Source organism: Arthrobacter sp. NEB 688, assembly GCF_013201035.1.
GTDB lineage: Bacteria > Actinomycetota > Actinomycetes > Actinomycetales > Dermatophilaceae > Phycicoccus.
In genome coordinates this window covers 1354375-1411612 of the sequence record NZ_CP053707.1, presented here as the reverse complement: position 1 = coordinate 1411612, position 57238 = coordinate 1354375, and the positions used below count along the sequence as shown (strand labels likewise).

General features: G+C 75.3%; 53 protein-coding genes (2 of these 53 running past the window's edge). 17 read left to right on the top strand and 36 right to left on the bottom strand.

Translation table 11 applies throughout. The features are described from left to right. The 13 genes from HL663_RS06695 to HL663_RS06635 form a co-directional block, all read right to left on the bottom strand. Positions 1-652: the 5' portion of a DNA polymerase III subunit delta' gene (locus tag HL663_RS06695; protein ID WP_173027629.1), read on the bottom strand. The gene continues 497 nt to the left of window position 1, outside the view; the window shows 652 of its 1149 coding nt (coding positions 1-652); the start codon lies at positions 650-652; the stop codon falls past the left edge of the window. Then, complete coding sequence (gene tmk / locus HL663_RS06690) at positions 649-1293, bottom strand: dTMP kinase (protein WP_173027628.1); 645 nt, start codon at positions 1291-1293, stop codon at positions 649-651. The genes HL663_RS06695 and tmk overlap by 4 nt, the downstream gene beginning before the upstream one ends. Positions 1294-1337: 44 nt before the next feature. Further along, the gene (locus tag HL663_RS06685) at positions 1338-1970 is read right to left on the bottom strand and encodes a response regulator (protein WP_173027627.1); all 633 of its coding nucleotides are present in this window, start codon (positions 1968-1970) and stop codon (positions 1338-1340) included. After that, positions 1967-3418, bottom strand: coding sequence for a sensor histidine kinase (locus HL663_RS06680; protein WP_216842697.1), 1452 nt, complete (start codon positions 3416-3418; stop codon positions 1967-1969). The genes HL663_RS06685 and HL663_RS06680 overlap by 4 nt, the downstream gene beginning before the upstream one ends. Continuing rightward, the gene (locus HL663_RS06675) at positions 3396-3986 is read right to left on the bottom strand and encodes a hypothetical protein (protein WP_173027625.1); all 591 of its coding nucleotides are present in this window, start codon (positions 3984-3986) and stop codon (positions 3396-3398) included. Before HL663_RS06675 ends, HL663_RS06680 begins: the two co-directional genes overlap by 23 nt. 36 nt (positions 3987-4022) lie before the next feature. Next, on the bottom strand, positions 4023-4421 hold the full coding sequence (locus HL663_RS06670) for a hypothetical protein (RefSeq protein WP_173027624.1): 399 nt from the start codon (positions 4419-4421) through the stop codon (positions 4023-4025). 197 nt (positions 4422-4618) lie between these two features. Then, positions 4619-5416: a MerR family transcriptional regulator gene (locus HL663_RS06665; protein WP_286175988.1), complete on the bottom strand. Its 798-nt coding sequence runs from the start codon at positions 5414-5416 to the stop codon at positions 4619-4621. 55 nt (positions 5417-5471) lie between these two features. Further along, positions 5472-5903, bottom strand: coding sequence for a VOC family protein (locus HL663_RS06660; protein ID WP_173027623.1), 432 nt, complete (start codon positions 5901-5903; stop codon positions 5472-5474). Between the two features lie 334 nt (positions 5904-6237). Beyond that, positions 6238-6687: an SCP2 sterol-binding domain-containing protein gene (locus tag HL663_RS06655; protein ID WP_173027622.1), complete on the bottom strand. Its 450-nt coding sequence runs from the start codon at positions 6685-6687 to the stop codon at positions 6238-6240. Positions 6688-6818: 131 nt separating this feature from the next. Further along, the gene (gene topA / locus HL663_RS06650) at positions 6819-9602 is read right to left on the bottom strand and encodes a type I DNA topoisomerase (RefSeq protein ID WP_173027621.1); all 2784 of its coding nucleotides are present in this window, start codon (positions 9600-9602) and stop codon (positions 6819-6821) included. Positions 9603-9759: 157 nt separating this feature from the next. Continuing rightward, positions 9760-10125 carry a hypothetical protein gene (locus HL663_RS06645; RefSeq protein ID WP_173027620.1) on the bottom strand — a complete coding sequence of 122 codons (366 nt, stop codon included), beginning with the start codon at positions 10123-10125 and terminating at the stop codon, positions 9760-9762. A gap of 124 nt (positions 10126-10249) precedes the next feature. Beyond that, a complete protein-coding gene (locus tag HL663_RS06640; protein WP_173027619.1) occupies positions 10250-11059 on the bottom strand; it encodes an ABC transporter permease in 810 nt (269 codons plus the stop codon). Further along, positions 11056-11949, bottom strand: coding sequence for an ATP-binding cassette domain-containing protein (locus tag HL663_RS06635; protein ID WP_173027618.1), 894 nt, complete (start codon positions 11947-11949; stop codon positions 11056-11058). Before HL663_RS06635 ends, HL663_RS06640 begins: the two co-directional genes overlap by 4 nt. Positions 11950-12113: 164 nt before the next feature. Here HL663_RS06635 and HL663_RS06630 point away from each other — a divergent pair, with 164 nt between their 5' ends. From HL663_RS06630 to HL663_RS06615, 4 genes are all read left to right on the top strand, one after another. Beyond that, positions 12114-13295, top strand: coding sequence for a sensor histidine kinase (locus tag HL663_RS06630; RefSeq protein ID WP_173027617.1), 1182 nt, complete (start codon positions 12114-12116; stop codon positions 13293-13295). Beyond that, entirely contained in the window at positions 13292-13960 is a 669-nt protein-coding gene (locus HL663_RS06625) for a response regulator transcription factor (protein WP_173027616.1), read from the top strand. Before HL663_RS06630 ends, HL663_RS06625 begins: the two co-directional genes overlap by 4 nt. A gap of 58 nt (positions 13961-14018) precedes the next feature. Continuing rightward, positions 14019-14822: a dioxygenase family protein gene (locus HL663_RS06620; RefSeq protein WP_286175987.1), complete on the top strand. Its 804-nt coding sequence runs from the start codon at positions 14019-14021 to the stop codon at positions 14820-14822. 108 nt (positions 14823-14930) lie between these two features. Next, positions 14931-15710, top strand: a complete 780-nt coding sequence (locus tag HL663_RS06615; protein WP_173027614.1) for a maleylpyruvate isomerase N-terminal domain-containing protein — start codon at positions 14931-14933, stop codon at positions 15708-15710. Here the strand turns inward: HL663_RS06615 and HL663_RS06610 are convergent. The 4 genes from HL663_RS06610 to HL663_RS06595 all read right to left on the bottom strand — a co-directional run bounded on the left by HL663_RS06610 (position 15707) and on the right by HL663_RS06595 (position 20954). Next, positions 15707-16417: a dienelactone hydrolase family protein gene (locus HL663_RS06610; protein ID WP_173027613.1), complete on the bottom strand. Its 711-nt coding sequence runs from the start codon at positions 16415-16417 to the stop codon at positions 15707-15709. The genes HL663_RS06615 and HL663_RS06610 overlap by 4 nt on opposite strands. A 3-nt stretch (positions 16418-16420) precedes the next feature. Continuing rightward, positions 16421-16711 carry a hypothetical protein gene (locus tag HL663_RS06605; RefSeq protein WP_173027612.1) on the bottom strand — a complete coding sequence of 97 codons (291 nt, stop codon included), beginning with the start codon at positions 16709-16711 and terminating at the stop codon, positions 16421-16423. A gap of 13 nt (positions 16712-16724) precedes the next feature. Beyond that, a complete protein-coding gene (locus HL663_RS06600) occupies positions 16725-18470 on the bottom strand; it encodes a sodium:solute symporter family protein (protein WP_216842737.1) in 1746 nt (581 codons plus the stop codon). 174 nt (positions 18471-18644) lie between these two features. Further along, positions 18645-20954 (bottom strand): glycosyltransferase family 2 protein, encoded by a 2310-nt coding sequence (locus HL663_RS06595; protein ID WP_173027611.1) that lies wholly within the window; start codon positions 20952-20954, stop codon positions 18645-18647. Between the two features lie 439 nt (positions 20955-21393). On the opposite strand from HL663_RS06595, the gene HL663_RS06590 reads away from it, so the two are divergent. From HL663_RS06590 to HL663_RS06575, 4 genes are read left to right on the top strand one after another with little or no spacing between them, the layout of a single operon-like run. Beyond that, complete coding sequence (locus HL663_RS06590; RefSeq protein WP_173027610.1) at positions 21394-21531, top strand: hypothetical protein; 138 nt, start codon at positions 21394-21396, stop codon at positions 21529-21531. 46 nt (positions 21532-21577) lie between these two features. After that, the gene (locus HL663_RS06585; RefSeq protein ID WP_173027609.1) at positions 21578-22954 is read left to right on the top strand and encodes a glycosyltransferase family 2 protein; all 1377 of its coding nucleotides are present in this window, start codon (positions 21578-21580) and stop codon (positions 22952-22954) included. Beyond that, complete coding sequence (locus tag HL663_RS06580) at positions 22951-25104, top strand: acyltransferase family protein (RefSeq protein ID WP_173027608.1); 2154 nt, start codon at positions 22951-22953, stop codon at positions 25102-25104. The genes HL663_RS06585 and HL663_RS06580 overlap by 4 nt, the downstream gene beginning before the upstream one ends. Beyond that, a complete protein-coding gene (locus HL663_RS06575) occupies positions 25101-27272 on the top strand; it encodes an acyltransferase family protein (RefSeq protein WP_173027607.1) in 2172 nt (723 codons plus the stop codon). The genes HL663_RS06580 and HL663_RS06575 overlap by 4 nt, the downstream gene beginning before the upstream one ends. On the opposite strand, the gene HL663_RS06570 is transcribed toward HL663_RS06575, so the two are convergent. The 3 genes from HL663_RS06570 to HL663_RS19120 are packed head-to-tail and all read right to left on the bottom strand — an operon-like array spanning position 27262 to position 31600. Continuing rightward, positions 27262-29268 carry an ABC transporter ATP-binding protein gene (locus HL663_RS06570; protein WP_173027606.1) on the bottom strand — a complete coding sequence of 669 codons (2007 nt, stop codon included), beginning with the start codon at positions 29266-29268 and terminating at the stop codon, positions 27262-27264. The genes HL663_RS06575 and HL663_RS06570 overlap by 11 nt on opposite strands. Further along, positions 29265-30998, bottom strand: coding sequence for an ABC transporter ATP-binding protein (locus HL663_RS06565; protein WP_173027605.1), 1734 nt, complete (start codon positions 30996-30998; stop codon positions 29265-29267). Before HL663_RS06565 ends, HL663_RS06570 begins: the two co-directional genes overlap by 4 nt. Next, a complete protein-coding gene (locus HL663_RS19120) occupies positions 30998-31600 on the bottom strand; it encodes a TetR/AcrR family transcriptional regulator (RefSeq protein WP_216842696.1) in 603 nt (200 codons plus the stop codon). Before HL663_RS19120 ends, HL663_RS06565 begins: the two co-directional genes overlap by 1 nt. Positions 31601-31794: 194 nt before the next feature. On the opposite strand from HL663_RS19120, the gene HL663_RS06555 reads away from it, so the two are divergent. Genes HL663_RS06555 through HL663_RS06545 form a run of 3 tightly spaced genes read left to right on the top strand, consistent with a single transcriptional unit; the run spans position 31795 to position 34242 of the window. Further along, a complete protein-coding gene (locus HL663_RS06555; protein WP_173027604.1) occupies positions 31795-32130 on the top strand; it encodes a hypothetical protein in 336 nt (111 codons plus the stop codon). A gap of 49 nt (positions 32131-32179) precedes the next feature. Beyond that, positions 32180-33583, top strand: a complete 1404-nt coding sequence (locus tag HL663_RS06550; protein ID WP_286175986.1) for a sensor histidine kinase — start codon at positions 32180-32182, stop codon at positions 33581-33583. Further along, complete coding sequence (locus HL663_RS06545) at positions 33580-34242, top strand: response regulator transcription factor (RefSeq protein ID WP_173027602.1); 663 nt, start codon at positions 33580-33582, stop codon at positions 34240-34242. The genes HL663_RS06550 and HL663_RS06545 overlap by 4 nt, the downstream gene beginning before the upstream one ends. Here the strand turns inward: HL663_RS06545 and HL663_RS06540 are convergent. From HL663_RS06540 to HL663_RS06520, 5 genes are all read right to left on the bottom strand, one after another. Further along, on the bottom strand, positions 34224-35432 hold the full coding sequence (locus HL663_RS06540) for a phosphotransferase (protein ID WP_173027601.1): 1209 nt from the start codon (positions 35430-35432) through the stop codon (positions 34224-34226). The two genes, HL663_RS06545 and HL663_RS06540, sit on opposite strands and share 19 nt — an antisense overlap. 4 nt (positions 35433-35436) lie before the next feature. Beyond that, positions 35437-35856 carry a hypothetical protein gene (locus tag HL663_RS19115; RefSeq protein WP_216842695.1) on the bottom strand — a complete coding sequence of 140 codons (420 nt, stop codon included), beginning with the start codon at positions 35854-35856 and terminating at the stop codon, positions 35437-35439. Between the two features lie 310 nt (positions 35857-36166). Further along, positions 36167-37675, bottom strand: coding sequence for a DUF7059 domain-containing protein (locus tag HL663_RS06530; RefSeq protein ID WP_173027600.1), 1509 nt, complete (start codon positions 37673-37675; stop codon positions 36167-36169). Between the two features lie 84 nt (positions 37676-37759). Further along, the gene (locus HL663_RS06525; RefSeq protein ID WP_173027599.1) at positions 37760-40123 is read right to left on the bottom strand and encodes a sodium-translocating pyrophosphatase; all 2364 of its coding nucleotides are present in this window, start codon (positions 40121-40123) and stop codon (positions 37760-37762) included. A 224-nt stretch (positions 40124-40347) separates the two neighbouring features. Further along, a complete protein-coding gene (locus tag HL663_RS06520) occupies positions 40348-40683 on the bottom strand; it encodes an STAS domain-containing protein (RefSeq protein WP_173027598.1) in 336 nt (111 codons plus the stop codon). Positions 40684-40771: 88 nt separating this feature from the next. On the opposite strand from HL663_RS06520, the gene HL663_RS06515 reads away from it, so the two are divergent. Together HL663_RS06515 and HL663_RS06510 are read left to right on the top strand one after the other, a co-directional pair. Then, positions 40772-43054: a DEAD/DEAH box helicase gene (locus HL663_RS06515; protein WP_216842694.1), complete on the top strand. Its 2283-nt coding sequence runs from the start codon at positions 40772-40774 to the stop codon at positions 43052-43054. A 191-nt stretch (positions 43055-43245) separates the two neighbouring features. Further along, positions 43246-43728, top strand: a complete 483-nt coding sequence (locus HL663_RS06510; RefSeq protein WP_173027596.1) for a hypothetical protein — start codon at positions 43246-43248, stop codon at positions 43726-43728. A 65-nt stretch (positions 43729-43793) separates the two neighbouring features. Here HL663_RS06510 and HL663_RS19345 read toward each other — a convergent pair whose 3' ends face one another. The 9 genes from HL663_RS19345 to HL663_RS06465 all read right to left on the bottom strand — a co-directional run bounded on the left by HL663_RS19345 (position 43794) and on the right by HL663_RS06465 (position 50946). Next, a complete protein-coding gene (locus tag HL663_RS19345; RefSeq protein ID WP_173027595.1) occupies positions 43794-44132 on the bottom strand; it encodes an Rv3654c family TadE-like protein in 339 nt (112 codons plus the stop codon). A gap of 191 nt (positions 44133-44323) precedes the next feature. After that, positions 44324-44662: a TadE family type IV pilus minor pilin gene (locus tag HL663_RS06500; RefSeq protein WP_173027594.1), complete on the bottom strand. Its 339-nt coding sequence runs from the start codon at positions 44660-44662 to the stop codon at positions 44324-44326. A 29-nt stretch (positions 44663-44691) separates the two neighbouring features. Next, positions 44692-44892, bottom strand: coding sequence for a DUF4244 domain-containing protein (locus HL663_RS06495; protein WP_173027593.1), 201 nt, complete (start codon positions 44890-44892; stop codon positions 44692-44694). A gap of 167 nt (positions 44893-45059) precedes the next feature. Continuing rightward, on the bottom strand, positions 45060-45599 hold the full coding sequence (locus tag HL663_RS06490) for a type II secretion system F family protein (RefSeq protein WP_286176047.1): 540 nt from the start codon (positions 45597-45599) through the stop codon (positions 45060-45062). Then, positions 45599-46309 carry a type II secretion system F family protein gene (locus HL663_RS06485; protein WP_173027591.1) on the bottom strand — a complete coding sequence of 237 codons (711 nt, stop codon included), beginning with the start codon at positions 46307-46309 and terminating at the stop codon, positions 45599-45601. The genes HL663_RS06490 and HL663_RS06485 overlap by 1 nt, the downstream gene beginning before the upstream one ends. Beyond that, positions 46309-47517 (bottom strand): TadA family conjugal transfer-associated ATPase, encoded by a 1209-nt coding sequence (locus tag HL663_RS06480; protein ID WP_286175985.1) that lies wholly within the window; start codon positions 47515-47517, stop codon positions 46309-46311. The genes HL663_RS06485 and HL663_RS06480 overlap by 1 nt, the downstream gene beginning before the upstream one ends. Next, entirely contained in the window at positions 47514-48242 is a 729-nt protein-coding gene (locus HL663_RS06475) for a CpaE-like family protein (protein WP_173027590.1), read from the bottom strand. The genes HL663_RS06480 and HL663_RS06475 overlap by 4 nt, the downstream gene beginning before the upstream one ends. Before the next feature lie 955 nt (positions 48243-49197). Next, positions 49198-50064 carry a hypothetical protein gene (locus HL663_RS06470; RefSeq protein ID WP_173027589.1) on the bottom strand — a complete coding sequence of 289 codons (867 nt, stop codon included), beginning with the start codon at positions 50062-50064 and terminating at the stop codon, positions 49198-49200. A gap of 9 nt (positions 50065-50073) precedes the next feature. Further along, positions 50074-50946 carry a thioesterase family protein gene (locus HL663_RS06465; RefSeq protein WP_286175984.1) on the bottom strand — a complete coding sequence of 291 codons (873 nt, stop codon included), beginning with the start codon at positions 50944-50946 and terminating at the stop codon, positions 50074-50076. A gap of 57 nt (positions 50947-51003) precedes the next feature. Here HL663_RS06465 and HL663_RS06460 point away from each other — a divergent pair, with 57 nt between their 5' ends. Genes HL663_RS06460 through HL663_RS06445 form a run of 4 tightly spaced genes read left to right on the top strand, consistent with a single transcriptional unit; the run spans position 51004 to position 54921 of the window. After that, the gene (locus HL663_RS06460) at positions 51004-52200 is read left to right on the top strand and encodes a sensor histidine kinase (RefSeq protein ID WP_173027588.1); all 1197 of its coding nucleotides are present in this window, start codon (positions 51004-51006) and stop codon (positions 52198-52200) included. A gap of 23 nt (positions 52201-52223) precedes the next feature. Then, the gene (locus HL663_RS06455) at positions 52224-53006 is read left to right on the top strand and encodes a LytR/AlgR family response regulator transcription factor (RefSeq protein WP_173027587.1); all 783 of its coding nucleotides are present in this window, start codon (positions 52224-52226) and stop codon (positions 53004-53006) included. A gap of 5 nt (positions 53007-53011) precedes the next feature. After that, positions 53012-53392: a hypothetical protein gene (locus HL663_RS06450; RefSeq protein WP_173027586.1), complete on the top strand. Its 381-nt coding sequence runs from the start codon at positions 53012-53014 to the stop codon at positions 53390-53392. After that, the gene (locus HL663_RS06445) at positions 53389-54921 is read left to right on the top strand and encodes a sodium/solute symporter (RefSeq protein WP_173027585.1); all 1533 of its coding nucleotides are present in this window, start codon (positions 53389-53391) and stop codon (positions 54919-54921) included. Before HL663_RS06450 ends, HL663_RS06445 begins: the two co-directional genes overlap by 4 nt. A gap of 74 nt (positions 54922-54995) precedes the next feature. Here the strand turns inward: HL663_RS06445 and HL663_RS06440 are convergent, their stop codons facing one another. Next, positions 54996-56189, bottom strand: coding sequence for a glycine C-acetyltransferase (locus tag HL663_RS06440; protein WP_173027584.1), 1194 nt, complete (start codon positions 56187-56189; stop codon positions 54996-54998). A 274-nt stretch (positions 56190-56463) separates the two neighbouring features. Beyond that, on the bottom strand, positions 56464-57238 hold the 3' portion of the coding sequence (gene tdh / locus HL663_RS06435) for an L-threonine 3-dehydrogenase (protein ID WP_173027583.1). It continues 266 nt past the right edge of the window; only the last 775 of its 1041 coding nucleotides appear in the window; the start codon falls outside the window, past its right edge — the gene reads right to left on this strand; the stop codon is at positions 56464-56466.

Here is a 57238-nt window from a genome sequence, read left to right as displayed (position 1 = left end):
CGTCGTGGCGGCGGATGCGCGCGTGCTCGTCGCGGGCCAGGCGGCGGGCGAGGCCGACGTGCGACTGCGCGGCCCGGGCCGCGTAGAGGGCCATCGCGTGGTCGACGCCGTCGCGGCGCACGAGGAGGTCGGCGACCGCCTCGACCGACGGGGTGCGCAGCCGGACGTGCCGCGAGCGCGAGCGGATCGTGATGATGACGTCCTCGACCGAGGGCGCGCAGAGCATCCACACGGTGCGCGGGGTCGGCTCCTCGAGGGCCTTGAGCAGCGCGTTCGCGGGGGCGTCCGAGTAGGCGGTCAGCCGGTCGGCGTCCTCGACGATGATGATGCGGTACGTGCCGACGGACGGCCGCATCCCCGCGAGGGTGACGTAGTCGCGCACGTCCGCGACCTTGATCGAGAGCCCCTCGGTCGCGATGACGTCGACGTCGGCGTGGGTGCCGTCGAGGGCGGTGCGGCACTCGCGGCACTCGCCGCAGCCGCCCCGCGGGCAGAGCAGCGCCGCCGCGAAGGCCCGCGCGGCGACCGAGCGGCCCGACCCGGGCGGACCGGTGAAGAGCCACGCGTGGGTCATCGAGGCGGGGTCCCGGACGGCGCGCTCGAGGACGCCGACCGCCGCCTCCTGGCCGATGACGTCGCGCCAGACGCTCACGGCGCTCCCCCGTCGACGGGGTCGAGCGCCCCGGTCGTGGCGACGCGCTCGAGGACGGCGGCGTGCAGCGCCTCGGGCGGCTGCGTGCCGTCGACGACGACGTAACGCTCGGGGTTGCCGCGGGCCATCGCGAGGAAGTGCTCGCGGATCGCGGCGTGGAAGGCGTCGGCCTCGGCCTCGAGGCGGTCGTGCACCTCGCCGCGGCGCCGGCGGCCCTCGGCGGGGTCGACGTCGACGACGACGGTGAGGTCCGGGACGAGGGCGTCGACGGCCCACATCTGCAGGTCGTGGACCTCGGCGGCGCCGAGGTCACGCCCGGCGCCCTGGTAGGCGACCGAGGAGTCGGTGTAGCGGTCGGTGAGCACGACCTGCCCGGCGGCGAGGGCCGGCCGGATGACGAGGTCGACGTGGTGGGCCTTGTCGGCGGCGAAGAGGAGGGCCTCGGCGCGCGGCGAGACGTGGCCGCCGTGCAGGACGAGGTCGCGGATGGCGGCGCCGAGCTCGGTGCCCCCGGGCTGCCGGGTGACGAGGACCTCGCGGCCGTGGGCGCGCAGCGCCTCGGCGAGCAGCCGCACCTGCGTCGACTTGCCCGCACCGTCGCCGCCCTCGAAGGCGATGAAGACCCCGTCCCGTGCGCTCACGCCGCGAGCCTAGGCCAGCGTCCCGACGGCCGTCCCCGCGCGGGTCAGGGGGCGGGCAGGTGGTCGCGCGCCCAGAGGGCCGCGCTCGTGCGGTCGACGACGCCGATCTCGCGGAACACCCGGCCGAGGTGCGCCTTGACGGTGCGCTCGGTGATGCCGAGGGCGCGGGCGATCTGCTTGTTGGCCAGGCCCTGCGACACCAGGCGCAGCACCTCGGTCTCGCGCGGCGAGAGGCCGACGGCCGCGCCGTCGCGCACCGGGTCGCCGGTGGCGGGCAGGAGGGCGACGGCGACGCGCGGGTCGATCGGGACGTGCCCCTGCGCCGCGGCCCGCACCGCGGCGACGAGGTCGGCCGGCTCGGAGTCCTTGAGGACGTACCCGATGGCGCCGGCGGCGAGGACCTCGCGCACGCGGTCGCGGTCGGAGAAGCTCGTGAGGACGAGGACGCGGGTCCCCGGCCGGGCCGCGAGGACGCCCCGGGTGCCCTCGACCCCGTCGAGGCCGGGCATCGAGAGGTCCATGAGGACGACGTCGGGCTCGGTGCCGATGGCGGACTCGACCGCCTCGGCGCCGTCGCGCGCCTCGGCGACGACGGTGATGTCGGCCTCGGCGTCGAGCAGCGTGCGGACCCCCGCCCGGACGAGCTGGTGGTCGTCCGCCACGAGGACCCGGATCATGGACGTGCTCCCAACGGGCCCTCGAGGTCGAGGCGCCAGTGCGTCCCGGCGCCCAGCGAGCTGGCCACCCGCAGTGTCGCACCCGGGACCGAGGCCGCGTCGGCGATCAGCGCGGTCCCGAGGTGCCCCGGCTCGGGGTCGGCGAGGACGGCCTCGACGTCGAAGCCGAGCCCGTCGTCGAGGACGTCGAGCACGACCGTGCCGGGGCCGGTGCGGTGCAGCGACACGACGACCTCGGCCGGGCCGGCGTGCCGGGCGGCGTTGCGGACGCACTCCTGCGCGACGCGGTGCACGAGGCGCTGGGCGTCGTCGGTCAGGGCGAGCTCGTCCTCGGGGTCGGTGTCGAGCCGGACGACGACGCCGTCGGCGCGCACCGACGTCGCGAGGTCGGTCAGGGCGGCGACGACGCCGGCCCGCGACAGGCTCGGCGGGTGGAGGTCGACGAGCAGGGTGCGCAGCGAGCGGATGCTGGCGCGCACGGCGGTCGCGGCGGCGTCCAGGTCGCGGGCCAGGGCGGTCTCGCCACGGGCCGCGGCCGTCGCGGACGCACCCGAGACGGTGAAGGAGGTGGCGGCGAGCTCCTGGACGGGGCCGTCGTGGAGGGTCGCGGCGAGGCGCCGGCGCTCGACCTCGGAGGCGTCGACCGCCCGCTGCAGGAGGGCGACCTGGCGGGCCTCGGCGCTGCGGATGCGCCGCAGCAGGGCGAGGACGAGCGGGGCGACGATGAGGACGAAGAGCACGAGGGTGCTCGCGGTGACCCCGGCGAAGCCGCGCCAGAGCTGGCCGGTGCGCTGGGCGACGGGGTCGTAGGAGACGTAGATCTCGAACAGGGCGGTCTGCCCGTCGGGCATCCACACCGGGCGGTAGACCTCGACGAGCCGGTCGCCCTTCTCGAACTGGTTCTCGTCGGCGTCGAGCTCGGAGACCTCCGCGACGGTCGTCGGGCCGTCGAGGGCCTCGCGCTGGCCGCCGTCGAGGGCGAAGGTGCGCCCGACGAGCTGCGGCTCGTCGGCCCACAGGACGTACCCGTCGGGCCGCCACAGCTTGACCCGGACGACCGTCTCGCGGTCGAGGCTGCGGGCCAGGGTCGACCCGAACGCGTCGGCGGCCGCGGGGTCGCCGGCCATCAGCTGCTCGGTCATCGCCGGCTGGACGACCGCCTCGGCGATGACGCCGGCCATCGAGGCGGCGTCGTTGACGGCCTCGCGCTCGGCGAGCTGCTGGGCGGCCAGGGAGCCGAGGACCCCGACGAGGACGAGGGCCGCGAGGACCCCGAGGCCCAGCTGGGCCAGCACCCGGCGCGGGTGGACGGGTCCGTCGTCGGTGTCGACCTCGGCGGGACGCGAGACGGTGACCCAGGCGGGCTCGGGGCACGGGGCGCCCCCGGCCGGGGCAGGGACCCAGACCGGGGACGGGACCGTGGGATCAGTCGTCGGATCCGTGCCCACCCGAGTCCCCACCGTGGTCGTCGCCGGCGTCGTGGCCGGAGCCGTCGTCGCCGCCGTGCCGTGAGCTGCCGCTGTCGTCGGAGCCGCTGGAGGAGTCGTCGGACCCGCCGCCCGAGGAGCCGCGGCCGGAGCCGCTGGAGGAGGAGTCGTCCGACCCTCCGCCGTGCGAGCGTCCGCTGTGCGAGCCGCTGTCGTCGGAGCCGCGGCCCGAGCCGGAGTGGCTCGAGGCGTCGCCGGAGCGGTCGCGGTCGCCGCCGTGGTCGTCGTTCGCGTCGTGGCCGGCCGGGTCGTCGGAGGTGCCGCGCGGGCGGTCCCCGCCGTGGTCGTCGTTCGCGTCGTGGCCGGCCGGGTCGTCGGAGGTGCCGCGGGGGCGGTCGCCGCCGTGGTCGTCACCGGCGTCGTGGCCGGCCGGGTCGTCGGAGGTGGCCGACGGCGAGGGGCTGGAGGTGGCGCTCGAGGGGGCCCGGACGGGCAGCCGCTCGGCGAAGGAGGCGTTGCCGAGGACCCCGAGCAGGGCGGGGGTGACGGCCACGGCGGCTCCGAGGGAGATGAGGGCGATGCGTCGCACGGGACTGGTCCTTTCGGGAGAGTGTGGCAGGTGGGGTCAGCCGCGGAAGACGACTCGGGCCGAGCAGGTCTGGGTGCCGTGCGTCGCGACGGCCGTGATGGTGTCGGTGCCCGCGCGGTTGGTGATGCGGCGGTCGACGCTGAAGGAGCCGCTCGGCGCGACCGTGACCGCGCTCCCGGAGCCGACCTTGGTGCCGTTGTCGCGCAGCGTCCAGGCCCAGGTCTGGCCGGCGCGGTTGGAGTCGACCTCGAGCTCGACCTCGACCCGACCGTTGTCGGCCTTGGCCTTGAGCTTCCAGGTGGCGCCCTGGCTGCAGGTGCCGCTGGCCTGCGAGACGGGCGACTTCGCGAAGGTCGCGGGGGCGGCGCCGGCCACGAGGGCGGCGGCGACGGCGGCGGTGGCGGCGACTCGGGTGAGGGACTGGCGACGGGCCATGGGGTGCTCCTGGTGCTGAGGTGGACCGCTCGTCGGCCCGTTGAGGAGAACGGTGCCCGTGACCCGTGGACACCCACCATCGGGCTTTGGTCCTAGTACCCCTCCCCCGCGCCGACCCGGGCCGACGGACGCAGGACACGCCGCGCGCACCGAGGTGCGCGCGACGTGTCCTGGTCGCTCGAGAGGCGGGAAAGGCCTCAGCCGGTGGGCTGCTCGTGCCGGTCGGCGTTGGCGTGGATGGCGTCACGCACGTACTGCGCGAGGCCCGGGGCCTTCTCCTCGTAGCCCGCGGTGAAGCGCGGGTCGGTGACGTACATGTCGCCGAGGCCCCGGTGGAAGGCGTGGTCGAGGTCGTAGAACCACCGCTCGATCTGCACCCGGTGCGCCTCGGCCGCGTCCATCGCCGCCGCCGAGGTCGGCGGCTCGCCGGCCCGCAGGGCCGCGACGAAGGCCGCGTCGACCCGGTCCTGCTCGGCCTTGACGGCCTCCCAGTCGGCCTTCGTGTAGCCGTCGGTGCGGCTCTTGGACTGCCGCCAGGCGTCGGTCTCGCCCCAGCGCTCCTGCGCCTCCTGCTGGTACTCCTCGCGGAAGCCGTCCCCGAAGAGCTCCTTGAGGTCCTCGGTCGTGGCGGGCTGCTCGGTCATCTCTCGCTCCAGTGCTCGGTCGATGGCGTGGACGAGCTCCTCGAGCTCGCCCAGCCGGGTCACGACCACGTCGCGCTGGCGCCGCAGGTGCTCCACCGCGCTGCCCTCGCCGTCGAGCAGGGCCCGCACCTCGTCGAGGGGCAGGTCCAGCCGGCGGTAGGTGACGACGGTGGAGAGCCGCAGGAGGTCCGCGTCCGTGTAGAGGCGGTACCCCGCGCGGGTCCGGGCGGACGGGACGACGAGGCCGACGGCGTCGTAGTGGTGCAGCGTGCGCACCGTGACGCCGAAGGTCTCGGCGACCTGCCCGACCGTGAGCTCCATCCCTGCAGTGTGCTGGCTCGTCGTGGTCATGGCACCACCGTCGGGCCTCACGTCGCGTCAGGGTCAAGCCGGACGCGCCGCCGCATCAGGACAGGGGTGCGGTGAGCTCGAGGTTGACGTCGTCGGGGTCCTGGAAGGAGAGGATCGCGATGCCGGCGTCGGTCAGCTCGACGACCTCGCCGTGGCTGATGCCCGCGTCGCCGAGGGCCTGCGCGGCGGCGTCGAGGTCGGCGCGCGCGGCGACGGCGAAGCTCACGTGGTCCAGGCCGGTGACGTCGGAGCGGAAGGGCTGCGACCCGACCGGGCGCAGGCCGAAGAGGGTGCCCTGCGGGGTCTGGTAGACGACGCCGCCGTAGAACTTCTCGGCGGCGTCCTCGAGCCCGGGCTCGCCCTGGTGATCGCGGGCGTCGACGGCCTTCTCCCAGCCGAAGACGCGGTCGTAGAAGTCGACCGAGCGCTCGATGTCGGTGACGGTGAGGCGGACGTGGGCGTAGCCGGAGCTCGTGACGAGGGACATGCCGTCACGCTACGTCGCGACACCGCCGGGATCGTCCGGAGCAACAACGTTCCTGCAGGTGGGGCGAGGGAGGGCCGCGTCCCGTCCTCCGTGTCACCTGCGCCGGTGCGCGTGCGGTCGCACCCGGACCCGCGCAGGTCGCCCGCAGGACGAGGGCCGGCGTGGCGAGACGAGGGCGGGGCAAGGATGGCCCCCACGTCACTCGCGTATCGGGTCACCCGATACGGGCGCGCCTCACCCCGGAACCGTTCTCGGGGGGAGCGCAGCGTTGTCGGGTCACCCGATACGCGTGAGGCGACCGGGACCGGGTCCGCGGGCCGGGCCGCGGCGCGGGTCAGGCCTTCGGGGTCTCGAACCAGTTCGCGAGGGCGGTGGCCAGGCCGAGGTCGCCGCGGGCCTTGATCCTGCCCATCATGAACATCATCGCCGGGTTGCCGGTGCCCGAGATGAGCTTGAGGAACTCGACCGGCCCGGCCATGAGCGAGAGGTCCGCCTCGGCGGTCGGCGCCTTCTCGACGGTGCACGTGCCGTGGTCGACGACGACGGCGTAGGTGTCGCTGGTGTCCCCCGGCCCGCCGGTGACCCGGAAGTCGATGCGGGCGCTGCGGTCGCCGGCCTTGTCGGCCCGGAACTGCTCGGGGAAGCGGCCGAAGACGGCGTCGAGCATCGCGGTGCGGTGCTCGCCGGCGAAGGCGTCGCGGATCTCGCCGTCGGACGCCCGCTTCACCGCCGCGACGAACTCGGCCGGCGAGGCGGTGGTCAGGGTCTGCGGGTCGAAGGCCATGCCTCGAACCTACTGGCCGGTAACAGCCACCGCAACGCCACGGGTCGCGGTGGAGCGCCACGAACGGCGAGGACGTGCCGCCTGCGCTGGGGCAGTGACGGCACGTCCTCGTCGCTCTACCGGTGGCCGGGTCAGGCCTTCTTGGCGGTCTTCGTCGTCGTCTTCTTGGCCACGGACTTCTTCGCCGCGGTCTTCTTCGTGGCGGCCTTCTTCGTCGTCGCCTTCTTGACCGTCTTGCGGGCGGTCTTCTTCGCCGGGCCCTTGGCGCGCTTGTCGGCGAGCAGCTCGTAGCCGCGCTCGGGGGTGATCTGCTCCGGGTCGTCGTCCTTGCGCAGCGTCGCGTTGGTCTCGCCGTCGGTGACGTACGGCCCGAACCGCCCGTCCTTGACGACGACCGGCTTGCCGGACACCGGGTCGGTGCCGAGCTCGGCCAGCGGCGGCTTGGCGGCGGCGCGCCCACGCTGCTTGGGCTGCGCGTAGATCGCGAGCGCCTCCTCGAGCGTGATGTCGAACAGCTGCTGCTCGCTCGTCAGCGAGCGCGAGTCGGTGCCCTTCTTGAGGTAGGGCCCGTAGCGACCGTTCTGCGCGGTGATCTCGACGCTGCTGCCGTCCTCCTCGGTGCTCGTGCCGACGACGCGCGGCAGCGACAGCAGCTGCAGCGCGGTGTCGAGCTCGATCGTGCCGAGGTCCATGTCCTTGAAGAGGGAGGCGGTGCGCGGCTTGACCTTGTTCTTGCCCTTGCCCTGCTCCTCCTCCGGCAGCACCTCGGTGACGTAGGGGCCGTAGCGGCCGGCCTTGGCGACGACGTCGCGGCCGGTCTCCGGGTCCTGGCCGAGGACGCGGCCGTCGTCGGCGGCGCGCTCGAGCAGCTCGCGGGCGATGGCCGGCGTCATCTCGTCGGGCGCGATGTCGTCGTTGATCGTGGCCCGGCGGGGCTGTGTCGCACCGGACTCCGCGGCAGCGGCATCCGTCACCTCACCGGTCGTGGGGTCGATGCCGGCGGGCACGACCTCCTCGACGTAGGGACCGTAGCGGCCGACGCGCACGACGACGCCGTCGCCGATGTCGATCGTCGAGATGGCCCGGGCGTCGATGTCGCCGAGGTCCTCGACGAGCGAGCGCAGCCCCTCGGCCGAGCTCGCCTCGTCGCCGAAGTAGAAGCGGCGCAGCCACGCCGCGCGCTGCTCGTCGCCGCGGGCGATGGCGTCGAGGTCCTCCTCCATCGAGGCGGTGAAGTCGTAGTCGACGAGCCGCCCGAAGTGCTCCTCCATGAGGCGCGTCACCGCGAACGCGAGCCAGGACGGCACGAGCGCCGAGCCCCGGTTCGAGACGTAGCCGCGGTCCTGGATGGTGCCGATCGTCGAGGCGTAGGTCGAGGGCCGGCCGATGCCGCGTTCCTCCATCGCCTTGACGAGCGTCGCCTCGGTGTAGCGGGCCGGCGGCGAGGTCTCGTGGCCGTTCGCCTCGGCGCGCTTGACGTCGAGCGAGCGCCCCGCGCCGAGCTTCGGCAGGCGGCGCTCGTCGTCGTCGCGGGTGCGGGCGTCGTCGCGGCCCTCCTCGTAGGCGGCGAGGAAGCCGCGGAAGGTGATGACGGTGCCGCTGGCCGACAGCTCGACCTCGCGGGCCGGGGCGCCGTCGCGCAGCGTCGCCGCGAGCCGCACCGACGCGGTCGAGCCGCGGGCGTCGGCCATCTGCGAGGCGACGGTGCGCATCCAGATGAGCTCGTAGAGGCGGAACTCCTCGCCGCGCAGCTCGCCGGCGACCTGCGCCGGGGTACGGAAGCGGTCACCGGCCGGGCGGATGGCCTCGTGGGCCTCCTGGGCGTTCTTGACCTTCTTCTCGTAGCGGCGCGGCGCGTCCGGCACCGAGTCGCCCCCGTACATCTCGCGGGCCTGCTGCCGGGCGGCGGTGAGGGCGGTGTCGGACAGCGCGGTGCTGTCGGTCCGCATGTAGGTGATGTAGCCGTTCTCGTACAGGCGCTGGGCGACCCGCATCGCGTTGCGCGAGTTGAGGCGCAGCTTGCGCGAGGCCTCCTGCTGGAGGGTGCTCGTCGTGAAGGGGGCGCTGGGGCGGCGCGTGTAGGGCTTCTCGGAGACCTCGGCGACGGTGACCTGCGCGCTGCGCAGCGCCTCGGCGATGCCGGTGGCGCGCTCCTCGTCGAGCTGCACCGAGCGCTCGCCCTTGAGGGTGCCGTCGTCGGCGAAGTCGCGGCCGGTGGCGACGCGCTTGCCGTCGACGCCCGTCAGGCGGGCGGTGAAGAGGTCCTCGGCGGCGCCGGGGGTGACGTCGGCGTCGACGTCCCAGTACGAGGCGCGGACGAACTTCATCCGCTCGCGCTCGCGCTCGACGACGAGCCGGGTGGCGACGGACTGCACGCGCCCGGCGGACAGGCCGGCCTTGACCTTGCGCCACAGGACCGGGCTCACCTCGTAGCCGTAGAGGCGGTCGAGGATGCGGCGGGTCTCCTGCGCGTCGACGAGGGCGACGTTGATGTCGCGGGTCTGGTTGGCGGCCCGCTGGATCGCCTCTCGGGTGATCTCGTGGAAGACCATCCGCTTGACCGGGACCTTGGGCTGGAGGGTCTCGAACAGGTGCCACGCGATGGCCTCGCCCTCGCGGTCCTCATCAGTGGCGAGGTAGAGCTCGTCGGCGTTCTTCAGGAGGGCCTTGAGCTCGCGGACCTTCTTCCGCTTGTCCGCGTCGACGACGTAGTACGGGTCGAAGTCGTCGTCGACGTTGACCCCGAACTTGCCGAACGGGCCCTTCTTGATCTCCGCCGGCATCTCGCTCGGGGTGGGGATGTCGCGGATGTGGCCGACCGAGGCCTCCACGTCCCAGTCGCTGCCGAGGTAGCCCGCGATGGTCTTCGCCTTCGCCGGGGACTCCACGATGACGAGCTTGCGTCCGGATGCCATGCCTCACACCTGCCTGTTCCGTCGGCCACGTGCAGCGGATTCGTCGCTGCTCGGACGTGGTGACGGCCCGACGGTAGCGCTCGGGAGGCGCCCGGCGCACACCCGGGTCGTCGGCGGCGCGGCGGTGGGACGGCCCGACGGGGGCCGTCCGGGCGGCTCAGCGGTGGCTGCGGTGCAGCTGCGCGAGGACGGCCGCGGTGGCGACGAGGCCGATGACGAGGAGCGAGAGCGGGGCCGGGCTGGCGGTCGTCCAGGCCGCGGCCGCGAGACCGAGCCCGATGACGACGAGCAGCGCCGGGAGCCCCCGGCGCGGCGAGGTGCCGGCGCCCAGCGTGTAGGCCACGCAGGCCCCGACGGAGAGGAGGACCGCGACGAGCGGCACGACGGACGGCAGGCCCCGGGCGGTCAGCGCGGCGGTGGCCGCGGACACGGCCACGACGAGGGCCAGGCCCAGGCCGCGCGTGACGCGCTCGACGCGGTCGGTGGTGACGGACGGAGCAGGCAGCTGCAGCTGAACGGTCACGTGGCAACGCTTTCGGCGAGGAAAGGCCCCCTACAAGCCCTTCCGGTACTCCGCACGGTAGAGGACGTCGGGGGGTCGGCGCCGGTCGTTCCGGGAATTGCCCGGGACGACCGGCGCCGGACCCTCAGGCGATCTCCTTGCGGGTGACCCGCCACGTGCCGACGGCCACGGGCAGGGCGACCCAGACGAGCGCGGAGGTGGCGAGATGGGCCCAGTCCTCGCCCCGCATCGTCCCGGTCATGAGCGGCTCGGTGACGAGCGAGAGGTCGAGCCACGCGGTGACCCGCTGGGCGCCCTCGGCGAGCCCGGCGACGATGCTCAGGGCGGTCGGCAGCGCGAACGAGGCGACGATGGCCAACGGAGTGTTGAGGAAGAGCAGACCGAAGCCGACGCCCTGGACGAGGAAGAGGACCAGCGCGAGCGCGAGGCCGCCGCCCGTCGCCGCGGGGACCGACCACACGGTGTCGCCGCCCCGGACGAGCGAGCCCACGAGACGGGCCAGCGCGACGGCGGCGGCGGTCACGAGGACGACGGCGACGCCGAGGACGACCGACGCCAGCGCCTTGGCCGCGACGACCCGGCCCCGGTGCGGCTCGAGCGCGAACGTCACGAGACCGGTGCGCTGCGACCACTCGGCGGTCGCGGCCATGATGCCGAGGATCGGCAGGAGCACCGAGAGGGGCAGCGCTGCCAGGCCGAGCAGCCCGACGTAGGAGGAGTCCTTCGCCGACCCCCAGACGAGCAGGGCGGCGACGACGGCGACGGCCAGGCCGGCCGTGACGCCGAGCAGCCAGCGCCCCGCCCGGGTGTCGACGAGCTTGCGCAGCTCGACCCGCAGCAGGCGGGCGAGGGGGACGCCGGGCCGGCCGCCGCGGGGTGCGGAGGCGGACGCGGGGACGGTCGGGGCCTCGGGGGCCCGGGTCGCGGTGCTCACGCCGCCACCTCCCGCGCGTCGTCGGCGGTCAACCGCAGGAAGAGCTCCTCGAGCCCCTGCGCGCCGTGCGGCCGCAGGTCGGTCACCACGACCCCCGCCGCGAGCGCGGCCCGGCCGACGACGGCCGGCTCGACGTCGACGACGACGCCGTCCGCGGTCCGGGACACGGCGTGACCCGCGGCCTCGAGGGCCCCGGCGAGCGCGGCGTCGTCCTCGGACGACACCCGCGTGCCCTCGCCGGCGACGAGCTCGGCCACCGCGCCGCGCGCGACGACCCGGCCGCGCCCGATGACGACGACGTCGTCGGCGACGGCCTGCACCTCGTGGAGCAGGTGGGAGGAGAGGAGCACCGCCCCGCCGCGGTCGGCGAAGCCGCGCAGCAGCGTGCGCATCCAGTGGATGCCCTGCGGGTCCAGGCCGTTGGCCGGCTCGTCGAGGACGAGCACCTCCGGGTCCCCGAGGAAGGCGCCGGCGAGGCCGAGGCGCTGACGCATCCCGAGGGAGTAGGTGCGCACGCGCCGCCCCGCCTCGTCGTCGCTGAGGCCGACCATCCGCAGGACCTCGTCGACCCGGCCCCGGGGGACGCCGACGGTCAGCGCCGCGAGGACGAGCGCCTCGCGGCCGGTGCGCCCGGGGTGCTGGGCCGAGGCGTCGAGCATGACGCCGACCCGGCCGCCGGGGTTGACGAGGTCGCGGTACTCGCGGCCGAGGACGGTCGCCCGGCCGCTCGTCGGCGGCGTGAGGCCGGTGAGCATCCGCATGACGGTGGACTTGCCGGCGCCGTTCGGGCCGAGGAAGCCGGTGACCGACCCCGCCCCGACCTCGAAGGTGACGCCGTCGACGGCCGTGACGCGACCGTAGCGCTTGGTGAGGTTCTCGACTCTGATCATGGCTCCAGCCTCGGCGCGGGCCGGGGTGCGGCACATCGCCCGACGGTCTGCACCGGGGACGTCGCATGTCTCGACCCACCCCCTCCGAAGGTCTACCCCCGGCGCGGTCCGAGGGAGACCTCCGGCCGACGCGCGACGCGGGGGCGCGCTCCTACAGTGGCCGGATGCCTCCTCCCCCGCCCGCTTCCCGGCTCCCGTGGTGGGGCCAGGCGTGGCGGGTCGTCGTCGCCCTGCTGGCGAGCCTCACGGTCTGGGTGCTCACCCTGGAGTCCCTCGAGGACGCGGGGTTCTCCGACCACCCGCTCGCCCTGTGGGTCCTCGTCGGCGACCCCCTCCTCTGCCTGCTGCTCCTCGTGCTCGTCGTCGTCGCCCGCCGCCGGCTCCCGCTCGCCGTGGCCCTGACGACCGCCCTGCTCACCGCGCTCTCCCCGATGGCCTTCGGCCCGGCGACGCTGGCCCTCTGCTCGCTCGCCACCCGCCGCCGCCCGCGCGAGCTGCTGCTCGCCGGGGGCACCACCGTCGTGGCGGCCCTCGCCTTCGAGTCCGTCTACCCCGAGCCCAGCCCGCTGCCGCTGTGGGCCGCCGCCCTGCTCGTCAGCCTCTTCGTGGCCGTCGTCCTCGCCGTGGGCTGGTCGGTCGGCGCCGACCGTGAGCGCCTCGTGTCGTTCCGGGAGCGGGCCGAGACGAGCGAGCGCGAGCAGCAGGCGCGGGTCGCGGCGGCGCGGGCCGCCGAGCGCACCCGCATCGCCCGCGAGATGCACGACGTCCTCGCGCACCGCATCTCGCTCGTCGCGATGCACGCGGGGGCCCTGACCTTCCGCACCGACCTCTCCCCCGAGCAGCAGGCGCAGACGGCGCGGACCATCGAGGAGAACGCCCACCTCGCCCTGCGCGACCTGCGCGACGTGCTCGGGGTGCTGCGCGCGGACGGCGTCGACGCGGCGCCCGCCCCGGAGCGCCCGCAGCCCGGGCTCGCCGACCTGCCGCAGCTCGTGGCCGAGGCCCGCGCGGCCGGGACCCGGCTCGGGTTCGAGGACCGCACCGACGGCGCCGTGCCGCCGACGACGGGCCGCACGGTCTACCGGCTCGTCCAGGAGGCGCTGACCAACGCCCGCAAGCACGCGCCCGGCTGCCCGGTCACCGTCTCGGTGGAGGGGCGGGCCGGCGCCGCGGTCGAGGTCGTCGTCGCCAACCCGCTGCCCGTCGGCGCGGGTGCGACGCTGCCCGGCGCCGGCCTGGGGCTGCTCGGCCTCCACGAGCGGGTCGACCTCCTCGGCGGCGTGCTGCGGCACGGTCCGGAGGAGGACCGGTTCGTCGTGCGGGCCTCGCTACCGTGGGCGGCATGAGCACCGCCGCGGTCCGGGTCGCCCTCGTCGACGACGACCCGCTCGTGCGCGCCGGGCTGACGATGATCCTCGGCGGCGACCCCGCGCTCGAGGTCGTCGGCGAGGCCTCGGACGGGGCGGACGCGGCCGACCTCGTGCGCCGCACCCGGCCCGACGTCGTCCTCATGGACATCCGGATGCCCCGCCGCGACGGCATCGCGGCCACCGGCGACCTGCTGGCCCTGCCGGACGCCCCGCGGGTGCTCGTCCTCACGACCTTCGACGCCGACGAGATGGTGCTGCGGGCGCTGCGCGTCGGCGCGCACGGGTTCCTCCTCAAGGACACCCCGCCGGCCCGCCTCGTCGCGGCCGTCCACGCCGTCGCGGCCGGCGAGCCGACCCTCTCGCCGAGCGCGACGACGGCGCTCATCGCCGCGGTCGCCGGGCGGGACGACGGCGACGTCGTCGCGCGCCGCCGGGGCGAGGCCCGCCGGGCGCTCACCCTCCTGACCGAGCGCGAGCGCGAGGTGGCGCTGGCCCTCGGGCGGGGACGGAGCAACCTCGAGATCGGGGCGGCGCTGCACCTGAGCGTCGCGACCGTCAAGGCCCACGTCGGGCGCATCCTCACCAAGCTCGGGCTCGAGAACCGCACGCAGGTGGCGATCCTCGTCCACGACGCGGAGTAGGGAACACCGGCGCGGGGCATGTGGTTGAATGTTCAACAACTTGTCCGAGGAGACCACCGTGACCGACACCGCCACGTCGAGCCGCCCGCCCGTCCTGTACCTCAGCCACGGCGCCCCGCCGCTCGCCGACGACGCCCTGTGGACCTCGCAGCTGGCCGGCTGGTCGCGCGACCTCCCGCGCCCCGACGCCGTCCTCATGGTCTCGGCCCACTGGGAACAGGCGCCCGTCTCGGTCTCCGCGACGAGCGGCGACGTCCCGCTGACCTACGACTTCTGGGGCTTCCCGCAGCGCTACTACGACGTGACCTACGACGCGCCGGGCGCCCCCGACGTCGCCCGCTCGGTCGCCCGGCTGCTCGCCCCCTCCGGCGAGACCCTGCACCAGGACCCCACCCGCGGCCTCGACCACGGCGCGTACGTCCCCCTCAAGGAGATGTACCCCGACGCCGACGTGCCCGTCGTCCAGCTCTCGATGCCGACGCTCGACCCGCACCGCCTCTTCGACCTCGGCCGGCGGCTCGCCCCGCTGCGCGACGAGAACGTCCTCATCGTCGGCTCGGGCTTCACGACGCACAACCTCGGCTGGTTCGACCCGCACGCCGGGTCCGACGCCGCCCCGCCCACCCCCTCGGCCGAGTTCGACCACTGGGCCGCCGAGACCGTGGCCGCCGGTGACGTCGACGCCGTCCTCGACTTCCTGGCCAAGGCCCCGGCGGCCCGCGAGGCCCACCCGCGCACCGAGCACTGGGCGCCGCTCTACGTCGCGCTCGGCGCGGCGTCGGTCCACGGCGACACCGCCGGCACCAGCGTCATCGACGGGTTCTGGTTCGGCCTGAGCAAGCGCTCCTGGCAGTTCGCCTGAGCGGTCGCGCTCCCCGTCGCCGAGAGGAGGCGACACGCAGACGGACACGTCCGTGGCTCTGCGTGCCGCCTTCTTTCGCGTCCCGGGACCTCGCGGCATGATCGGCGGATGAGCGCGCAGCACCTCGACGTCGGGCAGCACCTCGACGGGCTCGCCGCGGCCACCGACCGCCTCGTGGGGTGGGCCGGGGAGGCCGGGCCCGACGCCTCCGTGCCGAGCTGCCCGGCGTGGCTGGTGCGCGACCTCGTCGTGCACCAGGGCGCCGTGCACCGCTGGGCGACGGCGATGCTGCGCGGCGGCGACCCCCGCACCCTCGACATCCCCGACCTCGAGCCCGAGGGGCGCGCCGCCCCGGACCTCCTCGGGTGGCTGCGCGCGGGGGCCGACGACCTCCTCGCGACCCTCGCCGACGCCCCGGACGACCTCGAGGCGTTCACCTTCCTGCGCGAGGCCCCGCCGGCGCGGCTGTTCTGGGCCCGGCGGCAGCACCACGAGACGGCCGTCCACGCCCTCGACGTCCTCGCCGCCCGGGAGGGCCGGATGCCGTGCGCCGCCGACGCCTGGTGGGGAGCCGACGTCGCGGTGGACGCGGTCGACGAGCTCCTCGTCGGCTTCTGGCCGCGGCGCGGGAGGGGCCCTCGCGCACACGGCGACCCGTACGCGGCGCTCGTGACGGCGAGCGACAGCGGCGACCGCTGGCACGTCGTCGTGTCCGGTGACGCGACGACCGCCCGGCGGCTCGCGCCGTCCGACCCCGAGCCGGCAGGGGCCGCCCGGCTGGTCGGCCCGGCGACCGAGCTGCACCTCGCGCTGTGGCACCGCGGCGGCGTCGTCACCGACCCGGACGGGCTGCTCCCCCGCTGGGCCGTGGGCGGCGCGGTGGTCTAGGCGCTCCGCGCGCCGAGGTGCTCGGCGAGGAAGGAGTCGATGCGCCCCCACGCGTCGGCCGCCGCGGCCGGCTCCGGGCCGGCGTGCAGGACGAAGCGGGTCACCGGCGCCATCCACCACGGCGCCGAGTCGGTGGGGTTGAGGAACGAGTGCCCGGCGCCCGGGTACTCGCGGACGTCGTGCGGCACACCGCGGGCCGTCAGCGCGACCTCGAGCTTCTCGGCGGCGCCGGTGAGGCTGCGGTCGCGGCCGCCGTAGCTCGCGACGACCGGGCACGCCCCGTCGAGCGCGTCGGGCGCGCTCGGGAGCATCCCGTAGTTGGCGGCCGCGGCGTCCCAGCCGGGCCGCGGGGCGAGGGCCAGCGCGAACGCGCCGCCCATGCAGAAGCCGATGACCCCGACCCGGCCCGAGCAGCGCTCGTCGGCGAGCAGCTGCGCCCGCGCGGCCTCGACGTCGTCGAAGGCGGCGCCGTGCCCGCGCCGCAGCGCGGTGAAGGTCGCCCGCAGGCAGGCCGACCGGCGGCCGCGCGAGAAGAGGTCCGGGGCGAGGGTGAGGAACCCGGCCCCGGCCATCCGGTCGGCGAGGGCGCGCATGTTGTCGTCGAGGCCGAACGCCTCGTGGACCAGCACGAGCCCCGGCCAGGGGCCCTCGCCCGCCGGTACCGCGAGGTGCGCGGCGAGGTCGCCGACCCGCGTGGGGCCGCCCACCGGTCAGTGCCCCTTGCGCGGGCGCTTCTTGGGCGCGGGACGCGTGGGGTCGTCGCCGACCGGCTCGACGTGCTCAGGCACGACGATCGGCCGGATCCGCGACCACGCGATGAACCCCAGGCCCACGACGAGCAGGCCGAGGCCCGCCCAGAGGTTGGCGTTGACGCCGCCGGTCTTCTCGGTCTCGGGGTCGCCGAACAGCCCCATGAGCGTGAGGATCACGCCGTAGATCGCGAGCAGCCCGCCGATGACGTTGCGGATGTCGAAGGCGCCTGCCTTGTGCGTGTCTGCCATGACTGCTCCCTCGTCAGAAGAGGACGTTGAGGACGACGACCATGCCCAGGGCCAGCCCCGCGAGCGGGACGGTCCGGCGGTACCAGGGGTAGGACGCCTCGTTGGGGTCGGTGCGCTGCTCGACCGGCGTCTCGGAGTAGACGAGACCGACGAGCTCGGACGCGGGTTTCGGCTCGGTCCTCATCGTCACCACGACCGAGACGAGGACGTCGACGACGAACGCCGCGGCCGCCGCGACGAACGCCGCCCCCTGGCCGCTCAGCGGGATGACGCCCGTGCTCAGCCCGCCCAGCGTGCCGTCACTGAGGACGGCGACGACGACGGCCGCGAGCGTGCCCGACACCAGGCCCGACCAGCCCGCCGTCGGGGTCATCCGCTTCCAGAACATGCCGAGGATGAACGTGGCGAACAGGGGCGCGTTGAAGAAGCCGAACAGCGTCTGGAGGTAGTCCATGACGTTGCTGAACGAGCTGGCCACGAGGGCGGTGAAGATCGCGATGAAGGTGGCGAGCACCGTCGCGAGGCGGCCGATCCGCAGGTAGTAGTCGTCGCTGCGGTCCTTGCGGATGTAGCGCTCCCACAGGTCGTAGCTGAAGACCGTGTTGAACGCGGAGATGTTGGCCGCCATGCCGGCCATGAACGCCGCGAGCAGACCCGTGATGGCCAGCCCGAGCAGGCCGTTGGGCAGCAGGTCGCGCATGAGGTAGAGCAGGGCGTCGTTGTACTTGACGCCCTCGCCCGACGCCCCGCCCGGCACGACCTGGCCGTTCTTGAGGTCGACGATCTCCTTGACGAGGACCGCGGCGAGCATGCCGGGGAAGATCGTGAGGAAGGGGACGAACATCTTGGGGAAGGCGCCGATGACCGGCGTCTTGCGCGCGGCCGAGATCGACTCCGAGGCCATCGCCCGCTGGACCTCGACGAAGTTGGTCGTCCAGTAGCCGAAGGAGAGGACGAAGCCGAGGCCGAAGACGATGCCGACGACCGACAGGAAGCCGTTGTCGAACCCGGTCAGCGCCTGGCCCGGCCACGAGTTCAGCTGCTGCTCGGCCGGGGCGATCTTGTCGGGGTTGGCCGCGGCCATCTCGGTGATCTTCTGCTTCAGCCCGTCGTAGCCGCCGACCTTGTGCAGCCCGAGGAGGACCAGGGGCAGGAGGCTCGCGACGATGACGAAGAACTGGAGGACCTCGTTGTAGATCGCCGCGGACAGCCCGCCGAGGGTGATGTACGACAGGACGATGATCGCGGCGACGATGAGCGCGACCCACAGCGGCCACCCGAGCAGCGCATGGACGATCGAGCCGAGCAGGTAGAGGTTGACGCCCGCGATGAGCAGCTGGGCGACGGCGAACGACAGCGCGTTGACGAGATGCGCGCCGGTGCCGAAGCGCCGGAACATGAACTCGGGGACCGAGCGCACCTTGGAGCCGTAGTAGAACGGCATCATCACGACGCCGAGGAAGAGCATCGCCGGGATGGCGCCGACCCAGAAGTAGTGGACGGTCGGGATGCCGAACTGGGCGCCGTTGGCGCTCATGCCCATGATCTCGACGGCGCCGAGGTTGGCCGAGATGAACGCCAGGCCGGTCACCCACGCCGGCAGCGACCGGCCCGACAGGAAGAAGTCGACCGAGTCCGACACCGACCGGCGGGCCAGCAGCCCGATGCCGAGGACGAAGACGAAGTAGACCGCGAGGATGAGGTAGTCGACGGCGTTCGCCTGGATGAGGGTGTCGGCCGCGGGCAGCGCCGCCGGCATCCCCTGGACCAACGCCTGTGCTCCTGCAGCGACCACGACCACCACCAGCTCCTCGTCGAGGGTGGCGCCGGTCCCGACGCCGCCCGCCACGCTAACGCCTGCGTGCGACGTGCGGTGGTCCGGTGACCGGCGGTTTCGCCGGTCACCGGACGCGGTCGAGGGTCGGGCCGGGGGTCAGGCCGCCCGGCGGGCGGCGGGCGCCGGCAGGGCGCGGCCCGAGCGCGGCGTGACGATCCAGTCGTGGGCCCCGGTCAGCTCGCGGACGTGCGCCACCCGGGCCACCGCGTTGCGGAACTCGGTGTAGAAGAGCATCCCCGCGAGCAGGTAGCCGACGAACCACAGCGGGCGGCGGCGCAGCTCCGGGGTCGCCCCGAGCCAGGCGAAGAAGGTCTGGGCCGGCGCCGTCGAGAGCGGGACGAGGACGGCGAGCACGAGCAGCGTGGTCACCGGCACCTGCGAGACGTCGCCGCCGACGCGCCAGAGCGCGTGCAGGGCGAGCGGGAGGCCGAGCTGCCCCACCCACGGCGCCATCTCGCGCCAGCGCAGGAGGTAGAACATGCCCGTGCGCTGGCGGCGGGTCAGCCCCGCCGCGTCGCCCACGGCGCCGGCGTGCCGGCGGGTGACCTGGAACCAGCCCTGCGCCCACCGCAGCCGCTGCCACCACAATGCCCCGGGGCTGGTCGGTGCCAGCTCGTGCGAGAGCAGCCCGGCGTCGTAGACGATGCGGCCGCCACCGGAGATCAGCCGGACGCTCGAGTCGATGTCCTCGGTGAGCATCGTGGAGCGCAGCCGCACCCGCCGCAGGACCGAGGTGCGCCAGTAGCCGTTGGAGCCCCCGAAGACCGCGAAGCCGTGCAGGCGCGAGCGACCCGGGTGCGAGACACCGTAGATGGCCTCGAACTCGACGGCGACGAGCCGTGCGGTGAGCGAGGCGTCCCCGTTGCGGACGACGCACCGTCCCTGGACGACGTCCGCGCCGTCGGCGATCCACCGCCACGCCCGGTCGAAGGCGTCCGGCGCGGGGTGGTGGTCGGCGTCGAAGACCCCGACGACCTCGCCGGTGACGTGGGCCAGCGCGGCGTTGACGTTCTGCGCCTTCGAGGTGCTGCCCTCGACGCAGAGCAGGAGGAGGCGGGGGTCGGAGCGGGCGAGGTCCTCGAGGAGGTCCTCGACGGGCAGGCGATGCGGCCGGTTGTAGGCGAGGACGACCTGGAGGTCCGCGTGGTCGCTCGCGAGGACCGAGCGGAGGGTCTCGACGACGGTCGCGGCCTCGTTGGGCAGGTACGCGGCGACGACCGCCGACATCCGGGGCGCCGGGCCGTCGGGCCGCGCGGGCAGGCGCGGGCGGCGCAGCGACGCGAGCCCCTCGAGCCAGAGGCTCAGGGTCGTCACGCCCATGAAGACGACCACCACGGCGAAGACGACGTCGGCGACGGGGTGGCCGAGCCGGTCCGCGACGACGAGCCCGACGAACGGCAGCACGACCCCGAGCAGGACCGTGAGCGCGAGCTGCAACGTGGCGGTGGTCCGGCGGCGACGCCGGGGCGCACGACGGCGCGCGGCCCGCTCACCCTCGGGCTCCATCCCGGGGTGCCAGGCCCGCGGCCGCAGGTCGAGCTCGTCGCCCGCGGCGTCGTGCGCGACGACCGCCCGCTCGACGAGCGCGGCCGGGCGCAGGCCGGGCTCGGAGCGCGCCCAGCCGACGACCGGCGTCAGGTGCACCGTCTCGCCGGCGACCTCGGGCTCCAGCGCCGACAGCCGGGCCGACAGCTCACCGAGCCGGTGCTCGACCCAGAGGTCGTCGCGGTCGGCCACGAGCAGGAGCACCCGCCCGCGGGCGTCCCGGGCGGCGAGCTCGGTGTGGACGGCGGCGTCGACGACGACGCGGGCCACGACCTGGAGCGCCTCCTCGGCGGCAGCGCCACCGAGCCTGCGGCGCAGGGCGTCCCGCTCCGCGATGTCGATGACCGCGACCGCCGCACGCGGGCGCCCGGTCTCCGACATCCGGGCGTCCCGCTCGACCTCGGCGCGCAGCTCGGCCTCGCCGACGAGAACCCGGCCGGAGCGCACCGACGGCCGCTCGTCGACGCGACGGACGACGGACGACACGACCTGGCGGGCCCGCTCGTGGGCGGCGAGGTCGTCGTCCCCGGTGCCCGCCGGGACGGCCACGACCGGCAGGTCGCGCATCCCCAGCGCCGCCAGCCGGCGACCGAGCACGTGCACGGGCGCGGCATCCCCGTCGACGACCCAGACGACGGCCGCGGCCGCCTCGGCCCGGACGAGCCCGACGACGGCGCGCCACGCCTCCGCCTCGGGGACACCGTCTCCGGCGGCCTCCGGGCAGAGGACCGCGCGGGCGCCGAGCCGCGCGAGGCGCGCGCTCAGCGCGCGGGTGAGCGGGGGGTCGACGTCGCCGCCGAGGACGACGACGGCCGGCCCGTCGGGGCGCGGGCGGCGCGTCTGGTCGGGCTGCACGTCCATGGAGGGCTCCCTGCGGTAGAGCCGCGCCGCGCAGGATCAGCTGCGGCACAACAGTTTTCCGGAATTCGGTCTGCGTGTCGCCGTTGACGTGGAGGGATCGGCGGCCGGCTGCTCCGTGCGCGGGTCCCCTGCGACGACCATCGAACAGGTCGCTTGAAGACGCTGACGTTACGTCGTGTTTCGGTCGTGTTAATTCTCGGACCCCGCCTTGCCCCCCGGTGGCGCGACGGGGCACGGTGTGCCCCAGACCAGCAGCGCTCCGCCTTCGTCGTCGGGGTCGCCACGTCTGCGCCGGCCAGTGACGTACGGCGCGCCGGACGGTCCCTCGGGGGGACGTCCACCTGGTCCTCGACCGTGGGGTGCGACGACGCACGCCCGGCCTCCCTCTTCTTCGCCCGGGTCACCCCGTCGACCGGGCACCCGCCTCCAGGAGCCGTCCATGTCCGCTGCGCTCGCCCGCATCCACTCGCTCGTCGACGCCGTCGTGTTCGGCAACGGCTGGCTCGCCCTCGGGGGGCTCGCCCTCGTCGTCGGCCTCGCGGTCGCCGTCCGGCTGCTCCCGCCGCTGCGCGTCTGACGCGCCCGTCCACGCCCGAAACCCCCTCTGCCGGAACAGGACCCCCATGAGCTTCGGACTCGGCTACCTCACCTACGGCGTGGCGATGGTCGCGCTCCTCACCGGGCTGCTCGTCAACCACCTCGCCTACGCGGCCAAGCTGACCAACTTCGCCCTGTGCTTCGCCTTCATGTGGTGCCACCTCGCGCTCAAGGCGGTCGCGAGCCTCGCCGCCAAGCGGCACGTGGCCGACCCCGACGTCGACCTGTCGCTCCTGCGCGTCGACGTCGTCGTCCCCGTCTACAACGAGGACCCCGCGCTCCTCGCCGCCGGGCTGCGCAGCATCGCGCGCCAGACCCGTCTGCCCCGGGCCGTGTGGGTCGTCGACGACGGGTCGCAGCGCGACGGCGTCCCCTTCCTCGTCCTCGAGTCCGACGAGGTCCGCGAGGCGACCGCCGAACTCGAGCTCGCCGGCCTCACGGTGCACCGGCACCGCCACCACAACCAGGGCAAGCGCCACGCCCAGGCGGTCGCGTACGCGCGCTCGGACGCCGACGTCTTCGTGACGGTCGACTCCGACACGGTCCTGCGCGACGACGCGGTCGACCGGCTCCTCCTCCCCTTCGCCCGCCCCGACGTCATGAGCGTGGCCGGGACAGCCGTGGGGCAGAACCACGCGCAGAGCCTCTTCACGCGCATCGTCGAGATCGGGTTCGTCATGAGCTTCATCCACGGCCGGATGGCGGAGGGCGCGTTCGGGTCGGTGCGCGTCAACTGCGGCATCATCGCCGCCTACCGGGGCGAGGTGCCCCGCCGCAACCTCGACCGCTTCCTCGGCCAGCGCTTCCTCGGCCGCCCGGTCCGCGCCGGCGACGACCGCATCATGACGCTCTTCGCCAAGGAGCTCGGGCGCTGCGAGTACCAGCCGGACGCCGTGGCGTACTCGGCTCTCCCGTCGCGGTTCTCGCACCTCGTGCGGCAGCGCCTGCGGTGGTGCCGCTCGTTCTGCTGGGGGACCCTGTGGCTGCTGCGCCGGCCGGTGACGAGCGCCGACTTCTGGTTCACGTTCACGCAGGTCCTCGCGCTCGTCATGTACGGCGTCGCGATGGTCGCCGCGGTGCCCGGCGTGCTCCTCGGCGCGATCAGCCCGGCGCTGCTCGGCTCGACCATCCTCACCGCGGCCGCGATCTCGTTCGCCTCGCACTTCCGGTACGTGCTGCTGGCCCGGCAGGACGAGCCGCTCTCCCAGCGCCTCCTCGTCTGGTGGGTCAGCCCGCTCGCCAGCGTCCTCAGCATGCTCGTGCTCCTGCCGCTGTACTACGTGGCGGTCTCGTCGCCGAAGCCGCAGCGCACGTGGGGCACCCGCAAGAAGGTCGAGGTCGGCCTCTACCCGGCGGGCGGAGGCCTCGAGGCCTCCGCGGTCGGCTCGGGGGTGGGCGCATGAGCGTCATCGACCTCGTCGGCCCCGCCCGCACGGCGACCGGTCCGGACCTGGGGCGGGGGTGGCTGCGCGGCTACCGCCCCGACATCGAGGCCCTGCGCGCCCTGGCCGTCGTCCTCGTCGTGCTCTACCACGCAGGCGTGCCCTTCCTCCAGGGCGGCTACGTCGGCGTCGACGTCTTCTTCGTCATCTCCGGCTACCTCATCACCCGCCACCTGCACACCGAGCTCACCACCCACGGCCGCATCCGCCTCACCGACTTCTACGCCCGCCGCATCCGCCGCCTGCTACCCCTGGCCACCCTCGTCACCCTGGCCACCCTCGCCGCCACCTGGCTCATCGCCTCCCCCCTCCAAGCCCGCCGCACCGCCACCGACGCCCTCTGGTCCACCCTCTTCGCGATGAACATCCACCTCGCCAACAGCGGCGTGGACTACCAGGCCAACCAGGACCCCTCACCCCTGCAGCACTACTGGTCCCTGGCCATCGAGGAGCAGTTCTACCTCGTCTGGCCCCTGCTGATCACCGCCGCCTCCCTCCTGTGGCTGCGCCGCCGCCACACCCCCCACGGCACCCGCCCCACCCCCAGCACCACCCTGCTCCTGACCACCATCACCCTGGCCACCGCCGCCTCCCTCGCCTACGCCATCCACACCACCGACATCGCCCGCTCCCTGGCCTACTTCGCCACCCCCGCCCGCGCCTGGGAGCTCGGCATCGGCGGCCTCCTGGCCATCGCCGCCCCCACCCTGGCCCGCACCCGCCTCCTGGCCCACACCCCCACCACCACCCTCCTGGCCGTCACCGGCCTGACCGCCATCACCACCAGCGCCATCCTCTACACCGACACCACCCCCTTCCCCGGCACCGCCGCCCTCCTGCCCGTCCTGGGCACCGCCGCCACCCTCACCGCCGGCCTGCACCGCCCCACCCCCCTCGAGACCCACCTCCTGGACACCCCCCTGCCCCAAGGACTCGGCCGCATCTCCTACGGCCTCTACCTCTGGCACTGGCCCCTGCTCACCCTCGCCCCCACCTACCTCGACACCACCCCCACCCCCCTGCAGACCACCCTCACCCTCACCCTCGCCCTCTGGCTCTCGGTCGTGTCGTACGCCGTCGTCGAGTCACCGGTCCGCGAGGTCGCCCGGCTCCGGCTCCCGGCCCGTCGCACGGTGGCGGCCGGGCTCGCCGCCCTGGCGGTGACGTCGGTCGGCGTCGTCGGGTCCACCGCCCTGGTGCCCGACGCCCGTGGCACCGGGCGCGCGGCGGCCTCCCTCACCGACGGCCTGACCGCGCTCGACTCGGTGGCGTCCGGCGCCCAGGTCGTCGAGGTGCCCTCGAACCTCACGCCCGCCCTCGACACCGCCGCGGACGACGACCCCACCCGGGGCCTGCCCGCCGCCGCGCACTGCCACACCAACCTCCTGCCGACGACGCTGAGCGACGACGGCAGCCCGTGCGTCTTCGGGGACCCCCGCGCCGACACCACCGTCGTCCTGGCCGGCGACTCCCACGCCTACCAGTGGCTGCCGACCCTCGACCTGCTCGCCCGTCAGCAGCACTGGCGCGTCGTGTCGATGACCAAGTCCGGCTGCCCCCTGTACGACGTGGCGCTGGAGAACCAGACGCTGCGCCGCGACTACCGCGAGTGCTACACGTGGCGCGAGCGCGTCCTCGCGCGCATCACCGCCGAGGACGCCGACCTCGTCGTCACCACCGGCGCGGTGTTCTCCTCGCGCGGGGACGACTTCGCCGCCGCGTGGGCCGACGGCGTCGACACCACCGTCACCGGGCTGCGGGCCCGGGGTCGCGAGGTCGTCGTGCTCGAGGACACGCCCTACCCCGGACGGGACGTCCCGGAGTGCCTCGCCGCCCACCTCGACCGCGCCACCGCGTGCACGGTCCCCGTCGAGGAGGCGCTGAGCGACCCGGTGCGCCGGGCCTCGACCCGGGAGCGCGCCGCGGCCGCCGGGGCGGTCGTCGTCGACCCCGTCCCCTGGTTCTGCACCCCCACCCGGTGCGCCGTCGTCGTCGGCGACACCCTCGTCTACCGAGACAACAGCCACCTCACCGCCACCTACGCCCGCGCCCTGGCCCCGCAGCTGGCCGCGGCCCTGCCCGCCCCCTTCGGTCCCGGGAGGACCTCGTGACGACCATCGCCCCGCCGCCCCGCCGGCAGCGCCACCTCCGGCCGGCCACCTCTCCCGGTCCGGACCTGGGGCGGGGGTGGCTGCGCGGCTACCGCCCCGACATCGAGGCCCTGCGCGCCCTGGCCGTCGTCCTCGTCGTGCTCTACCACGCAGGCGTGCCCTTCCTCCAGGGCGGCTACGTCGGCGTCGACGTCTTCTTCGTCATCTCCGGCTACCTCATCACCCGCCACCTGCACACCGAGCTCACCACCCACGGCCGCATCCGCCTCACCGACTTCTACGCCCGCCGCATCCGCCGCCTGCTACCCCTGGCCACCCTCGTCACCCTGGCCACCCTCGCCGCCACCTGGCTCATCGCCTCCCCCCTCCAAGCCCGCCGCACCGCCACCGACGCCCTCTGGTCCACCCTCTTCGCGATGAACATCCACCTCGCCAACAGCGGCGTGGACTACCAGGCCAACCAGGACCCCTCACCCCTGCAGCACTACTGGTCCCTGGCCATCGAGGAGCAGTTCTACCTCGTCTGGCCCCTGCTGATCACCGCCGCCTCCCTCCTGTGGCTGCGCCGCCGCCACACCCCCCACGGCACCCGCCCCACCCCCAGCACCACCCTGCTCCTGACCACCATCACCCTGGCCACCGCCGCCTCCCTCGCCTACGCCATCCACACCACCGACATCGCCCGCTCCCTGGCCTACTTCGCCACCCCCGCCCGCGCCTGGGAGCTCGGCATCGGCGGCCTCCTGGCCATCGCCGCCCCCACCCTGGCCCGCACCCGCCTCCTGGCCCACACCCCCACCACCACCCTCCTGGCCGTCACCGGCCTGACCGCCATCACCACCAGCGCCATCCTCTACACCGACACCACCCCCTTCCCCGGCACCGCCGCCCTCCTGCCCGTCCTGGGCACCGCCGCCACCCTCACCGCCGGCCTGCACCGCCCCACCCCCCTCGAGACCCACCTCCTGGACACCCCCCTGCCCCAAGGACTCGGTCGCATCTCCTACGGCCTCTACCTCTGGCACTGGCCCCTGCTCACCCTCGCCCCCACCTACCTCGACACCACCCCCACCCCCCTGCAGACCACCCTCACCCTCACCCTCGCCCTCTGGCTCTCGACGATCTCCTACCACGGCCTCGAGGACCCCGTGCGGCGGATGCGCGCGCTGGCCCGGCTGCCGTGGCGGGCCGTCGTCGCGGGCCTCGGGGTGGCCGGCGCCACCGCGTCGGTGAGCCTCGCCGCGGCGGTGCTCATCCCGGACCCGAAGGGCTCCGGCGCCGAGGCCGCGAGCGTGGACCCCGCGCAGGTCGTCGCGGCGGTCGACGCCGCGACGACGCTGCGCGCGCTGCCCGCCAACCTCTCGCCCGCCCTCGCCGACGTGCCGGACGACACCCCGTCGCCGACGACGGGCGACGGCGTCTCGTGCATGGTCGACCTGCTCGACACGAGCATCGCCCGCGACCCCGCCGGCACCTGCGTGTTCGGCGATCCCCGCGGCGACACCACCGTCGTCCTCGCCGGCGACTCCCACGCCTACCAGTGGCTGCCCGCGCTGGAGGCGGTCGCGGTCCAGCGCCACTGGCGCGTCGTGTCGATGACCAAGTCGGGCTGCCCGCTGTACGACGTCCGGCTCGTCAACACCCTGCTCAAGCGCGACTACCGCGAGTGCTACGCCTGGCGCGACGAGGTGCTCGCGCGGATCACCGCGGAGAAGCCGGACCAGGTGCTGCTCAGCGCCTTCACCGGCTCGGAGCGGCAGGACCCCGCCTTCACCGGCCGCTGGGCCGACGGCGTCGGGCGCACGGTGGAGGGCCTGCGCGCGCAGGGGCTCGGCGTCACCGTCCTCGCCGACACGCCCTACCCCCGGCGCGACGTCCCCGAGTGCCTCGCCGCCCACCTCGACGACGCCCGCTCGTGCGCCGTCCCACGGGCCGAGGCCCTCAGCGACCCGACCCGCCGGGCGGCCACGCTGCGCGCCGCGCGGCAGGCCGGCGCGAGCACCGTCGACCCCACCTCGTGGTTCTGCACGAAGCGCACCTGCCCGGCCGTCGTCGGCACGACGGTCGTCTACAGCGACAACAGCCACATGAGCGCGACGTGGTCGAAGGCCACCCGCCGCCTGCTGGCCGACGAGCTCGCCGAGGTGTCGCCGGTGCTCAGGGGCTGACCGGCGCCCCCTCGAGGTCGGTGAGCGCACCCTCGAACTGGGCGGCGTGCAGCCGGGCGAACGCCCCGTCGGCGGCGAGCAGCTCGGCGTGCGAGCCGCGCTCGACGATCCGGCCGGCCTCCATGACGAGGATGAGGTCGGCGTCGCGGATGGTCGAGAGCCGGTGGGCGATGACGAAGCTCGTCCGGTCGCTGCGCAGGGCGGCCATCGCCTGCTGGACGAGGAGCTCGGTGCGGGTGTCGACCGAGCTCGTCGCCTCGTCGAGGATGAGCAGCGACGGGTCGGCGAGGAACGCGCGGGCGATCGTGATGAGCTGGCGCTCACCGGCGCTGATGTTGTCGGCCTCCGCGTTGAGCTCGGTGTCGTAGCCGTCGGGCAGCGAGTGCACGAACCGGTCGACGTAGGTCGCGCGGGCGGCCTCGAGGATCTCGTCCTCGGTCGCGCCGGGGCGGCCGTACGCGATGTTGTCGCGGATGGTGCCGGCGAAGAGCCAGGTGTCCTGAAGGACCATCCCGGTGCGCGAGCGCAGGTCGTGCCGCGTCAGCTCGCGGATGTCCTTGCCGTCGAGCGTGATCCGACCGCCGTCGAGCTCGTAGAAGCGCATGACGAGGTTGACGAGCGTCGTCTTGCCGGCGCCCGTGGGCCCCACGATGGCGACGGTCTGGCCGGGCTCGACGAGCAGGTCGAGGTGCTCGATGAGCGGCTCGTCCGGCGAGTAGGAGAACGAGACGTCCTCGAAGGCGACCCGGCCGTGCGCGGCGTCCAGGCGTGCGGGCGAACCGGAGTCGGGCTCCTGCTCGGGGGCGTCGAGGACCTCGAACACCCGCTCCGCGGAGGCGACCCCGCTCTGCATGAGGTTGGCCATCGACGCCACCTGGGTCAGCGGCTGGGTGAACTGGCGCGAGTACTGGATGAACGCCTGCACGTCACCGAGGCTCATCGAGCCGCTCGCGACCCGCAGGCCGCCGACGACCGCGATGGCGACGTAGTTGAGGTTCCCGATGAACATGAGCGTCGGCATGATGACGCCGCTGATGAACTGCGCCCGGAAGCTCGCGTGGTGCAGCGCGTCGTTGGAGACGGCGAACTCGCGGTCGGCCTCGGCCTGGCGACCGAAGACCTTGACGAGCTCGTGCCCGGTGAAGGTCTCCTCGACGACGCCGTTGAGCTCGCCGGTGCTCTTCCACTGCTGGACGAAGTGCCCCTGCGAGCGCTTGCCGATGACGGCCGTGACGACCATCGTCACCGGGATCGTCACGAGGGCGATGACCGCGAGCAGCGGCGAGATGTAGAGCATCATCGCGATCATCGCGACGACCGTGAGCAGCGAGGTGACGAGCTGGCTGAGGGTCTGCTGGAGGCTCTGGGCGACGTTGTCGATGTCGTTGGTGACCCGGCTGAGCAGCTCGCCGCGCGGCTGGGCGTCGAAGTACGGCAGCGGCAGCCGGTTGAGCTTGTCCTCGACGTCCCGGCGCAGGCGGTACACCGTGCGGTTGACGGCGCTGACGAGCAGCCGTCCCTGGACGAGCTGGAGCCCGGCGGCGACGACGTAGATGCCGAGGACGAGCAGGAGCACCTGCCCGACCGCGCCGAAGTCGATGCCCTGCCCGGGCACGACGTGGTCCATCGCCGCGAGGACGTCGGCGACCGTGCCCTGGCCGCGCTGCCGCAGCGTCTCGACGAACTGCTCCTGCGTGACCCCGGCGGGGATCTGCCGGCTGAAGACGCCGGCGAAGATCAGGTCGGTCGCCCGCCCGAGGATCTTCGGGCCGACGGCGTTGAGCACGACCGAGCCGAGGGCCAGGCCGAGCGCGCCGAGCACGACGGGGCGCTCCGGGCGCAGCAGCCCGACCACGCGCTTCGCGGACGGGCCGAAGTTCTGCGACTTCTCGGTCGGCATGCCGATCTGGGCGTGCGGCGGGCCGCCGCGGCGCGAGCCCGCGGGTCCGCGCCGGGCCTCGGCGGCCTTCTCCTCCTCGTTCTTCAGCTCGCTCATGCGACCTCCTCCATCGCCTGCTGGCTCTCGACGATCTCGACGTACGTGGGGCACGACGCGACGAGCTCGTCGTGGGTGCCGACCCCGACCACGGCGCCGTCCTCGAGGACGACGACCTGGTCGGCGTGGCGGATGCTCGAGACGCGCTGCGCGACGACGACCACCGTCGCCTCGCGCGTCACCGGCCGCAGCGCGGCGCGCAGCCGGGCGTCGGTCGCGACGTCGAGCGCGGAGAACGCGTCGTCGAAGAGGTAGACGTGCGGGCGGCGCACGAGCGCCCGGGCGATGGCCAGCCGCTGGCGCTGGCCGCCGCTGACGTTGGTGCCGCCCTGGGCGATCGGGGCGTCGAGGCCCTCGGGCATCGCCCGGACGAAGTCCTCGGCCTGGGCGATGCGCAGCGCCTCCCAGAGCTGCTCGTCGGTGGCGTCCGGGTCGCCGTGGCGCAGGTTGCTCGCGACCGTCCCGCTGAAGAGGTAGGGCCGCTGGGGCACGAGGCCGATCCGCGACCACAGGTCCTCGAGGGCGGCCTCGCGCACGTCGACGCCGCCGACGAGCACGGCGCCCCCCGTCGCGTCGTGCAGGCGCGGGACGAGGCCGACGAGCGTCGTCTTGCCCGAGCCCGTCGAGCCGATGACCGCGGTCGTCGTGCCGGGGCGCGCCGTGAAGCTCACCTCGCGCAGCACGGGGGCGTCGGCCCCCGGGTAGGCGAAGGTCGCGGCCCGCAGCTCGACGGCCACGGGGCCGGCCGGGAGGGCCACCGGGTGCTCGGGCGGGTGCACCGACGAGCGGGTGTCGAGGACCTCCATGATGCGACCGGCCGAGACGGTGGCGCGCGGGATCATCATCGACATGAAGGTCGCCATCATCACCGACATGAGGATCTGGATCAGGTAGGACATGAAGGCCGTCAGGGCGCCGATCTGCATGGCGCCGGAGTCGATGCGCATCGCGCCGAACCACAGGACGGCCACGGTCGAGGCGTTGAAGATGACCATGACGATGGGGAACGCGAGCGCCATGAGCCGGCCGACCGCGAGCGCCGTGCCCGTGTAGGTGTCGTTGGCGTCGGCGAAGCGCTGCCGCTCGACGTCCTCGCGGACGAAGGCGCGCACGACGCGGATGCCGGTGATCTGCTCGCGCAGGATGCGGTTCACCGAGTCGACGGCCTTCTGCATCGCGCGGAAGTGGGGGATCATCCGGCTGATCACGAGGCCGACCGACGCCCCGAGCAGCGGGACCGCGACGGCCACGAGCCACGAGAGGCCGATGTCCTCGCGCAGCGCCATGATGACGCCGCCGACCATCATGATCGGCGCGGAGACCATGATCGCCAGCCCCATGTAGACGACCTGCTGCACCTGGGTGACGTCGTTGGTCGAGCGGCTGATGAGGGTCGGCGCGCCGAGCTGCGAGACCTCGCGCGCCGAGAACGACCCGACCCGGCTGAACACCGCGCCCCGGACGTCACGGCCCATCGACGCGGCGGTCAGGGCGGCGATGCGGGTGGCCGCGATCGTCGCGACGACCTGGAGCAGCGAGACGCCGAGCATGAGCAGGCCCGCGTGGAGGATGAAGCCGGTGTCCCCCACCGCGACCCCCTCGTCGATGATGCGCCCGTTGAGGCTCGGCAGGTAGAGGGAGGCCAGCGTGCCGGCGAGCTGGAGCACGAGGAGGACCGCCAGCGGGCCGGCGTAGGGCCGCAGGTGGGTGCGGACGAGGCGGACGAGCATCAGCGGGCCTCTCGGTCGGTGTGGTGGCGGGTGCCGTCGAGGACGACGGAGACGATCTCGGCCGGCGTCATCGACCGGACGGGGAACATCGGGTGGGCGCTCGAGAGCGTCAGGTGGGCGAGGATGTTGACGACCGTCGGGGCGTCGAACCGCAGCTCGTGGGCGTCCTCGCCGATGAGGTCGACGAAGGCGGCGTCGACGGCCGGGTCGCTCATCGAGCGGCGCTGCGGCGGGCCGGCCGCGGGGCGGTGCGGCGGCACGCCGGCGTGGTGGAGGGTCGCCATGAGGCCGATGGCCTGCTCGAGGTGGGCGTGCATCACGGCGACGCCCGCGGCCAGGCGCTCGTCGAGCGAGAGGTCGCGGTCGATGCCGCGTAGCCGGGCCACCGCCGCCGTGGTGTCGAAGACCGCTGCGGCGCAGGCCCCGACGAGCTCCTCCTTGGTGCCGAAGGCGCGGAAGACCGTGCCCTCGGCGATGCCGGCGGCCTCGGCGACCTGCTTGGTCGTCAGGGCGGCGCCGTGCTCGCGCAGGAGCGGGATCGTCACCTCGACGAGCGCCGTCCGGCGCTCCTCGGGGCTCATGGCGGGCGCACGGGGGGTCACGAGGAGCCATCGTAAGTGAGTGAGCACTCACTCACAAGCGCTTTCCGTGACCCGCCCGGCGCCGCCTCTTCTCCGCGCGACCTGCGGTGGTCCGGGTGCGGTCGCACGCGGACCCGCGCAGGTTGCCCGGAGGAGGGACCGTCCCGGCTCCGGACTCTCACGCGGCTCTCATCCACCCCTGACACGATGACCGGGTGCCCCGACCCCTCGCCGCCGCAGCGGCCGTCGCCGCGGTCCTCGTGCTGCTCGGCCTCGGGAGCACCCTCGCGTCGCGGGCCGCGCAGGGGCCGGCGCCGGTCGACCTCGGGGAGCCGGTGCTCGTGACGCCGACGCAGGCGCCCACCGGGTCCGGCACCCCCGCAGCCGGTCCCGGCGCGAGCCCCACCACGGGCCCGGCCCCCTCCTCGCCGCCCGCCACGGTCGAGCCGCCCGAGCCCGAGGACCCGGACGACGAGGACGACGACCCGGACGACCCCGACGACGACGACCTCCCCGACGCCCCCGACGATGACGACACCCCCGTCCGCTGAGCCGGCGCCCCGCGCGGGCCGCCGGGGCGCCAGCGTCCGCACGCGCGTCATGACCGCCCTCGTCGTCCTCGTGGCGCTCGGCCTGCTCGTCGCCGGCACGACGACCTGGCTGCTCCAGCGGCGCAGCACCGACGAGCGCATCGACTCCGCCCTGACGCGCACGGTCCAGCAGCTGCGCGGCACGGCGGGCGCCACCGCGCAGGGCGGCGTCGACGAGGCGCTGCGCCGGGCGCTGCGCGACACCGTGCCCCTGCCGCGGGAGGGGATGCTCGCCCTGCGCGACGGACGACCCGCCTGGTACGCGCCGCGCACGGTCGCCGTGCGGCTCGAGGACGACCCCGCCCTCGTCGCCACCCTCGCCCGCGTCGACGACGACACCGCGCGCATCGCGACCGTGCGCACCGACCGGGCCGAGTACCGGGTGGCCACCGTGCCCGTGCGCGTCGAGGGCGACCCGGCGCGCGGCCTCTACGTCGTCGCCACCCTGCGCGACGCCGAGCACGCCGAGCTCGCGGCGGCCTGGCGCGGGTACGCGCTCGTGGCGCTCCTCGCGCTCCTCGTCGTCGGCGTCGCGGGATGGCTCGTCCTCGGGCGGCTCCTGCGACCGCTGACCCACCTGCGCGACACCGCGACCCGCATCAACGACACCGACCTCTCGCGGCGCATCCCCGTGACCGGCCGCGACGACGTCGCCGACCTCACCCGCACGGTCAACGCGATGCTCGACCGCCTCGAGACCGCCTTCACCGGGCAGCGCCGCCTCCTCGACGACGTCGGCCACGAGCTGCGCACCCCGCTCACCGTCATCGGCGGGCACCTCGAGCTGATGGACACCGGCGACGAGGACGACGTCCGGGCCGCGCGCGACCTCGCCCTCGACGAGGTCGACCGGATGCGCCTGCTCGTCGACGACCTCGTCGACCTCGCCCGCGCCGACCGGCCGGACTTCGTGCGCCCCACCGAGACCCACGTCGGGATGCTGACCGACGAGGTGCTCGACAAGGCACGCACGCTCGGCGACCGGGTGTGGCGCGTCGGCGAGCGCACCGAGTCGGTCGCCCGCCTCGACCCGGCGCGGGTCACGCAGGCGTGGCTCCAGCTAGCCGCCAACGCCGTCCGCTACTCCGAGCCGGGGTCCGTCGTGACCCTCGGGTCGGCCCCCGACGGCGACCGCGTCCGGCTCTGGGTCCGCGACGAGGGGCGGGGCATCGCCGCCGACGAGCTCGACACCGTCTTCGAGCGCTTCGTCCGCGGGCGCGAGGCGCAGGAGTCCGGCACGCCCGGCTCGGGGCTCGGCCTGGCGATCGTCCGGGCCATCGCCGAGGCGCACGGGGGGCGCGTCGAGCTGTCCTCGGCGCGCGGCGTCGGCACCACCGTCGTGCTCGACCTGCCCACCGGCACACCGTCGCCCGCCACCGACCAGCCACCGCCGTCGACCCCGGAGGTCCCGTGAGCCGCATCCTCGTCGTCGAGGACGAGCAGCGCATCGCCGCGTTCGTCGCCAAGGGCCTGCGCGCCGCCGGGATGGTCCCGACGACCGTGCGCACCGGCCGCGAGGCGGTCGAGCACGTGCTCGCCGGCGAGGTCGACCTCGTCGTGCTCGACCTCGGGCTGCCCGACCAGGACGGCTTCGGGGTCCTCGACCGGCTGCGCGGCAGCGGCTCGACCGTGCCGGTCATCATCCTCACGGCGCGCTCGTCGGTCGAGGACACCGTCGCCGGCCTCGAGGGCGGCGCCGACGACTACATGAGCAAGCCGTTCCGCTTCGAGGAGCTCCTCGCGCGGATCCGGCTGCGGCTCAGCGCGTCCGCTGCGCCTGCGACCACCTCGGTGCTGGCGCACGGACGGGTCACCCTCGACCTGCGGACCCGACGGGCGGGCGTCGACGGGCGCGACGTCGACCTCTCGGCGCGCGAGTTCGCCCTCGCCGAGACCTTCCTGCGCCACCCGGGGCAGGTCCTGTCGCGCGAGCAGCTGCTGTCGCGGGTCTGGGGCTACGACTTCGACCCCGGCTCCAACGTCGTCGACGTCTACGTGCGGTACCTGCGCACCAAGCTCGGCGCCTCGGTCATCGCGACGGTCCGCGGGATGGGCTACCGGCTCGACGGCTGAGGCGCCCGGGCCAGGCAGCCCTCCGCCAGCGCGAGCAGCTCGCCGGGGTCGGCGCTCCCCCCGGCGCGGCCGTGGTCGGCCGCCCCCACCACGAGCGAGAGGAGCACGCCGGCCGTCCGGACGTCGAGCGCCTCGGCGCCCGCGTGGCCACCGTCGAGCGCCTCCTGCCGCCAGCGCGCGGCGACGGACGCCCCGGCGGGCCCGAGCGCGAGCGCGTGGGCGACGACGCACGCGAGGTCGTCGACGCGGTGCCCCGGGCCGAGGCCGTCGACGTCGAGCAGGCCCGTGACCCGACGGTCGCCGGGCTCGCCGACGACGGTCAGCTGGCCCTCGTGCAGGTCACCGTGGGTCGGGACGACCGGGCCGAGGTCGAGGGTCGCCGACCGGACGAGGACCTCGTCCGCGACGGTTCGGGCCCGCTCGGCCCAGGCCGTGCCGTCGAGGGCGGCGGCGTGCGCCCCCGCCCGGTCCGACCACGCCGGGCGGGCCGGCAGGTCGAGGACGGCGGGCGGCATCCGGTCCAGGAGGGCGACGAGGTCGCGCACCGCGACGCCGGACGCCTCGTCGGCGAGCACGGAGTGCAGCAGCCCCTCGCCGGTGGCCGCGGCGAGGACGACGAGCCCGTCGGGGTCGGCGCGCAGGACCTCGGGGACGGGCAGGCCGGCGGCGGCGAGCATCCCGTGGCGGGCCACGACGTCGGCGGCCGGAGAGGTGCCCCCGCGGCCGTGCGGGCGCAGCACCTTGACCCAGTGCACGACGCCCCCGCGCTCGGCGCGGACCACGGCGCGGCGCAGCGGCCGGTAGGTGACGAGGTCGTGGGCGGTGACCGGGCCCTCGCCGGGGAGCGCCGCGGCGAGGGCGACCGGGTCGGTGGCCCGCGCGAGGGCGGGCAGGGCGGGGTCGTCGGGGAAGCGCCAGGCGAGCACCCGGCCGGCGTCGCCGTCGAGGACGGCGACGCCGGGGCGCGCGGTGTCGACGCCGCGCGCCCGGCTCGTCGAGAGCAGGACGTAGTCCTCCCGCTCGACGCCGGCGGCCCGGACCCGCACCCGGAAGCCGACGCTCGTGCCGTCCCCCGGGCGCGTGTGCACCGCGTGGAGGGAGTGCTCGAGGACCTCGCTCCCCGCCGAGGCGCAGGCCAGGGCGAGGAGGTCGGCCGCGTCCGGTCCGAGGAGGTCCGGGCCGCCGGTCACGGGGTCAGTCCGCGCTCGGCGCCGTGGCGGCGGTCGCGGCCGTGGCGGGCGTCAGCGGGCTGGCCGGGGTGACGGCGGTGGCCGGGCTCGCCGGCGTGACCGGGGAGGCCGGGGTCGCGGCCGTCACGGGGCTGGCCGGCGTCACGGCCGTGGCGGCGGTCGCGGGCGTGAGCGGCGAGGCCGGGGTGGCCGCGGTCGGGTCGGCCACCGGCGTCGTCGGCGCGGGGACGCCGGCCGGGTCCGAGGCGGTCCCGGAGGGGGCCGGGCTCACGTCGACGGGCGAGGAGGAGGCCGGCACGGAGACCGACGGGGACGGGGTGGTGTCCGCCACGGCGGCGCCACCCCCCGCCACGGCGGAGGCGGCGACGGCGACGGCGCCGAGGGCGCCACTGATGATCCAGGTCTTGCGGGGCAGGGTGGGCACGGGGTCCTCCTCGGGGCGGGGCGGCGGGGTGCCGCCCGGATGCCTCCACTGTCGGTGCCGGCCGTGAGGCCCCCGGGAGAGGCGGATGAGACGCCTCTCATCTGCGCGTCCGCCCCCGGGCACGGGGCGGCCCCGCCCTCCGGAGCAGGGGGTGGAGGGCGGGGCCTGGGCCGCGCGTCGGGCGGGAACACGTTCCCGTGCAAGGGGGTTCCGACCGCAGCGCGCTCATCCTGTCGGTCCTGGGCGCCACGGGGCGACCCCGGGACCGGCGCGGCGCTGTGGCCTGCGTCACACCGGACGAAGCCGCAGGTCAGCGGGTCTCGACGAGCAGCCCGTCCTTGACGGCGTCGCGCAGGAAGCGCGTCACCTCGGTCCGGACGGCCGCGTCGTCGGCCCCGAGCAGGCCGCCGATGGCCGCCGCGGCGGCGCGGGCGGTGAGGTCCCCGTCGCAGACCGACACGAGCGCGGCCGTCACCGTCGACAGGGTCAGCTGCCGGCGCAGCCCGCCGCCCTGGCGGAGCAGGACGAGCAGGGCGTCCTCCTCCCCGGGCTCGCGGTGGGTCTCGACGTCGACGTCCGCCGCGCACCGCCAGGCGACGTCGAGCAGCGCGTCGTCGTCGTGCTCGGCGAGCCACGTCCGGGCGTCGAGCCCCGCGAGCACCGTCGGTCCCATCGGGGACGCGACGGGCCAGCCGACCTCCACGAGGTCGCGGAAGGGGGCCCGGTCGGTGCGCGGGCGCTGGAGGGTGATGACGCCGAAGCCGATGGACTCGACGTCCCGCGCGGCGAAGTCGTCGAGCCAGGCGGCGTACATCGTGTTGAAGTCGGCCGTGCCGGGATGGTGCCCGCCGTCGCGCGACCAGGTCTCGGCGTACTCGGCCGGGTCCTGGACCTCGCGCTGGACGACCCACGCGTCGAGCCCGGTCCCGTCGAGCCACTCCCCGACCCGGGTGCGCCAGTCGCCGCCGCGCGGCACCTCCCAGTTGCCGAGGAGCTGGGCGATCCCGCCGGGCTCGAGGTGCTCGCCGACGGAGCGCACGAGGTCGCGGACGACGTCGTCGCCCGAGGCCCCGCCGTCGCGGTACTCGAAGAGCGGGACGTCGCCGGAGCGCGGGGTGATGACGAAGGGCGGGTTGCTCACGACGAGCCCGAAACGCTCGTCGGCCACCGGCGCCAGCATCGAGCCGGCGCGCACGTCCCACTCGGCGCCGTCGAGCAACGCGTTGAAGCGGGCGTAGCCGAGGGCCCGCTCGGACAGGTCCGTGACGACGACCTCGTCGGCGTGCTCCTCGAGGTGCAGCGCCTGCACGCCGCAGCCGGTCCCGAGGTCGAGGGCGCGCTCGACGTGCGGCCGCGGGGTCCACGACGCGAGGGTCGCGGACGCGCCGCCGATGCCGAGGACGTGGTCCGGCTCGAGCGGGCGGCCCAGCGCGAGCTCCCCGAGGTCCGAGGCCACCCAGCGGTCGCGGCCGTCGGCGGCGTAGGGGCGCAGGTCGCAGAGCGCGACGAGGGCGTCCCCCTCCGGCGCGACGAGCCCGAGCGCGACGGCTCCGTCGACCCCGAGGGTCGGCAGGGCTCCGGCCACCTCGGCCGCGTCGACGGGGTCGCCGAGCGTGAACAGCCGCACGAGGACGGCGCGCGGGTCGTCGGAGTCGGCCGTCGCCCGGCGCGCGGGCATCGCCTGCTCGCGGTCGAGGGCGGCGGCGGCCATCGGGCCGAGCAGGGCGGTCACGCCGGCGACGGTGAAGCCGGTCGCGGTGAGGTCGTCGCGCAGGCGCTCGACGAGGCGGGCGTCGGCGAGGGGCGGGTTCGCGGTCATCGGGACGAGCCTAGGGGGTCGCCCCGCACGCGACGAGGGGCCGGCCCCGGGTGGGACCGGCCCCTCGTCGGGGGTGCGCCGTGCTCAGACCTGCGCGGGGCGGGGCCGCTCGGCCGGGGCGGCCTCCGGGTCCTCGTCGCCGCCGATGGCGAGGTCGCGGCTCTTGGAGACGGCGACCGACGCGACGACGACGACGAACGCCAGGGCGGCGATGCCGAAGCGGATCGGCGCGGAGGCGTCCGGGCCGATCGACAGGGTGACGATCGCCGGTGCGATGAGCACCGAGACGAGGTTCATCACCTTGATGAGCGGGTTGATCGCCGGGCCGGCGGTGTCCTTGAACGGGTCGCCGACGGTGTCGCCGATGACCGTGGCCGCGTGGGCCTCGCTGCCCTTGCCGCCGTGCGCGCCGTCCTCGACGATCTTCTTCGCGTTGTCCCACGCGCCACCGGAGTTGGCGAGGAAGACGGCCATGAGGGCACCGGAGCCGATGGCCCCGGCGAGGAAGCCGGCGAGCGCCCCGACGCCGAGGCCGAAGCCCACGGCGACCGGCATGAGCGCCGCGAGGAGGCCCGGCGTCGCGAGCTCGCGCAGCGAGTCCTTCGTGCAGATGTCGACGACCTTGCCGTACTCGGGCTTGGCCGTGCCCTCCATGATCCCGGGGATCTCGCGGAACTGGCGGCGCACCTCGAAGACGATGGCGCCGGCGGCCCGGGTGACCGCGTTGATCGCGAGGCCGGAGAAGAGGAACACGACGGCCGCACCGATGATGAGGCCGACGAGGGTGCCGGGCGAGGTGACCAGGCCGTAGGCGTTCTGCAGCCACTGGGCGTCCTCGATCGAGCGCGGCTGCAGGCCCGGCAGGACCTCGTTGACCGCGGTCTGCCAGGCGTCGGTGTAGGAGCCGAAGAGCGCGGTCGCCGCGAGGACGGCCGTCGCGATGGCGATGCCCTTGGTGATCGCCTTCGTCGTGTTGCCGACCGCGTCGAGCTCGGTGAGGATCTGCGCGCCCTCGCCGTCGACGTCGCCGGACATCTCGGCGATGCCCTGCGCGTTGTCGGAGACCGGGCCGAAGGTGTCCATCGCGACGATGACGCCGACGGTGGTGAGCAGGCCGCAGCCGGCGAGCGCGATGAGGAAGAGCGCGAGCGCCGTCGAGCCGCCGCCGAGGAGGAAGGCGAGGTAGACCGCGCCGCCGATGATCGCCGCGGTGTAGACGGCCGACTCCAGGCCGACGCCGATGCCCGAGAGGACGACCGTGGCCGCACCGGTGAGCGAGGTGCGCGCGACGTCCTTCGTGGGGCGCTTGTCGGTGCCGGTGAAGTGACCGGTCAGCCAGAGGATGACCCCGGCGAGCACGATGCCGATGACGACCGCGAGGACCGCCGCCTGGCGCGGGTCGCCGGCGAGCTGCTGGATGCCGGCGTTGTCGCTGCCGAGCTCGGCGTAGGTGCTCGGCAGGTAGGCGTAGGCGGCGACGGCCGAGAGGACGACCGAGACGCCGGCGGCGATGTAGAAGCCGCGGTTGATGGCGCTCAGCGGGTTCTCGCCCGGGCGCGCCTTGGTGATGTAGACGCCGAGGAGGGCGGTCAGGGCGCCGATCGCCGGCACGATGAGCGGGAAGACGAGGCCGTAGGCGCCGAAGGCGACCGACCCGAGGATGAGCGCCGCGACGAGGGTGACCGCGTAGGACTCGAAGAGGTCCGCGGCCATGCCGGCGCAGTCGCCGACGTTGTCGCCCACGTTGTCGGCGATGGTCGCCGCGTTGCGCGGGTCGTCCTCGGGGATGCCGGCCTCGACCTTGCCGACGAGGTCGGCGCCGACGTCGGCGGCCTTCGTGAAGATGCCGCCGCCGACGCGCATGAACATCGCGAGGAGCGCGGCGCCGAAGCCGAAGCCCTCGAGGACCTTCGGGGCGTCGCCCTTGTAGAGGAGCACGACGACCGAGGCGCCGAGCAGGCCCAGGCCCACGGTCGCCATGCCGACGACGCCACCGGTGCGGAAGGCGATCTTCATCCCGAGGTCGCGGCCGCCGGGCTGGCGGGCGGCCGAGGCGACGCGGACGTTCGCCTTGACCGCGAGGCTCATCCCGAGGTAGCCGATGGCCGCCGAGAACAGCGCGCCGACGACGAAGAACGCCGACCGGCCGACGCGGACCCCGAAGGTGTCGGCGGGGAGCAGGAACAGGAGGCCGAAGACGAGGACGACGAAGATGCCGAGGGTGCGGAACTGGCGGCTCAGGTACGCCTGGGCCCCCTCCTCCACGGCAGCGCCGATCTCCTGCATCTTCTCGGTGCCCGGGTCGGCGGCGAGGACCTGCCGGCGGAACACGACGCCCATGGCCAGGGACACGAGCGCGATGACCGCGACCGTCACCACCAGCGTCAGGTTCGAGCCCGTGAGTTCCAGGCCTCCTGACTCGGCGGTCGCGAGTGCGAGGGGTGCCATTCCATCCTCCTTGACGGCGTGGACCGCCCCCGAGCGCGAACAGCGCCTCGACAAGGGCGGACGGCACGGACCCTACCGGTCTCCTCCGTCGGCCCGCCCGCGCAGGACGAAGTGACGCGTTTCACACCCGGCGGCGACGCCGCTGGTCAGCGGCGTGACCGCGGGGACGCACCGACGGAGGGTGCGGGGAGGTCGCGCCGGACGGCGCGAGGAGGGGCGTCGGGTCAGGCGGCGAGGGCGTCGTCGAGCGAGCCGTGGATGCCGAAGACCTTGTCCAGGCCGGTGATCCGGAAGACGCGCAGGATGCGGTCGCTCGTGCAGACGATGCGCAGCCAGCCGCTGTTGTTGCGGACCGTCTTCAGCCGGCCGACGAGCACACCGAGGCCGGTGGAGTCGAGGAAGGTCACGGCATCGAGGTCGACGACGAGGCGCGTGTGGCCGTCGGCGATCTCCTGGTCGAGGGTCTGGCGGAGCTGCGACGCCGTGTAGACGTCGACCTCTCCCTCGACGGTGACGACACTGACGTCGTCCTGGTGGGACGTCGTGAGGGAAAGCTCCACGCGTCTGGCTCCTCGGGTGGCTCAGGCAGGGGTCGGTGCTGGTCACCGGCCTCGGGGGTCGTCGGGACCAAGGATTACCGTAACCGGCGTGTCCAGCCCCGCGCAGCACCTCTCCCGGCTCGCCGGTGACGGGGTGCCCGGGCGGCTGGTCCACGTCGAGCAGATCCCGGCCCGTCCGGCACGTCTCGCGCAGTGGCCGGACGACCTCGAGCCGGCCGTCCTGTCCGCCCTCCTCGCGGGCGGGCTGGAGCACCCGTGGAGCCACCAGCGCGAGGCGATCGACCTCGCCCGGGCCGGGCAGCACGTCGTGCTCGCCACCGGCACCGCGTCCGGCAAGAGCCTCGGCTACCTCGTGCCGGTGCTGTCGTCGGTGCTCGAGGCGTCGACGCGGGGCGGGGTGCGGGGACCGACCGCGCTGTACCTCGCGCCGACGAAGGCCCTGGCCGCCGACCAGCTCTCGCGGATCGAGGACTTCGCCGTGCCGGGGGTGCGGGCCGCCACGTACGACGGCGACACCCCGCCCGACGAGCGCCGCTGGGTCCGCGAGCACGCGAACGTCGTCCTCACCAACCCCGACCTCCTGCACCACTCCCTCCTGCCGGGGCACGCGCGCTGGTCACGCTTCCTGCGGGACCTGCGCTACGTCGTCGTCGACGAGTGCCACGTCTACCGCGGCGTCTTCGGCTCGCACGTCGCCGCCGTGCTGCGACGGTTGCGGCGGGTCGCCGGCCGCTACGGCGCGTCCCCGACGTTCGTCCTCGCGTCGGCGACGGTCAGCGACCCGGCCGCGCACGCCTCGCGCGTCACCGGGCTGCCGGTGCGGGCCGTGACGACCGACGGCTCCCCGCGGGGCGCGATGACCTTCGCGCTGTGGGAGCCGGTCACCGACGCCGACGGCACCCGGCGCTCCGCCACGACCGAGGCGGCCGAGCTGCTCGCCGACCTCGTCGGCCACGGGGTCCAGACGGTGGCGTTTGCCCGCAGCCGGGCCGGGGCGGAGTCCCTCGCGACGGGCGCGCGGCGGCGGCTCGAGGCGCTCGACCCGGGCTCGGGGTCGGCCGTGGCCGCCTACCGCGGCGGCTACCTCCCCCAGGACCGCCGCGAGCTCGAGCGCGGGCTGCGCTCCGGCGCGGTGCGCGGGCTGGCCGCGACGAACGCGCTCGAGCTCGGCATCGACGTCAGCGGCCTCGACGCCGTGCTCGTCGCCGGATGGCCGGGGCGGCGGGCGAGCCTGTGGCAGCAGGCCGGCCGGGCCGGGCGCTCGGGCGGGGAGTCCCTCGCGGTGCTCGTCGCCGCGGACGACCCCCTCGACAGCTACCTCGTGACCCACCCGGAGGCCATCTTCTCGGCGCCCGTCGAGGCGACCGTCGTCGACCCCGAGAACCCGCACGTCCTCGCGCCGCACCTCGCGGCGGCCGCGGCCGAGCTGCCGCTCGGGGACGCCGACCTCGAGCTCTTCGGGCCCGGCGCCCGTCGGCTGCTCGACGTGCTCGTCGCCAACGGCATGCTGCGCCGGCGCCCCACGGGGTGGTTCTGGGCGCGCGAGGACCGGCCGGCCGAGCACATCTCGCTGCGCGGGGCGAGCGACGTCGTCGCGGTCGTCGAGACGCGCACCGGCCGGGTCATCGGCACCGTCGACGAGGCCTCGGCGCACGCGCAGGTCCACACCGGGGCGGTCCACCTCCACCAGGGCGAGTCGTGGGTCGTCACCGGGCTCGACCTCGAGGCCCGGGTCGCCCATGCCGTCAAGGGAGACCCCGGCTGGTCGACCTTCGCCGAGTCGGTGAGCCGCTTCGACGTCCTCTCGACCAACCGGGTCGCCGACCGGGCGCGGGTCCGGGCGGCGTACGGGTCGGTGCGGGTCACCGGGCAGGTGACCGCGTTCACCCGGCGGCTGCCGAGCGGCGAGGTCATCGGCCGGCACGCGCTCGACCTGCCCGAGCGCTCCCTGACGACCAAGGCCGTGTGGTGGACCGTCGACCCCGAGGTCCTCCTGGCCGCCGGCGTCGCCGAGGAGGCGGTGCCGGGTGCCCTGCACGCCGCCGAGCACGCGGCCATCGGGATGCTCCCCCTCGTCGCGACCTCCGACCGGTGGGACGTCGGCGGCGTCTCGACCGCGCTGCACCCGGACACGGGCCTGCCGACGGTCATGGTCTACGACGGCTACCCCGGCGGGGCGGGCTTCGCCGAGCGGGCGTTCGTCGCGTTCGAGGCGTGGGTGCGGGCCACCCGCGACGCCGTCCTCGGGTGCCCGTGCCGGGCGGGCTGCCCGGCGTGCGTGCAGTCCCCCAAGTGCGGCAACGGCAACGAGCCCCTCGACAAGGCGGGCGCGGTCGTCGTCCTCGAGCTGGCCCTGGCCGGCACCGCCTGAGCCGGAGGGGCGCCGCACCCGGCCGCCCCCGACTCCCGGGTCCGGGTCCGGGTCCGGGTCCGGGTCCTGGGACCGTCCCGGTGCAGCCTCCTCGGGCCACCGTCGCACGGCCGGCGGCGACACCCTCGACGCCGCAGGTCGGGAGGGACGCGTGGGGCTCCGCCGCTGGTCAGGGCGGTAGCCTCCGAGACATGGTCCTCCTCGGTGTCGTCCTCGTCGTCCTCGCCCTCGGCGTGGGAGCACTCCTCGTCCTCGGCGCCGTCCGCCTCGACGACCCGGTGGTGATGAACGTCCTCGGCGGCCAGGTCGAGCTGCCGCCGATCGTCTTCCTCGTCACCGGCATGGTCGTCATCTCCCTCTTCTGGCTCGGCTGGGTCGTCCTGCGCAGCGGCCTCAAGCGCGGCCACCGCCGCCGGGTCCAGGCCCGCGAGGCCGACCGCACCGCCCAGGAGGAGCGCGCCGCCGAGCAGAAGCGCCTCAAGGAGGAGGTCGACGCCCGCGAGCGCCAGCTCGCCGAGGAGCGTCGCCGCCACGAGGAGGAGGCCGCCGCGCTGCGCCGCGAGGCCGACGAACGCGTCGCGGAGCAGCACGTCGCCACCGAGACCGCCCGACGCCGGGCCGAGGTCGCGGAGACCCGCACGGACGGCACCACGACCGACGTCCGCCGCGACTGACCGCTCCCCCACCACCCCTCGCTCCCACGGGTCGAGGTGACGGACGACCCGCTCCGGGCCCCCTGTCACCTCGACCCGTTCTCGTCGCCCGCGGGGCCGGCGCGCGCCACGGCCTCGACGGACGAGGGCAGCACCGGCGCCCCGGCGCCGTCGACCACGACCGACACCCGCACGAGGACCGACCCGTCCCCGCCCCCAGCGCAGGCGACGAGGACCGCCCCGTTGCGCCGGACCACCTCGGCCGCGGCGGCGCAGTCGGGGGCGCCGCCCCGGACGAGCGGCCCGGCGGCCGCGAGCGCCCCGAGGTCCGCGGCGCCGCGGGCGCGGTGCAGGTCGGTGACGAGGCCGGCGAGCACGAGGCCGCCGGTGACCACGGCGACGACCGCGCCCACCGCGCCGACCACGAGTACCGTCCCGCTCCCCCGCTCACGGCGCTCCGGGCCGGGTGAGCCCAGCCGGTTGCGGCGCCCGGCGCCCGGACCGCCCCGACGGGTCCCCTCCTCGCGGCGCGCGTCGCACGGACCCCTCTGGTCGCGCCCCTGCCCGCGGCGCGCAGGACCCGGTCCGCCCCTGCCCCTCGTCCGACCATCGACGCTCATGGCTCGACCTCCCAGCCGTCCTCACGGCGGGCGACGACGACGGCCTCGACCCGGGGCACCGCGCCGAGCGTCCCGAGCAGCGGAGGGGCCGGCGCCCGCACCGTCACCTCGACCTGGGCCCCGGCGCCGCCCACCTCGACGACCGCCCCGCCCGGCGCCACCCGCAGCGCCGCCGCCCGGGCCACCGCCTCGCTCTCGCCGCGGGCGAGGAGCCGGACACCGACCTGGGCGGCGTCGGCGCAGCGCACCCGGTCGACGCCCAGCTGCACGGCCGAGAGCCCGAGCGCCAGCACGAGGAGGAGCGAGGGGACGGCCACGGCCAGCTCGGCCGTCACCGCCCCCCGCTCCGCGCGACGACGACGCGTCACGTACCGAGCGCCGACACGATGATGCTCGTCAGCGCTCCCTTGACCGGCCCGGACTTCACGACCACCAGCAGCAGCGCCGCGAAGGCGACCGCCGCCACGGTGCCGACCGCGTACTCCGCGGTCGTCATCCCGGCCTCGCCGAGCCGGGGGACCCGGCGGGCCACCGCCCTGACGGACCGGACCACTCGTGCTCCCATGGAGAACCTCCCTGCGTCGTGGGCGCGACCACCCGCGCCCTCCTGGTCCCACCGTCGGCCCGGTCGGCGGCGAGGTCGAGGGGCGCCGGAACATCTGTGGACGAGCGCGTCACCGGGGCCCGCCTGTGGACGACGGCCGGGCGCCGGGGAGGGCGGGCACTGCGCACTCAGCCCCAGCGCGAGAGCAGGGAGAGCACGACCGGCACGACCGTCGTCGCGACGAAGCCCGGCAGGAAGCACAGGCCGAGCGGCAGCACGAGCAGCACGCCGGCCCGGGCGCCGGCCGCCTCGACACGGCGGGACTCCGCGGCCCGCATCCGCCCGGCCGCGTGCTCGACGAGGTCGGCGGGGGGAGCGCCGGCCGACGCCGCTGCGTGCCACGCGGCCGCGGCGGGAGCCCAGCCCGGCCCGACCCGCGCCCACGCCCGGTCCGTCGGCTCGCCCCAGCGGTGAGCGGCGGCGACGACACCGAGCGCGGCCCCCGCGGGCCCGTGGTCGACGCGCGCCACGGTCTCGAGGGCCTCGAGCACCCCACCGCCGCCGCGGACGACCGCCGCGAGCAGGCCGAGCGCCGTCGCGGCCTCCTCGACGGTCGCCGACCGAGGGACCTCGCCCGACCCGGTACGGGGCCGCCGTGGCCACGGCGCACCGCGGGCGCGAGCGGTCAGCAGGGCGGCGAGCGCCACCATCAGGGCGACGAGCAGCATCACGCCTGCCCGTCGGTGCGACCCGGCCGCCCGGCCGCGCCGACGAGACGCCGCGCCCACCACCACCCGGCGAGCGTGAGGAGCGCGCCCACGAGGGCGGACAGCCGGGCCGCGGACGTGGCGTAGAGGCTGGTCGGCGACAGCCCGAGGACGAGCCCCACCACCGGGCCCGCCGCGGGCAGCAGGGTGAGGACGCGCATCGAGGCGCGCGGACCGGCGAGGGTCGCCTCACGTCGCTCCCGCGCCGCGCTGCGTGCCCGCAGGGCCGCGGCGGCCGCGGCCGTCGTGTGCGACGCGGCCGCACCGGTCTCCTCGGACAGCCGCCAGGCCCGACCGAGCAGTCGGAGGTCGTCGACGACCCGCGGCCGGACGCCCGGCGGGGGCGCGGCGAGCACGCCGGCCACGCCCTCCCCCGTGCTGGCGGCGACCTCGACCCGGTCGCGGAGCCACGGGGCGGCCGAGGCGACCCCGGGCGAGCGCGCCGCGACGTGCACCGCCCCGGCGAGGGGGACGCCGGCCCGCAGCGCGACCGCCGTGACCTCCGCGAGCTCGGCCACCCACCCGGCCGTGACGCTCCCTCTCCGGCGCGCACGCAGGATCGCCACGAGGGACGTCCGCCCGGCCCCCGGCTCGGACCCGGCGGTCGCCGCCCCACCACGCGGCCAGGCGAGCAGCACCCCGGCCACGACGAGCGCGGCGACGAGAGCCATCACGCCGCTCCCGACGACGACGCGAAGCCCACCGGCGGCGCCGTCCCCGGCGGCAGGAGGGCCAGGAGCCGCGGCCAGGCAGGGGTCGCGACCGCACCGGTGGCGTCGCAGCGCAGGGCGACCTCGACCTCGACGAGGCCGTCAGCCCGGGGGCACAGGACGCCGACCCCGCCGATCCGGCGGCCCGCGTCGTCGCGCACGACGTGGACGACCGCGTGCAGCGCCCCGCGCAGCTGGGCGTGGACCGCGGCGCGGGGCATCCCGACGAGCGAGGCGAGGGCCTCGAGCCGGGCCGGGACCTCCTGCGGCCCGTTGGCGTGCAGCGTCCCCGCCCCGCCCTCGTGACCCGTGTTGAGCGCGGCGAGGAGGTCGCGAACCTCCCCACCCCGCACCTCCCCGACGACGAGGCGGTCGGGGCGCATCCGCAGTGCCTGCCGCACGAGGACGGAGAGCGACACCTCGCCGGCGCCCTCGACGTTGGGCGCCCGTCCCTGCAGGCGCACGACGTGAGGGTGGAGCGGGTCGAGCTCGCGGACGTCCTCGACGACGACGAGCCGCTCGGCGGGTGGGCACTGCGCGAGCAGGGCCCCGAGCACGGTCGTCTTGCCGGCGCCGGTGCCACCGGTGACGAGCAGGCTGCGGCGCGCGGCCACGAGGCCGGCGAGCACCGCCGCGGTGCCCTCGTCCGCCATCCCGTGCTCGACGAGCGACGCCACCCCGGCGAGCCGCCGCCGGGGGATCCGCAGGCTGACGTGCGCGCCCTCCTCGACGAGCGGCGGCAGGACCGCGTGCAGCCGCACCCCGCCCGGGAGGAGCCCGTCGACCCAGGGCTGGGCGTCGTCGAGGCGCCGGCCGGCGAGGCCGGCCAGGCGGACCGCCAGCGCGCGCACCGCGACCCCGGGCAGGGCCACCCCCGAGGGCCGCACGCCACCACCCCGGTCGACCCACACCGACCCGTCGCCGTTGACGAGGACATCGGTCACCGTCCGGTCCTCCACGAGCGGGGCGAGCGGCCCGAGACCCACGAGCCCGGCCTCGAGCTCGCGGCCCGCGCGCACGCCGCCCTCGCGACCGAGCAGCGGCAGCGACGCCCGCGCGACGGCGGCGATGCGCGCCGGGCTGGGCCCCTCCCCCGCGGCGATGGACCGCTCGACCGGGCCGGTGGGCCCCGGGACGGACGGGGCATCCCGCCGGGCCGTGGACCTCACGACGCCTCGCCGAGGACGGAGACGACGGCGTCGGCGCACCGGCGCAGCGGGCCGCGGGTGCTGCCCGGCCAGAGGCCGCGCTCGGCCTCGCGCTCGACCTGCGGGTCGTCGGGGACGTGGTGGAGGTGGGGGACGCCGAGGTGATGGCGCAGGTCGTCGAGGACCGCCGGTGCCGGTCGGGTGCCCCGGGTGACGAGGCGCAGGGCGGGCGGGTCGACGCAGTCGTCGGCGACCTGCGCGAGGTGGCCGACCACGGCGTCGGCATCGGCGAGCCGGCGCGTCTGCAGCCCGGTGACGACGACGACCAGCGCGGCGCGGGGCAGGAGGGTCGCCAGGTGGGGGGAGGCGGCGGGGACGTCGACGACGACGGGCTCACCGGCACCGAGCAGGCTGGAAAGGGTGTCGGCGACGGCCTCCGGCGCGAGGTCGCGGGTCGCGGCGCCCGCCGCGGCGAGCACCCGTGCTCGCGCCTCGGCGGGGAGGGCGTCGAGGAGCGGCCGGGCCGGCGCCGCCCCCCGCAGCCCGCCGAGCGCCGGCCAGCGGTGGCCGGGCAGGTGCTCGACACCGGCGGTCACGTCGAGGCCGCCGCGGGAGGTGTCGAGGTCGACCACCGTCGCGGCGCCGCGGGCACCGGCGAGGCGGCGTCCGACGGCGAGGGCGAGGCTGCTGGCGCCCAGGCCGCCGGACGCGCCGACGACGAGGAGGAGGGGTGCGGGTGTGTCCATGACGGCAGGCTGTCGCGCCCGGGACGCGGCTCACCAGAGGCCTCTGGGCATCTGTGGACGACCGCGCCGGGACGCGGCGCCTGTGGACGACCGGCCCCGGTCGGGGGCGGGGCCCCCGCGACCCGGGGCGTGGCTGGGCGAAAGACATCCGGACATGGGACGGCCCCGGTCGGGGGCGGGGTCCCCGCGACCCGGGGCGTGGCTGGGCGAAAGACATCCGGACATGGGACGGCCCCGGTCGGGGGCGGGGTCCCCGCGACCCGGGGCGTGGATGAGCGAAAAGCATCCGGACATGGGACGGCCCCGGTCGGGGGGACAACCGGGGCCGTCGGCGAGCCGAGCTCCGGGGGGGAGAAGCCGGTTCGCCGGTCGCTCAACCCCGAAGGGGAGCGAGTGAGTACATCGTGACTCATGGATGCCCCCGGGCGCAAGCCCGGCAGACGTACCCCTGAAAACTACCTGAGAATGTCCTCAGATATGCGGGATCCGTAGGTTTCCTCCAGATTCTTCCACGCATGCCGACAGTTTGTCCCCGGTTTTCCGTGAACGCCTACGGTCACGCGCTGAGCACGCGTTCACGGAGGGCCCGAGACCCCGGTTCGTCCACGAGGCCCCCGCTCGGAACCGGGGTCTCGTGGACATCTCAGGGTCACCCCGACACGTCCACCGGCCCCGGGGCGGGTGGCGGTCCGGGCACGACGACGCCCTCGTCGGGCGGACGAGGGCGTCGTCCTGCCGCGGTCTCCGGGCGACCAGGCGTGCTGTCGTGCCGTGGCCGTGGGACGAGCCCGCGGCAACCGGTCCATCAGTGGACTGCCCGCGCGTGGGTACCCGTCGTCCGCGGTAGGTCTTCGGTGAGGGCTGCTGCCCTCACCCCCAGTTGTACTCCTGCACACCGCCGCCCACAAGGACTCGCGGCCGACGTGGAGCCCGACGGGAACGGGTGGCCGCGGCCTCAGCCGAGGCGGCCGGCGAGCACGGCGTCGGCGACGAGGGCGCCCTCGTCGGCCGCGGCGCGCACGGCCGTGCAGCAGTGCGAGACCCACAGCCCGACGCCGACCGCGTCGCCCCGGCCGTACGCCGCGAGCGCCCCGAGGTAGGCCGCCCCTCCCCCGGCGGCGTGCCCGGCCTCGGTGACGGCGACGCCGGTCGGGTCGAGCCCGCCGGCGTGGACGACCGCGCGGTCCAGGGCCCGGGCGACGACGGCGTTGCCGCGGACGAAGGGCCGCACGGTGGCGATCTCGGCGTGGACGACGGCCGCGGCGACGACGACCGGCAGCCGCGGCAGGGCGAGCAGGACCTCGCCGAGCGCGCGCAGCCGCACCGCGACCTCGGCGGCGGCCGGGGCCGGGCCGAGGTCGGTCAGCTCGCCGCAGTCCTCGTCGGGCAGCCGCGGGCGGCCGAGCGCGTCGTCGGGGACGAGGCCGGCGGCGGCGACGGTGTGCAGCCGGGCGAGCGCCTGGGCGGGGGCGCGCAGGACGAGCGGCTCGACGTGCTCGGTCTCGGCGGTGGCGGCCACGGCGCCCCGGGCCACGCGCTCGACGGGGTCGGGCTCCGGCGACCAGGTGGCCGCCCCCCGGACGATGTCGCGGACGGCGTCGAGGGGGATGGTCGCGCCCTCGAGCCCGGCGCTGGCGACGGCGCCGCGCACCCGCGACTCGGCCGCGGCCTCGGCGGTGCGCCGGCGCAGCGCGTTGTGCCAGCGCAGCCGGGTGCACGCCTCGCGGGCGGCCTCGACCTGCTCGGGCAGCCCCGGGAGCTCGGCCAGCCGGGCGACGGCCTCGACGACGGGCGAGGGGCCGGACGGCGGGGCAGCAGGCACGCGCGCAGCCTAGCCAGCGGGGGTGACGAGGCCCCCGGCCGGGACCCGGATGCCCGCCAGCTGCCGGGCGCGGGCGACCAGGCGCCCGGTCGAGTCCCAGACGTCGGCATCCTCGACGTACACCGACCCCGCGACCGCGTCCGCGCGCAGGGCGACCTGCAGCCACCCCGGCGCGGGCCGGCCGAGCACCTGCCCGCTCATCTCGTAGGTCGGTGCCCACCCGGCGACGCCGAGGTCGAAGGCCACCGGCATGAGGCAGTCGACGACGAAGGGCAGCATCGTCACGTCGGGCTCGCGCCCGTCGGCCATCCGCACCCAGGCGCGCAGCTCGCCGCGGCCGGTCGGGCGGCCCACCGCGAACCCGGCCGTCGCGGGAGCGACCCGCACGTCGAGCCGGTCGAGCAGCGTGATGGCCTCGCCGGGGCCGCCGGCCTCGCGCCGCGCGGGCACGCAGGCCTCTGGCGGCGGCATCGCGGGGGCGGCCGGCCAGCGGTGGCCGGGCTCGGCGGTCACGGAGAGGTCGCCGAGCGTGGCCGTGACCCGCGCCCGCTCGACCGGGCCGTCACCGCCGTCCTGCAGCAGGCGCACGGCGCCGGTCGACACGGAGCGGCCGACCCGCAGCACCTCGGCGCGCGCCTCGACCGGGCCGGGCTGCGCCGCCGAGAGGAAGAACGTGCTCCACGCGAGGACGTCGGGATGCCCCGCGCCCACCGGCCCCTCGACGAGCGCACGCACGCCGAGCGCCATGAGCACGCCCCCGTTGACCGCGGCACCGACGACCCAGCCGTCGCCGAGCTCGCCGACCCCCACGGCCTCGGCACCCCTCGCCGCCTCCGGCCCGTCCGGCCACGTCAGCCGCAGCACCTCGTCGAGCTCACCCACGGACCACACCTCTTCGTCGCTCTGCCGCACCGGACCCCGCGAGCCTAGGGTGTGCCCATGACGGGCAGCATCCACTGGCCGACGGCGGTGCTCGTCGCCGGGACGATGCTGCTGCTCTGGCTCGGCGTCGCCCTCCTGCGGCGCAGCCGCCGGCGCGGCTTCATCTCCGAGACCGACCGCGCCACGTACGCCACGCTGCACACCGCCTCGCTCGCGTCGCGCCACCTCGCGGACGGCCTGACCCCCGAGTCGGCCGAGCGCGCCGGCCGCCACCTGCTCTCCATCCTCGGGGCGCACGCCGTCTCGCTCGCGACGCCCGGCAGCGTCCTGTCGTGGACCGGCACCGGCGAGCACCACCGCGACCTCGCCGTCGCCCTCGGCGAGCAGACCCTCGAGACGGGGCGCACCGTCGCGCACGGCCCCGACGCCGTCGGCTGCTCCGACCCCGACTGCCCGGTGCGGATGGCCGTCACGGCGCCGCTCGTCTCGGACGACCTCGTCGTCGGCACGCTCACCGCGTGGACCGCGTACTCCTCCCCCGGCCTGACCCGCGCGACCCAGGAGGTCGCCGCGTGGGTGTCGAGCCAGCTGGCCCTCGCCGAGCTCGCGCGCACCCGGGGGCAGGTCGTCGAGGCCGAGCTGCGGGCGCTGCGGGCGCAGATCAGCCCGCACTTCATCTACAACAGCCTCGCCGCGATCGCCTCCTTCGTGCGCACCGACCCCGACCGCGCCCGCGAGCTGCTGCTCGACTTCGCCGACTTCACCCGGTACGCGCTGCGCACCGGCGGCACCTTCACGACCCTCGCCGAGGAGCTGCGCAACGTCGAGCGCTACCTCGTGCTCGAGCAGGCGCGCTTCGGCGACCGCCTCCAGGTGTCGCTGCTCGTCGCGCCCGAGGTCCTCACCGTCACCGTCCCCTACCTCGCGGTGCAGCCGTTGGTGGAGAACGCGGTCCGTCACGGGCTCGCGACGAAGGAGGGCCCGGGCCACGTGAGCATCACCGCGACCGACCTCGGCACCGAGGCCGAGATCGCCATCGAGGACGACGGCGTCGGCACCGACCCCGAGCACGTCCGCACCATCCTCGACGGCGCGCGCGCGACCGACTCGGTGGGCCTGGGCAACGTCGACGCGCGGCTGCGGCAGGTGTACGGCGACGAGTTCGGGCTGGTCGTCGAGACCGCCCCGGGGGCCGGGACGCGGGTCAGCTTCCGTGTGCCGAAGTTCGCACCCGGGGTGCACGCACAATCCTGACCGCTGGCCGTAGGCTGCCCGGCATGTCCACGGAGCGGGGGCTGGTGGTGCTCGTCGTCGACGACGAGCTCCCCGCGCTGTCCGAGCTCGGGTACCTCGTCGGCCGCGACGAGCGGGTCGCCGAGGTCATCACCGCCACCAGCGGCACCGAGGCCCTGCAGGTGCTCGACGCCCGCGACGTCGACGTCGTCTTCAGCGACATCTCGATGCCGGGCCTGGACGGGATGGCCCTCGCGCGCGTCATCTCGCGCTTCACCGAGCGGCCCCAGGTCGTCTTCGTCACCGCGCACGAGCGCCACGCCGTCGACGCCTTCGCGCTCGACGTCACCGACTACGTCATGAAGCCCGTGCGCGAGCAGCGCATCGCCGAGGCCGTGCGCCGCGTCGTCGAGCAGCGCGAGCGCGGCACCGCCCGTCCGGCGCCCGAACCGGCCAGCGCCGCAGCGGTGGTCGAAGACGAGACCATCCCCGTCGAGCTCGGCGGGGTCACCCGGTTCATCACGCGCAGCCAGATCCGCTACGCCCAGGCGCACGGCGACTACGCCCGGCTGCACACCGACACCGGCAGCCACCTCGTCCGGGTGCCGCTCAGCCTGCTCGAGGAGAAGTGGGCGGACTTCGGGTTCGTCCGGATCCACCGCAGCACCCTCGTCGCGCTGCCCCACGTCTCGGCCGTCCGGATGGACCACGGCCGCTGCTCGGTCGTCGTCGGGCAGGTCGAGCTCCAGGTGAGCCGCCGGCACACCAAGGAGCTGCGCGACACCCTCCTGCGCCGCCCCGTCGGCGAGCGCCAGCCCGGGGACTGACGGGGATGAGCACGCCCGCGCAGCCCCCGCCGCGGGTGCGGGTCACGAGCTCGCGCCGCGGGGCGTCGCCGATGCGCTCGCGCCCGCCGGCCCGCGACATCGACGAGCAGACCGAGCTCGGCGACGTCTACCTCGAGGGCCTGATGCGCGCGCAGCTGCGCCTCTCGCTGGCCGTGCTCGCGATCACCGTCGCGGGCCTGACCGCGCTGCCGCTCGTGCTGCTGCTCGTGCCGGCGACCCGCGCGGTGACGGTCGTCGGCATCCCCTTCGCGTGGCTCGTCCTCGGGGTGGCCGTCTACCCGGCGGCGTGGGTGCTCGCGCGCTGGTACACCCGCCAGAGCGAGCGGGTCGAGTCCGACTTCGTCGACGTCGTCGAGGACCCGTGAGCCAGCCGCTGTCGCTCGCCGCCGTCGTCGCCGTGTGCCTCACGACGCTGGCCGTCGGCGGCCTCGGGCTGCGCCTCTCGCGCCGCACGAGCGACTTCTACGTCGCCGGCCGCACGGTCTCGCCGCGCCTCAACGCCTCCGCCATCGGCGGCGAGTACCTGTCGGCGGCGAGCTTCCTCGGCGTCGCGGGGCTCGTCTACGGCGGGGGCGTCGACCTGCTGTGGCTGCCGGTCGGGTACACCCTCGGCTACCTCGTGCTCCTCGTGATGGTCGCCGCCCCGATGCGCCGCTCCGGCGCCTACACGCTCCCCGACTTCGCCGAGGCCCGCCTGGGGTCCAAGGCGATCCGGCGCGTCTCGTCGCTGCTCGTGCTCGCCATCGGGTGGCTCTACCTCGTGCCGCAGTTCCAGGGCGCGAGCCTGACGCTCACCCTCGTGACCGGCGCCCCCGAGTGGGTCGGCGGGCTCGTCGTCATGGTCGTCATCGCCGCCGCCGTCGGCGCCGGCGGGATGCGCTCGATCACCTTCGTCCAGGCCGTGCAGTACTGGGTCAAGCTGACCGCCCTCGCGGTGCCGGCGTTCGTCCTGCTGCTCCTGTGGTTCCGCGACGGGCACCCGGCGCCGGTCGTCCCGCCGGAGTGGAGCATCCCGCTGACGCCCACCGGCCCCGAGGACCACCCGGTCTACCGCAACGCCTCGACCGTCCTCGCCCTCTGCCTCGGCACGATGGGCCTGCCGCACGTCCTCGTCCGCTACTACACCAACCCCGACGGCGTCGGCGCGCGCCGCACGACCGTCTCCGTCATCGCGCTGCTCGGCGTCTTCTACCTGCTCCCGCCGGTGTACGGCGCCCTCGGCCGGGTCGCCTTCCCCGAGCTGCCCGACGGGATGCGCTCGGACTCCGTCGTGCTCCGGCTGCCCGGCGAGCTCGTCGGCGGCCTCGGCGGCGACGTCCTCACCGCGATGCTCGCCGGCGGCGCCTTCGCGGCGTTCCTGTCGACGGCCTCGGGCCTGGCGATGTCGGTGACCGGCGTCATCGACCAGGAGCTGCTGCGGCCCCGCCTCGCGCGCTTCACCGGCGGGGACGCCCCGGGCGTGCGCGGCTTCCGGTTCGCCGCCGTCGTCGGCGTCCTCATCCCCTACGTCGTCAGCCGGGTCGCCGAGCCGCTCGGCGTCGCGACCACCGTCGGTCTCGCCTTCGCCGTGGCCGCCGCCACGTTCGCGCCGCTCATCATGCTCGGGGTCTGGTGGCGGCGGCTGTCGACGACCGGGGCGATGGCCGGGCTGCTCGTCGGGGGCGGCGCGACCGTCGCCGCGCTCGCCCTGACCATGACGACGAGCCACCTCGGTGGATGGCCCGCCGCGCTCCTCGCGAACCCCGCGCTCTGGGCCGTGCCGCTCGCCTTCGCGACGGCCGTGCTCGTCTCCTACGCGACGCCGGGGCGCATCCCGGCGTCGACGACGCGGGTGCTCGTGCGGCTGCACACGCCGGAGCGGGTCCGGCTGGCGCGCAGCCGCGTCCGCGACTGACACCACCGCGAACGTGTGTGAACCCGCCGGGGATTCCCGGCGGGTTCACACACGTTCGCGAGAAGGACCAGAGGTCAGGCGACCGCGTCGCGCCCGGCCACGAAGGCCTCGACACAGCGCCGCACGTCGGCCTCCGAGTGCGCCGCCGAGAGCTGGACGCGGATGCGCGCCTTCCCCCGGGGGACGACCGGGAAGCTGAAGGCGATGACGTAGACGCCGTTGGCGAGCATGTGGTCGGCGATCTGCGTGGCCTGGCGCGCGCCGTCCTCGCCCGGGAACATCACGGGGACGATCGGGTGGCTGCCCGGCAGCAGGTCGAAGCCGGCCTCGTCCATCAGCTCGCGGAAGAGGGATGCGTTGCGGCGCAGCGTCTCCCGCGCGTCGTCGGAGGACGCGACGAGGTCGAGCGCGGCGATCGACCCCGCGACGACGGCGGGCGCCACCGAGTTGGAGAACAGGTACGGCCGCGAGCGCTGGCGCAGCAGCTCGACGACCTCGCGGTGGCTCGCGACGTAGCCGCCGGACGCGCCGCCCAGCGCCTTGCCGAGCGTGCCGGTGAGGATGTCGACGCGGTCGCGCACCCCGAACAGCTCGGGCGTGCCCCCGCCGTGCTGCCCGACGAAGCCCACGGCGTGGCTGTCGTCGACGAGCACCATCGCCTCGAACTCCTCGGCGAGGTCGCAGATCTCGTCGAGCGGGGCGTAGGAGCCGTCCATCGAGAAGACGCCGTCGGTGACGACGCAGACCCGGCGGGCCCCGGCCTCGCGGGCCGCGACGAGCTGCGTGCGCAGGTCGGCCATGTCGGCGTTCTTGTACCGGTAGCGCGCGGCCTTGGACAGGCGCACGCCGTCGATGATCGAGGCGTGGTTGAGCTCGTCGGAGACGATGGCGTCCTCGGCCCCGAAGAGCACCTCGAAGACACCGCCGTTGGCGTCGAAGCACGAGCTGTAGAGGATCGTCGCCTCGGTGCCGAGGAAGTCCGACAGCCGACGCTCGAGCTCGGTGTGCTGGGTCTGGGTGCCGCAGATGAAGCGGACCGAGGCCATCCCGAAGCCCCAGGTGTCGAGCGCGGCCTTGGAGGCGCCGACGACGTCCTCGTGGTCGGCCAGGCCGAGGTAGTTGTTGGCGCAGAAGTTGAGCGACTCCCCCGCCGTCGTCCCGACGTGCGCCGACTGCGGCGTCGTGATCTCGCGCTCGCGCTTGGTGAGGCCGGCGTCCTCGATCTCCTGCAGCGTCGCCTGCAGCTGGTCCTTGACTGCGCCGTACACGGGGGCTCCTCACGTCGTCGGGGTGGGCGGGGCGTCGGGGTGGCCGACCGCGCCAGCCTAGGCCCGCCGGGCCCCGGCACCGCCCGCCGTCCCCCGCGTCCTCGCCCCCGTCCACCGTCCCCTCCGCGCCCCCGCGCCCGCTCTTCTCCGCGCGCCTGCGCGGGTCCGCGTGCGGTCGCACCCGGACCTGCGCAGGTCGCCAGAAGAAGGCGCCGGGGAGGGCGCACGAGGATCCGCGCGTCGACGGGTCCGCGCGTCAGGTCCAGTCGAGGCGTCAGGACCAGTCGAGGACGACCTTGCCGCCGGTGCCCGAGCGGGTCTCCGCGAACGCGGCCTCCCACTGCTCGGCCGGGTAGCGCCCCGTGACGACCGACGACACCGCCGAACGCAGCCGCTCCGACGTCGCGAGCATCGACCCCATGAGGTACCAGGTCTCGAACATCTCGCGGCCGTAGATGCCGCGCAGCGTGATCATGTGCGTGATGACCCGGCCCCAGTCGATGGCGTAGCGGTCCTTCGGCAGGCCGAGCAGCGCCACCCTGCCGCCGTGGTTCATGTTGTCGAGCATCTCCTCGACGGCCACCGGCGACCCGGACATCTCCAGCCCGATGTCGAAGCCCTCGAGCATCCCGAGCTCGGCCTGGGCCGCGCGCAGCGACCCGCCGCGGCCGACGTTGACCCCGAGGTCGGCGCCGGCGGCCTCGGCGAGCGCCAGCCGCTCGTCCGAGAGGTCCGTGACGACGATGCGCCGCGCGCCGGCGTGCCGGGCGACGGCGGTGGCCATCACGCCGATCGGGCCGGCCCCGGTGACGACGACGTCCTCGCCGACGACCGGCCACTGCAGCGCCGTGTGGACGGCGTTGCCGAGCGGGTCGAAGAGCGCGCCGAGGTCGGGGTCGAGGTCGGCCGGCTGCACCCACGCGTTCGTCGCCGGGATGACGACGTAGTCGGCGAAGGCACCGTCGCGGTTGACCCCGACGCCGACGGTGTTGATGCACAGGTGCCGCCGGCCGGCGCGGCAGTTGCGGCAGGTGCCGCACACGAGGTGC

Bases quoted from the DNA above. Each gene is read 5' to 3' on its own strand.
- HL663_RS06530 (WP_173027600.1), bottom strand. From the start codon at position 37,675: ATGACCGCGAACCCGCCCCTCGCCGACGCCCGCCTCGTCGAGCGCCTG.
- HL663_RS06485 (WP_173027591.1), bottom strand. From the start codon at position 46,309: ATGGCTCTCGTCGCCGCGCTCGTCGTGGCCGGGGTGCTGCTCGCCTGG.
- HL663_RS06630 (WP_173027617.1), top strand. From the start codon at position 12,114: ATGCCTCCTCCCCCGCCCGCTTCCCGGCTCCCGTGGTGGGGCCAGGCG.
- HL663_RS06460 (WP_173027588.1), top strand. From the start codon at position 51,004: ATGACGGGCAGCATCCACTGGCCGACGGCGGTGCTCGTCGCCGGGACG.
- HL663_RS06495 (WP_173027593.1), bottom strand. From the start codon at position 44,892: ATGGGAGCACGAGTGGTCCGGTCCGTCAGGGCGGTGGCCCGCCGGGTC.
- HL663_RS06510 (WP_173027596.1), top strand. From the start codon at position 43,246: ATGGTCCTCCTCGGTGTCGTCCTCGTCGTCCTCGCCCTCGGCGTGGGA.
- HL663_RS06660 (WP_173027623.1), bottom strand. From the start codon at position 5,903: ATGTCCCTCGTCACGAGCTCCGGCTACGCCCACGTCCGCCTCACCGTC.
- HL663_RS06580 (WP_173027608.1), top strand. From the start codon at position 22,951: ATGAGCGTCATCGACCTCGTCGGCCCCGCCCGCACGGCGACCGGTCCG.
- HL663_RS06450 (WP_173027586.1), top strand. From the start codon at position 53,012: ATGAGCACGCCCGCGCAGCCCCCGCCGCGGGTGCGGGTCACGAGCTCG.
- HL663_RS06565 (WP_173027605.1), bottom strand. From the start codon at position 30,998: ATGCTCGTCCGCCTCGTCCGCACCCACCTGCGGCCCTACGCCGGCCCG.
- HL663_RS06490 (WP_286176047.1), bottom strand. From the start codon at position 45,599: ATGCTGCTCGTCGCCCTGATGGTGGCGCTCGCCGCCCTGCTGACCGCT.
- HL663_RS06570 (WP_173027606.1), bottom strand. From the start codon at position 29,268: ATGAGCGAGCTGAAGAACGAGGAGGAGAAGGCCGCCGAGGCCCGGCGC.
- HL663_RS06670 (WP_173027624.1), bottom strand. From the start codon at position 4,421: ATGGCCCGTCGCCAGTCCCTCACCCGAGTCGCCGCCACCGCCGCCGTC.
- HL663_RS06635 (WP_173027618.1), bottom strand. From the start codon at position 11,949: ATGATCAGAGTCGAGAACCTCACCAAGCGCTACGGTCGCGTCACGGCC.
- HL663_RS06590 (WP_173027610.1), top strand. From the start codon at position 21,394: ATGTCCGCTGCGCTCGCCCGCATCCACTCGCTCGTCGACGCCGTCGTG.
- HL663_RS06600 (WP_216842737.1), bottom strand. From the start codon at position 18,470: ATGCCGGCGGCGCTGCCCGCGGCCGACACCCTCATCCAGGCGAACGCC.
- HL663_RS06655 (WP_173027622.1), bottom strand. From the start codon at position 6,687: ATGGCCTTCGACCCGCAGACCCTGACCACCGCCTCGCCGGCCGAGTTC.
- HL663_RS06665 (WP_286175988.1), bottom strand. From the start codon at position 5,416: ATGACCACGACGAGCCAGCACACTGCAGGGATGGAGCTCACGGTCGGG.
- HL663_RS06585 (WP_173027609.1), top strand. From the start codon at position 21,578: ATGAGCTTCGGACTCGGCTACCTCACCTACGGCGTGGCGATGGTCGCG.
- HL663_RS06685 (WP_173027627.1), bottom strand. From the start codon at position 1,970: ATGATCCGGGTCCTCGTGGCGGACGACCACCAGCTCGTCCGGGCGGGG.
- HL663_RS06615 (WP_173027614.1), top strand. From the start codon at position 14,931: ATGAGCGCGCAGCACCTCGACGTCGGGCAGCACCTCGACGGGCTCGCC.
- HL663_RS06605 (WP_173027612.1), bottom strand. From the start codon at position 16,711: ATGGCAGACACGCACAAGGCAGGCGCCTTCGACATCCGCAACGTCATC.
- HL663_RS06525 (WP_173027599.1), bottom strand. From the start codon at position 40,123: ATGGCACCCCTCGCACTCGCGACCGCCGAGTCAGGAGGCCTGGAACTC.
- HL663_RS06595 (WP_173027611.1), bottom strand. From the start codon at position 20,954: ATGGACGTGCAGCCCGACCAGACGCGCCGCCCGCGCCCCGACGGGCCG.
- HL663_RS06455 (WP_173027587.1), top strand. From the start codon at position 52,224: ATGTCCACGGAGCGGGGGCTGGTGGTGCTCGTCGTCGACGACGAGCTC.
- HL663_RS06550 (WP_286175986.1), top strand. From the start codon at position 32,180: ATGACCGCCCTCGTCGTCCTCGTGGCGCTCGGCCTGCTCGTCGCCGGC.
- HL663_RS06625 (WP_173027616.1), top strand. From the start codon at position 13,292: ATGAGCACCGCCGCGGTCCGGGTCGCCCTCGTCGACGACGACCCGCTC.
- topA (WP_173027621.1), bottom strand. From the start codon at position 9,602: ATGGCATCCGGACGCAAGCTCGTCATCGTGGAGTCCCCGGCGAAGGCG.
- HL663_RS06475 (WP_173027590.1), bottom strand. From the start codon at position 48,242: ATGGACACACCCGCACCCCTCCTCCTCGTCGTCGGCGCGTCCGGCGGC.